Here is a 54798-nt window from a genome sequence, read left to right on the forward strand (position 1 = left end):
ACCAGTTCAGTCTCGACGTCGCAGAGCTGCAGGCCGCGTGGCGGGCCACCATCCCCGCCGCGCTGGCCTGACGATCGGTCGGGCGACCGGGCCTCAGTGTCGGACCTCAGCGGTTGGACCCCTCAGCGGTTCGACCCCTCAGCGGTTGGACCCCTCAGCGGTTGGACATCGTCAGTTCGAAGGCGACGTCCTTCGTGCTGGCCGATCCCGGATGCACCTCGGCCGAGATCACGTTGCGCCCGGCGACGAACAGGCTGGTCGGCACCGTGAAGGTCCAGTCCAGCGATGCGGACTCGTCCGGCTCCGCCGTGGCCGACACCGACCCGTCGAGCGCGCCGGTCGGCAGGTTCTTGCGACCGACCTCGACGCCGTTGACGTAGATGGCGGTGCCGTCGTCGGCGAGTGACTGGATCGTCACGGTCCCGAGGGCGGAGGGCGAGTCGATCGTGACGTCGTGCCGCAGGTAGAAGGTGCCGGGACGGTCGCCGAAGGACGTCGCGACGCGCGGGTTGCCCCAGCCGACGGGTGCGGTGGCCTGGCTCCAGCCGCTGCCCGGCGCGTGGTCCGGACGGTTCCAGGTCGGGTCGATGCGTCCTGACCCGGGCGCACTGACCGTCCACGTGGATCCGGCGGCGATCAGGTCGGTCGGTGGCGGTGCCGGGGCGGCTTGAGGGGTGGGTGCGCTCGAGGCGGCTGCGGCACGGGCGGGCCCCCCGACGCTCAGCACCGGGGTGGTGGCCGAACGGTTGCCCCAGGCGTCGACGGCGCGCACGAAGAATCGCCCGGGTGTCGTCGAGAGCTGGTAGTTCTCGGTGTCGCTGTAGGTGTCGCCCGGGCCCATCAGCTGGACGACGCGGTCGTTCTCGAGCAGCTCGTACGACACGCCGGGCGTGCTGGACGGTGCCCAGCCGAAGTAGGCGAAGTCGCTGGTGCCGCCACGGTGCACGCTGAGGTTCGTGGGTGCTGCCGGGGCTGCCGTGCGGGTGGCGGGGAGACGGATGAATCCGCCTGCCCACTCGGTGCGTTCGTTGGTGGTGACGACGGAGGTGAAGTCGCCTCCGGCCCACAGCGTGCCGTCGGAGGCCATCGTCAGGGCCCAGGGTCCCTCGCCGTGGCGGGTGCCCGCGGTGGGCGCGAACTCCGGGAGGTAGTCGCCGGTGGTCTCGTCCCACGCGCCGATGTAGCCGATGCGGTCCGCCTGGCTGGCGCCGGCTGCACGGCTGTCCCAGTTGAACGTGTCCGAGTAGTTGTGGTCGTTGCAGTGGCACGACCCGTACACGATGCCGCGCGCGGACTCGATGGCCTGGAAGTCTCCTCCGGTCATCGTGATGTTCCCCCGTTGGAGCTGTCCGCCGTGGTACTTGCCGAGGCTGTGCTGGCTCCCGCCCAGCCAGACGTCACGTCCGACCGCCGCGACGGCCTGCTGGTAGTGACTCTGCTTGGAGGCCGAGCTGTAGCGGACCGTCCAGCGGCGGAAGGCCGCCGAGCTGCCGGTGGTGATGCCGGCCGCGCCGGGGGCCGAGCGTGCGCGGTGGCCGTCGTCGGAGCCGATGAATCCCAGGGTGAACTGTCCGGCCGCGTAGATCGTCTGCCGGTCGGGGGCCATCGACAGGGAGAGCACGCTGGATCGCACGGTGCGCTTGCCGTTGGACTGGATGATGCCTGCGCCGAGGTTGGGGCGCCAGGCGTAGACCAGCCCGTCGCTGCTGCGCAGCCGGGCGATGTTGTGGCGCACGTAGGTCGTGGAGCTGCGGCCCCCCTTGACGCGGGTGAAGCCGCCGCCGACGTAGATGTGGTTGGCGTCGACCACCAGTGCCCGCACCCAGAGCTTCGCCCCCTTCGTGGACTGGCCGAAGTCGGCCCTGAAGCCGGGGTACGTCGTTCCCTTGAGGCGATCGAGCTGCACGAGGGCGCGCCGGGTCTTGCCGTTGACGACGGTGAACTGGCCGCCGACGATCAGGCGACCGTGTGCCGTGGCCAGGGCCTTCACCTGGTTGTTGAGTCGAGGACGGAACCCGGGGATCCATGCGCCGGTCGTGGCGTCGAAGGCGGCCAGGTACGGCTGGGAGTACTCCTGGCCCGTCACGTTGTTGCGCACCTTGGCGAAGTTGCCGCCGACGTACATGACGTTGCCGATCTGGGTGAAGGCGGAGACCTCGGTGGCGTCGGCGTTGGTCCCACCGGCGCCGAGGCCGCGCACACCCCACGTGTTGGGCAGGGCCAACGAGCTCGCGACGGGACGGTTCGAGCTGGCCGGGAGACCACCGTCGGGGATGGCGGTGAACGCCATGTCGGACCTGCGCAGCTGGGGGCGGATGAACACCTGCGTGAACGGTGTGGCGTACATGCCGTCGGATCGCGAGGAGTACAGGTAGCTGCTGTCGTCGGTGGTGCCGGCGGGCGCGCCGGACAGGCCGTAGCTGAAGCCGCGGGCGAAGTCGTTGGCCGACGAGGCCGCGGTGAACATGCGCGACACGTCGTTGCGTCCGCCCAGGCGAAGGTCGCGGGTCTGCTGCCGTGCGGTGGTCGTGACGCCGTCGACCGTGTACGACGCGACGTCGAGCTGGGCCGCGAGCGCCCAGGTCCAGCGGTCGCGCTTCGCGTAGGAGAAGCGCACCTCCTGCCACGCGGTTCCGGTCGTGTTCTTGGCTCGGCGCAGCCGGATGCCGTCCTTGAGCGAGTCGACCCGGGTGTGGTTGAGCAGGTCGTCGATGGCGGCGTCCGGCAGCTGCTTGGCGATCATCGCGGCCTTGCCACTGCTGTCCGGGCCGCCGTCGACGGGCAGCTGCGTCATCCACGTGCCCGAACCGATGCTTCCCCCGCCGGCCTCGGTCCATCGCTCCCGGCCCCGGGCGACGAGCTCCCACCCACCGCCGTCGGTGGTCTGGTCGCAGTAGATCTTCATCGGCGACGCCATCGCCGGGGTGACGACCCAGTACAGGCCGTCCGACGAGCCGGGGAACCTCTGCTTGATCTCCCAGCAGGAACCGGCGGCCGTCAGGGCCGAGCGCCCGTCAGGGTCCTGCGCCGTCGCAGCAGGGGCCGGGCTGGGGGCCAGCAGCACCGTTGCCGCGACAGCGAAGGCTGCTGCGTGCGCTGTCCATCGGACCGCCATCGGGTTCTCCTGATTCGCAGGTGTTCGCAGGTGAGAGCGACGACGGAGGTCTTCATGACGCTACTGTTCTGCCATGGCGCGGCGCGACCGACTGCTCGACGTCGATCAGCTGAGCGAGGTGCTCGGTCGCATCGATCTCGGCACGGCCGACCGTGGCGACCTCAAGGCCGCCACGTGGCACCTGCTGACGGTGCTGGCCGATCGCTTCCCGGGGGGCGCCGTCGAGGTGCGGGTGCCGCCGTTCGCGGTCGTGCAGTGCGTGGCCGGCACGCGGCACACCCGGGGCACGCCGCCTGCCGTGGTCGAGATGGACGCTGCGACGTGGATCGCCCTGGCGCGTGGTCGGTTGGCCTGGGCCGACGCCGCGGTGCGGGCGTCGGGCGAGCGGTCCGACCTGTCGGCGCTGCTGCCGCTCGTCGAGGATGCCGGTTCGTGATCCGGCGCGTCGAGACGACCGTCTCGATGCACGCTCCCTAGGCTGGACGTGCACACCCGGCCAGGAGGCGTCATGAGCATTCCGGATCGTGTCCCCACCGATCACGAGCTTCCGGAGCAGCACCTGCTCCACGCCGGCGACCGGCTGCAGGACTACGCGGGCGCGTTCCTGCGCGGTGAGATCACCGCCGCCCAGTACAGCGAGATGACCCTGGCCGAGATCAATCGGCGCGCCCCCATCGACCCGCTGCAGCCATTGGGTGACGTGCCGGACGAGACGGCCGACGAGGTGGCAGAGCGGGCGACACCTCCGACCGTTGCGCTCGCGCCTGCACCGCGCGAGCCCGTCCCGGCCCCGACGGCCGAGCCCCTCGCGGCGCCCGCCACCGCGGTCCTGTCGGACCGCGACCGGTCGATCGTGCTGGCGCGAGCCTTCGTCACCGGGCGGATCAGCAACACCGACTTCCTGCGACTGGTCAGGGACCGCTGAGCGGATTCCTGACGGCCTGTCTGCTATTTTCTCCGGGCATTTCAGGCGAATTCGTTGGGATTCGCGGCGTGTCCGATTCGCGCCGCGGGCTCCTCGTGGCGATATGGTTGTCAGGCGGCCCCGGTCCCACCCCTGGATGATCGGGGCCGCACCCGTGCCCGCACCCGCGCCCTCGTCAGACCTGGCGGTCCCGGTCGGCCCAGTACTCCTTGCGCAGGTCGCGCTTGAGGATCTTGCCCGACGGGTTGCGCGGCAGCTCGCCGACCACGTCGATCGACGTCGGTGCCTTGTAGCCGGCGAGTCGTTCGCGCGCGAAGGCGATCAGCTCGTCCGACGTGGCCGACTGTCCCGGCGCGAAGGCCACCACGGCCTTGACCGTCTCACCCCACGTGTCGTCCGGGACGCCGATGATCGCGACCTCGGCCACCGCGGGATGCTCGGCCAGGACCCGCTCCACCTCGGGGGAGTACACGTTCTCGCCGCCGGTGATGATCATGTCCTTGATCCGGTCCTCGATGAACACGAACCCGCCGTCGTCGACCCGGCCGATGTCGCCGGTGCGCAGCCACCCGTCCTCGGTCAGCAGCTCGGCGGTGGCCTCGGGGCGTCCGAGGTAGCCGATCGTGGCCTGCGGGGTGCGGAACCACAGCTCGCCCGAGGAACCGTCCGGCACGTCCTCCAGGCTGACCGGGTCGACGATGCGCAGCTCGGCGTGCTGCACCGGCTTGCCGGCGGAGACCAACCGCTCGGGCCGACTCTCGTCGCGATGGGCGGCGTCGTCGAGCACGGTGACGACGCCGCACATCTCGGTCATGCCGTACACCTGCTGGAAGTCGGTGTCGGGCCAGGCGGCCATCGCGGCTCGCAGGACCGGAAGCGGCATGGGCGCGGCTCCGTACCCGACCGCCTTGAGCCGGCTGAACAATCCCATGGCCTGCGGGCCCGCCGCCACCAGCGCGGCCACCACGGCCGGGACGAGGAAGGCGTGCGTGCAGCCGGCCATCATCCCGGCAGCGAGCAGCTGGGCGTCGACCTCGGGGACGATGTAGGCGGTCACGCCGACCGTCGGGCCGAGCAGGGTGTAGGAGCAGCCGCCGACGTGGAACATCGGCATCGCGACCATCATCATGTCGTTCTCGTGGTCGTAGACCTGGTCGCCGAGACCGTTGACGCAGTGCTCGACCATGGCCGACTGGGTCAGCTGCACCCCCTTGGGACGCCCGGTGGTGCCGGAGCTGTACATGACGACGCAGACGTCCTCGGGCGAGACCTCGGGGCGCCGGTCGAGCGGCTCGCCCGCCGCGAGCCAGGCCGCGAGCTCGTCGTCGGGCCCGCCGATCACGACGATCGTGCGTGCGTGCTCGAGGCGGTCGCGCACGAGGTTGAGCTGGTCGAGCAGCTGGTGACCCACGAACACCACCGATGCACGGCAGTCGTTGAGGACGTAGTCCAGCTCGTCGCCGGCCAGGCGCCAGTTGACCACCGTGGTGGAGGCCCCGATCTGGCAGCCACCCAGCAGGATCTGCAGGACGGCCGGACTGTTCTTGTCGAGGATGGCGACGTTGTCACCCCTCTCGACGCCGGCGGCCGCGAGCGCCCCGGCGGCCTGGCGCACGCTCTGCCACGCCTCGGCCCAGGTCCAGGTGCGCTCGCCGAACACCCAGCAGCGACGATCGGCCAGCTGGCCGGCTCGGTGCTCCAGGAAGTCGGGCAGGAACGTGGCGGACGGGATGTCCATGGGAAGAACCGACACGACGACCTCCGGGCTGTGACGACGATCACGCCACCCTAGACCCGGACGGGCCCGGCGGCTACGCGTTCTCGACGAGCTCGGCGATGCGCTCGAGCGTCCGGCGCATCGCCTTCTCGGTGGCGCGGGGCATCTTCGAGCGCTTGACCAGGAAGACGCCTCGCTCGTGGGTCAGGTCCCAGGTCTCGCTGACCACGGTACCGTCAGCGGTCGGCTCCAGCTCGTAGCGCCAGATGCGACCGCCGATCAGGCCGCCGAAACCGGTGGTCTGCCAGGCGATGCGCCGGTCCTGCTCGAACTCCACGACCTCGTTGACCGTGGAGTAGGAGGCGCCCATGTGCATCGACATGCCGAACTTCGAGCCGAGGGTCAGCGGCTCCGGATCGCCCTTGGTGCCGCGCAGCGAGCCCGATCCGTCGATCTGCTGGTGCTTGGTGGCGTCGGCGACGTAGGCGAAGATCGCCTCCGGCGGGGCGGCGATGGTGCGCTGGACGGTGATCGTGTTGGACTCCATGCCTCATTCGACCACGATCCGGGTCCGGGCGGGTGGCCACGGGCCCTACACTGAGACCGTGCCCCGCGGAGACGGACGACTCACCCACGAGATCGATCCCCAGGACGCCGGACCGCAGGACGCCTGCGGCGTCTTCGGCGTCTGGGCCCCGGGCGAGGAAGTCGCCAAGCTCACCTACTTCGGCCTGTACGCGCTGCAGCACCGTGGCCAGGAATCGGCCGGCATCGCTGTCAGCAACCGACGCCAGATCCTGGTCTACAAGGACATGGGACTGGTCTCGCAGGTCTTCGACGAGTCGACGTTGGAGTCGCTGAAGGGCGAGATCGCCATCGGTCACTCGCGCTACTCCACCACCGGGTCCAGCGTGTGGCACAACGCGCAGCCCACGTTCCGCCCCACCGCCACCGGATCGGTGGCCCTCGGCCACAACGGCAACCTGACCAACACCCACGAGCTCGCCGAGGTGCTCACCCAGCGCCTCGCCGCCCAGGCGTCGGACTCCGGACGCGGTGAGACCGCCACCTCCGACACGTCGGTCATGGCGTCGCTGCTGTCGTCGTACCCCGACCGATCGGTCGAGGAGGCGGCGCTCGAGGTGCTGCCCATGCTGCGCGGCGCCTTCTCGCTGGTGTTCATGGACGAGAACACGCTGTACGCCGCCCGCGACCCGCAGGGCATCCGCCCGCTGGTGCTGGGTCGCCTCGAGCGGGGCTGGGTCGTCGCCAGCGAGACCGCGGCGCTCGACATCGTCGGCGCCTCGTACATCCGCGAGATCGAGCCGGGCGAGTTCATCGCCATCGACGAGGACGGTCTGCGCACCGAGAAGTTCGCCGAGCCGGCGCCCAAGGGCTGCCTGTTCGAGTACGTGTACCTGGCGCGTCCCGACACCACCATCTCCGACCAGCGGGTGTTCAGCGTGCGCGCCGAGATCGGTCGTCGACTGGCCCGCCAGTACCCGGTCGAGGCCGACCTGGTCATCCCGGTGCCGGAGTCCGGCACGCCCGCGGCCATCGGCTACGCCGAGGAGAGCGGCATCCCGTTCGGGCACGGCCTGGTCAAGAACTCCTACGTGGGCCGCACCTTCATCCAGCCCTCGCAGACCATCCGCCAGCTCGGCATCCGGCTCAAGCTGAACCCGCTGCGCGACGTCATCGAGGGCAAGCGCCTCGTGGTGGTCGACGACTCGATCGTGCGGGGCAACACCCAGCGCGCGCTCGTGCGCATGCTGCGCGAGTTCGGCGCGGACGAGGTGCACGTGCGCATCTCCAGCCCACCGGTCAAGTGGCCGTGCTTCTACGGCATCGACTTCGCCTCGCGCGCCGAGCTGATCGCCAACGGTCTCTCCGTCGACGAGATCTGCCGCTCCGTGGGCGCCGACTCGCTCTGCTACGTCGACCTCGACGAGCTGATCGAGGCCACCCAGGTTCCCAAGGACAACCTGTGCCGGGCCTGCTTCGACGGCATCTACCCGGTCGCGCTCCCCGAGGACGACCTGATCGGCAAGCACCTGCTCGAGGCGCCCACACCCGACAACACGCTGAAGGTCGTGCAGTGACCGACACGTCGCCCGCATCGACGAAGCTCGACTACGCGGCTGCCGGTGTCTCGGTGGCCGAGGGCGATCGTGCTGTCGAGCTGATGAAGCAGTGGGTCGACCGGGCGCGTCGGCCCGAGGTCGTCGGCGGCATCGGTGGCTTCGCCGGGTTGTTCGACGCCTCGGCCCTGAAGTCCTACGACAAGCCGTACCTGGCCACCTCGGCCGACGGTGTGGGCACCAAGGTGCAGATCGCCCAGCGCATGGACGTCCACGACACCATCGGGTTCGACCTGGTCGGCATGCTCGTCGACGACCTGGTCGTCTGCGGCGCCGAGCCGTTGTTCATGACCGACTACATCGCCTGCGGCAAGGTCGTGCCCGAGCGCATCGCCGACATCGTCAAGGGCATCGCGCAGGCCTGCGTCGAGACCGGCACCGCCCTGCTCGGTGGCGAGACCGCCGAGCATCCCGGCCTGCTGGGGGTCGACGAGTACGACATCGCCGGCTCCACCACGGGTGTGGTCGAGGCCGACCGCCTGCTCGGGCCCGACCTCGTGCGTCCTGGCGACGTCGTGGTCGCGATGCGCGCCAGCGGCCTGCACTCCAACGGGTACTCGCTGGTGCGACAGGTGTTCTTCGGCCAGGCGGGATGGTCGCTGGACCGCCACGTGCCGGAGTTCGGCAGCACCCTCGGTGAGCAGCTGCTGATCCCCACCCGCCTCTACACCAAGCCCTGCCTGGCGCTGGCCGACGGCGTCGAGGTGCACGCGATGTCGCACGTCACCGGCGGCGGTCTCGCTGCCAACCTGGCTCGGGTGCTGCCCGACTCGGTGTCGGTGCGGGTCGACCGCACCACCTGGAGTCCGCAACCGGTGTTCGGCATGGTGGCCGAGCTCGGCGGGGTGGAGCAGCCGGCGCTGGAGCAGGCACTCAACATGGGCGTCGGCATGATCGCCCTGGTGGCCGCCGACGCAGCGGATGCCGCCGTGCGACTGCTCGGCGAGCACGGGGTCGACGCCTGGATCGCGGGCGAGGTCGGCGTTGCGGGCGAGCACGGCGCCGCCGGCACCGTCACCCTGGTGGGCGAGCACCCCTGATCGCCGGCGACCTCGATGAGTCCACACCTCACCGGGGGGTCGCTGCGTGGATCGGGCTACCTGCGGGTACGCTGGTCTCACGAATTGACTGACTAGTTCTGCGAGGGGGTCGGCACCTATGGGGCGCGGCCGTGCGAAAGCCAAACAGACCAAAGTTGCGCGTGACTTGAAGTACCGGACACCGGACACCGACTTCAACACTCTTCAGCGCGAGCTCCACGGCGAGTCGGGAGATCCGATTCCGGAGCAGTACCGCGACCTCGATCGCGAAGATCCAGCTGCCAGTTGAGACTGGTCACGACGCACGACTGGGCCTCGCCCGTCGACGTCGACCACCTCGCCGCCGTGCGAAGGCGCGACGGCGTGTGTCCTGACGGCACTCATGCGGTGCTCGAGGCACTGGCGTACGCGCTGGACGAGGCGTACGAGGGCACGACCCGGCACGTCGACGTCGTGCTGCACGGCGACGGGTCGGTCGAGGTCGTCGACGACGGCCGGGGCACCGACACGCGGCCGGACGACTCGGGCGTCCTGCGCGTCAAGCCCGTGATGGCCACACGTGACCTCCGGTTCTTCGACGCCGAGGCACCGCCTCCGCTGGCCGACGGCCTGCCTCGCCGCGGCATGTCGGTGGTCACGGCCCTGGCCGATCGGCTGGTCCACGAGAACCGGCGAGTCGACGGCGTGGGGTTCCGTGTGGCCTACAAGCGTGGAGTGCCCGTCGGGGCGCCCGAACCGCTGGCTGACGTCGAGGGCACCGGCACCTCGGTGCGCTGGTGGGGCCTGGGAACCACCCATCGGCTCGACGAGCTCGTGGCACGGGCGGCGTCCGGGTCGGTCGCCGAGGTGCGTGTGCGTCGCTCGTAGACTCCCAGCATGGCGCTCCACGAGGTCGAGTTCACGTCGCACAACGGCCGCGACACGGTGTTCGGATGGATCTACGAGCCGGTCGTGCCGGCCCGCGGGATCGTGCACGTCGTGCACGGCCTCGGCGAGCACTCGCGGCGCTACCTCCGCCTGATCACGACGCTGCTCGACGCGGGCTACGTCGTCGCGGCTGACGATCACGCCGGTCACGGGCGCACCGCCATGACCAGCGGCATCTGGGGCGACGCGGGCGACGACGCCGACCGCGTGGTCGTCGAGGACGAGCGCACCCTCGCGGGCCTGGTGCGTGAGCGGCACCCCGACCTGCCCTACGTGGTGTTCGGACACTCGTGGGGCTCGATGATCGCCCGCGGCATGGTGGTGGGTGGTGGAGACGACCTGGCCGGCCTGGTGCTGTGCGGCATCGCCGCGCAGATGGAGGGCATCGAGACCGTGCTCGATCGTGCCGCGCTGGCTGCGGAGCCTGATCAGGCCGCTGCGGCGTCCGATGCCCACGTGATGGCCCTGTTCACGGGGTTCCTCGACCGGTACGGCGAGGGTGCGGGGCCGACCGACTGGGTGGCCCGCGACGCCGACGTCGTGCGCGACCACGCCGTCGACCCCCTCAACAACTTCGGTGCACCGTTGTCCAACCGGTTCCTGCGCGGGTTCGTCGACCTGTACGACCAGGCGAACGGCGACGCGTTCTACGCCGCCGCCCGCCCGGACCTGCCGGTGCTGATCCTGGCCGGCGACCAGGACCCCGTCACGAACTTCGGTGAAGGCGCGTACCACGTGGGCAACCGCCTGGCCGCTTCGGGACATCGAGACGTACGGGTGCGCGTGTGGAGCGGATTCCGCCACGAGGTGCACAACGAGCCGCCCATCCGCGACGAGGTCGCAGCCGAGCTGCTCGCCTTCGCGGACCGGGTGACCGCCTAGCGCAGGTAGACCCCGCGCAGGCGACCGACGTCGCGCATGCGCTGCTCGGCGACCCGGTCGGCCGCGATCGACGGCGGGACGCCCTGCTCGGCCGCGTGGGTGAGCACCTCGAGCGTCGTGTCGTAGATCTTGGTCGCCTGGGCCTTGGCGCGGTCGAAGTCGAACCCTGACGGGTCGAGCTCGTCGGCCACCTGCATGACGCCGCCGGAGTTGACGCAGTAGTCGGGGGCGTAGACGATGCCGCGCTCCTCGAGTCGTTTCTCGATGCCGTCGTGGGCCAGCTGGTTGTTGGCGGCACCGCAGACGATCGCGGCCTGCAGGACCTCGACGACCTCGTCGTCGAGAGCGCCGCCGAGCGCGCACGGGGCGTAGACGTCGAGCGGCTCGCGCACGAGCGCGTCCACGGAGTCGACCACCCGCAGCTCGGGGTGGGCAGCGGTCATGGCCTCGACGGCCGGAGCCCACGGATCGGTGATCACCACGTGGGCGCCCTCGTCGAGCAGGTGGCGGACCAGGTGCTTGCCGACCTTGCCGACGCCGGCGACGCCGACGGTGCGGCCGCCGAGCGCGGAGTCGCCCCAGACGTGCTGGGCGGAGGCGCGCATGCCCTGGTAGACGCCGAAGGCGGTGAGCACCGAGGAGTCGCCGGCGCCGCCGTGCTCGACGGTGCGGCCCGTGACGTAGTCGCACTCGCGGGCGATGAGGTCCATGTCAGGGCTGAAGGTGCCGACGTCGCACGCGGTGAAGTAGCGACCGTTGAGGCTCTGGACGAACCGGCCGTAGGCGCGCAGCAGGGCCTCGGTCTTGATCTGGTTCGGGTCGCCGATGATGACGGCCTTGCCGCCGCCGAGGTCGAGACCGGCGAGCGCGTTCTTGTAGGCCATGCCCTGCGACAGGTTGAGCACGTCGGCGAGGGCCTCGGACTCCGAGGCGTAGGGGTAGAAGCGGGTGCCGCCGAGCGCGGGACCGAGCGCGGTGGAGTAGATCGCGATGATCGCCTTGAGGCCGGAGGCCTCGTCGTGGCAGAAGACGACCTGCTCGTGGTGGGTGCCGAAGGCTGAAGGGTTCTGAGGATTCACGGTGGTGCTCTCTGTGGAGGGTGGCGAGGCGGCGATGGTGGGCCGACTCATCGGGTGGGCCACGGGGTGATGTGGCTCACCGGAATGCTACCGCCGATCGTGCCGCTACGGTTCGCCCATGGATCTGCGCACCTTCCGGCTCGGTCTGCTGACCCTGGCCCTCGCGTTCACCGGCGCGTTCTGCGTCATCGTCGTCCCCGCACTGGTGACCGATGGCGGGGACGTCTGGGGCGGGCTGCTCGACGGGTTCGTCAACCCGTACGCCGCGGGCTACTCCACCGACGTGGTGCTGACCTGGGCGGTGCTGGCGTGGTGGGTCTGGCACGAACGGGCCGTCGTCCCGCGCGGCTGGATCGCCCTGCTGCTCGGTCTGGTGCCGGGAGTCGCCGTGGGGCTGGCGGTGTTCCTGCTGATGCGGTTCGCGCCCGGGTCAGCCGCGCACCCGTCGGGCCAGTGAGGCGTCCATCCGCCGGAAGAACGGGCGGGTCAGCCGGGTGGTGAGGCCGGGCAGGGCCGCCATGGCGATCTCACCGGCCACCCCGGCCAGTCGCGTCACCCGCGACGGCCGCGCATCGACGGCGCGGACGATCCATCCGGCTGCTCGCCCCGCGGACATCATGGGCATGGCGGCGTAGATGGACGTGGCGCCCGACATCTCGGTGCGCACCATCGGGAAGTGCACGATCGTCGTCGTGACGCCCTGGTCGCCGAGCTCGGCCGACAGCGACCGGGCGAACGACTCCAGGGCCGCCTTGCTGGCCAGGTAGGCCGAGAACAGCGGGATCGGGATCTGCGTCGAGAGGCTGGAGGACACGACGACGTGGCCGTGCCCCTGCTCGACGAACCGCGGCACCAGCGCGAGGGTGAGGCGCACCGCGGCGAGGTAGTTGATGGCGATGGTGCGTTCGTAGTCGTGCGCACGATCGGTCGACTCCGTGACCGGGCGGCGGATCGATCGGGCGGCGTTGTTGACCAGCACGTCGATGACCGGGTGGTCGGTGAGCAGCTGGGCGGCCACGGCGTCGCAGGCGTCGGCGTCGGTGAGGTCGACCGGATACGCGTGGGCGTGCCCGCCGTTCGCCGTGATCTCGTCGCACAGGGTGGTCAGCTCGTCGGCTCGTCGGGCGAGCAGGCAGACGGTGGCACCCTGGGCGGCCAGCTGGCGCGCTGCCTCGGCGCCGATGCCGCTGGACGATCCCGTGAGGACGACGGTGCGGCCGGCGATGCTCACGAGGCGACGTCTCCGAACAGAGCGGTGATCAGTCGCACGCACCGGTGCAGCATCTGCTCGGCGGTCTCGTCGGGGTGCTCCACCCACCAGGCCATCAGCGAGTCGACGATGCCCAGCCACACGTGCGTCATGGCGTCGATGTCGCGGTGGTCGGTGACGCCGCTCGCGGTCAGCATCTCGGTGACACCCTCCCGAGCCAGCTTCTGGATGCGCGCGGTGTAGCTGGCGGTGGCGTCGGCGATCGGTCCGGTGGTGGGCGCCGTGGGGTCGATGACGAGTCGCCACAGGTGGCGCTGGTCCTCGAGCAGGTCGAACATCGCGGCCAGCGTGTTGACGCCGCGCTGGACGCCCACGGCGTCGAAGCGAGCGACTCGCTCGATCTCGGTGGCCAGCAGGCTGCCGGCGCGTTCGATGCAGGCCAGGAACAACCCGTCCTTCGAGCCGAAGTAGTTGTAGACCAACGGCTTGGAGATGCCGGCGCGGTCCGCGACGTCGGCCACCGAAGTGGCGGCGTACCCGTCGGTGCCGAACGCCAGCGAGGCGATCTGGAGCATCTGCGTCTCGCGGTCGATCCGGGGCACGCCCTTGGTGCCTGCGTTCTTGGTGCCGGTGTTCGAGCGAGCCATGTCCACACCCTACCCGGAACCCTGACCCTGTGGTAATTTACTCCAGAGTCATATGAGGAGCGAGACGTGGCAGACCTGCTGGACCCCCTGAAGAACCCGCTCACCTACGCGGCGCCGTTCTTCCTGCTGACGATCCTGCTCGAGCTCGGCGCGCTGCGCTGGCTCGATCACGACGACAACACGACCGGGTACGCGTTCAAGGACGCGCGGGCCTCGATCTCCATGGGCGTCGGCTCAATCTTCTTCCTGACCGCCTTCAAGGTCGCCACGTTCTTCGCCTTCGTCGCGATCTACACGTACCTCGCGCCGTGGCAGCTGCCCACCGACACCTGGTGGTACTGGGTGCTGGTGATCGCCGGTCTCGACCTGGGCTACTACTGGCACCACCGGTTCAGCCACCGCGTCCGCATCGGCTGGGCAGGCCACCAGGCACATCACTCCAGCGAGTTCATGAACTTCGGCACCGCGCTGCGACAGAAGTGGAACCCGTGGTTCGAGTTCTTCTTCTGGTTGCCGCTGCCGCTGCTGGGGTTCGCGCCGTGGACGATCTACGTGGCCTTCGGCTTCAACCTGATCTACCAGTTCTACGTGCACACCGAGCTCGTCGACCGCATGTGGGCGCCGATCGAGTACGTGTTCAACACGCCGTCGCACCACCGCGTCCACCACGGCAGTGATCCGGAGTACCTGGACAAGAACTACGGCGGCATCCTGATCATCTGGGACCGCATGTTCGGCACGTTCACCCGCGAGGAGCAGCGCCCGCGCTACGGGCTGACCAAGCAGGTCGACACCTACAACCTGCTGCGCCTGCAGTACGGCGACTACGTCCAGATGGTGCGCGACGTGCGGAGCACACGGGGCCTCCGCAACCGGCTCGGCTACGTGTTCGGCCCGCCCGGCTGGGAGCCGACCGCGGAGCACGAGGCCGATCCGGTGCTGCCGCGGCGCTGGCTACAGCGCGCGGGTGATCCCGCCGTCGACCGGGACCATCGTGCCGGTGATGAACGAGGCGGCCGGCGACAGCACGAACGCCGCCACGCGTCCGAACTCCTCCGGGGTGCCGTAGCGGCGCAACGAGATGCTGGCCTCGTGGGCGGCGCGGGTCGCAGCGGGGTCGTCGGCGAGCGAGTCCAGGTGCACCACCCGGCCCGTCTCGATGCGTCCGGGCAGCAGGCCGTTGACCCTGATGCCGTGAGGCCCGAGCTCGTCGGCGAGGGTCTTGGCCGCCATCGCCAGCCCGGGGCGCAGCCCGTTGGAGATCGCCAGTCCGCCGATCGGCATCTTGGCCGACGTCGACAGCACGAAGGCGATCGAGCCGCCGTCGCCCAGCTCGGCGGCGACGCCGCGCGCCAGTCGGAGGGCGCCGACGAACACCGTCGAGAACGCGTCGGTCCACTGCTCGTCGGTCGCGTCCATGATCGATCCGGCCGGCGGACCGCCGACGCTGATCAGGGCGCCGTCGAGCCGTCCGAACCGATCGCGGGCGGCAGCGATCAGGTGGGCCGGCGTGTCGGGGTCGCTGATGTCGGCGACCACACCGGTGGCGTTGTCGCCGAGATCGGCGACGGCGGCATCGACCGACTCCTGCGTTCGCGAGGACACGACCACGCAGGCGCCGTCGGCGACCAGGGCGTGCGCCGTGGCGAGCCCGAGCCCTCCGGTCGCGCCGGTCATCACGTACGTGCGGCCGCTCAGTCCCAGGTCCATGATGGCCAGCCTAGGATGTGACCCAGGACACGACTCAGGAGGTCATCGTGCGCAGCACCATGCAGGAGTTCCCACTCACCATCGGCTCGATCCTGCGGCACGGCACGCAGGTGCACCACGACTCCGAGGTCGTCACGGCGACCACTAACGGGTCGCGTCGGATGTCCTACGGCGACGTCGGCCGGCAGGCCGCGCAACTCGCCAACGCACTGAGATCGCTCGGCATCACCGGCGACCAACGCGTCGCGACGTTCCAGTGGAACAACAACGAGCATCTCGTCGCGTACCTCGCCGTGCCGTCGATGGGTGCGGTGCTGCACACGCTGAACATCCGGCTGTTCCCCGAGCAGCTGGTCTACATCGCCAACCACGCCGAGGACCGCGTCGTCATCGTCGACGACTCGCTGGTTCCGCTGCTGGCACCGCACGTGCCGTCGTTCGAGACCGTCACCCACGTGATCGTCGCCGGGCCCGACGCAGCCACCACCGACCTGTCGGCGCTGCGCGACTCGGGCAAGGAGGTGCTGATCTACGACGAGCTCGTCGCCGACCAGCCGGACACCTTCGACTGGCCCGACGTGGACGAGCTCGACGCCGCTGCCATGTGCTACACCAGCGGCACCACGGGCAATCCCAAGGGCGTCGTCTACAGCCACCGCTCCACGTGGCTGCACTCGCTGTCGGTGTGCTCGGGCGCCATCGCGGGGCTCACCGCGCACGATCGGGTGCTGCCGATCGTGCCGATGTTCCACGCCAACGCGTGGGGACTGGCGTACGCGGCCCTGATGAGCGGAGCGTCGTTGACCATGCCGGACCGCTGGCTGCAGGCCGAGCCGCTGGTGCGGTTCATCGAGCTGGAGAAGCCCACCATGTCCGGTGCCGTCCCCACGGTCTGGAACGACGTGCTGGGCTACCTCGACACGCACGCGGACGCCGACGTCAGCTCGATCAAGGTCATCCTGGCCGGCGGGTCGGCCGTGCCGCTGGCGCTGCAGAAGGCGTTGCAGGAGCGCCACGGGCTGTACGTCAAGCAGGCATGGGGCATGACCGAGACCTCGCCCGTGGCCACCGCGGCCGGCATCCCGCTCGGTGTCGAAGGCGAGGACCAGTGGCGCTACCGGGCCGGGCAGGGACGTCTCGTCATGGGTGTCGAGGGGCGCATCGTCGACGACTCCGGCGCGGTGCTGCCACGCGACGGCGAGAGCGTCGGCGAGGTCGAGGTGCGAGGACCCTGGATCACCGGGGGGTACTACCGCTCCGACGACCGGGAGGTCGACGCCAAGTTCGACCGCGGCTGGCTGCGCACCGGCGACGTCGGTCACCTGGACGACCTGGGCTACCTGACGCTGACCGACCGGGCCAAGGACGTCATCAAGTCCGGAGGCGAGTGGATCAGCTCGGTGGACCTGGAGAACGCGCTGATGGCGCACGACGATGTGGTCGAGGCCGCCGTCGTCGGGATCCCGGACGAGAAGTGGGACGAGCGGCCGCTGGCATCGGTGGTCCTGCGGGAGGGGGCCACCGTCACGGTCGACGAGCTGCGCGAGTTCCTCGCCGGCGACTTCGCCAAGTGGCAGCTGCCCGACGCGTGGGCGCTGATCGACGAGGTGCCCAAGACCAGCGTCGGCAAGTTCGACAAGAAGGTCCTGCGCCGCCGCTACGCCGACGGGGAGCTGTCCGTGCAGTGACCCGTGCAGTGACCGGGAGGCGGAGCACACTGGGTCCATGAGTCTGCCTCCGACCGCCGATGTCGTCGTCATCGGCGGCGGGGTGATGGGACTGAGCGTGGCGTACCACCTGGCCGCGGACGGGGTCACCGACGTCGTCGTGGTGGAGGCCGGTGAGCTCGGTGGGGGATCGACCTCCAAGGCCGCCGGGGGTGTGCGCACGGCGTTCTCCGACGAGGTCAACGTGCGTCTGGCGCAGCGAAGCCTAGCTGCCTTCGCCGGCTTCGCCGAGGAGCACGACCAAGAGATCGACCTGCACCGCTCGGGCTACCTGTTCCTGCTCAGCGAGCAGGAGCAGGTGGCCGAGTTCGCCGCCGCCTCGGGGCTGCAGCGGTCTCTGGGCATCGACAGTCGCATGATCGACGTCGACGAGGCCTGCGACCTCTCGACCCTCGTCGACCCGACCGGACTGGTCGGCGCGATGTGGTCGCCCGACGACGGCCACTGCTCGCCGGAGTCGGTCGTGCTCGGGTACGCGAGGTCGGCTCGACGGCTCGGCGTGGAGATCGCGACCGGCTGCTCCGTGACGGGCATCGACGTGGTCAGCGGTGCCGTCCGGGGCGTGCAGACCGACCACGGACCGATCAGCGCCGGCACGGTGGTCTGTTGCGCCGGCGCATGGTCGCGCCGGATCGGCGCCTGGGCTTCGGTGGACCTCCCGGTCGAACCACTGCGGCGACACGTCGCGCTGACGTCGGCGATGCCGCACCTCGACGCGGCGGCACCGTTCACCGTCGACTTCGCGACGTCGTTGTACTGGCACCGTGAGGGGCCGGGTCTGCTGATGGGCCTGCCCGATCTGGACGACGCGTGGGGGTCGGAGCCGGCACGCGACCCGGCCTGGCTCGAACACCTCGCAGCGGCGATGCACCGGCGCATGCGCGGTGTCGACGACGTCGGCCTGCGCATCGCGTGGGCCGGGCTGTACGAGGTGACTCCCGACCACAACGCGCTCATCGGCCGTGCCGAGCAGGCCGAGGGGTTCGTCTACGCCACCGGCTTCTCCGGTCACGGCTTCCTCATGGGCCCGGCCGTCGGCGAGGTCGTCAGGGACCTGGTCATGCAGAGGACACCCGACATCGACGTGTCCGGGCTGTCGGTGAATCGCTTCGCTGGTGGCGTCCGCCCCGAGAAGCACGTTGTCTGACTGGAGACCACGTGGTCTGACTGGTGGCCAGGGCCGGGGTCGAACCGGCGACCTTCCGCTTTTCAGGCGGACGCTCGTACCAACTGAGCTACCTGGCCGTACGCAGGCAGACTTTACCGGATGCTCGCGCCATGCTCGCCAGGGAGGCCGACGGCAGCCTCCTGACGGTCACGTCGCACCGGGTCAGCTCGCTCCGGGGTGAGGAGTCGAGTCGGCCAGCTTCTGCAGCAGCAGCGCCTCGGCGACGCACACGCGCTCGAACTCGGCCAGGTGCAGCCCCTCGTCGATGCCGTGGGCGCGGGTGTCGGGGTCCTCGACGCCGGTCACCAGCACGGCGGCGTCGGGGAAGATCCGGGCGAACTCGGCGATGAACGGAATCGAGCCACCCATGCCCATGTCAACTGGGTCCGTGCCGTCCCACGCCTCGCGGAACGCGGAACGGGCGGCGTCGTAGGCGGGTCCGTCGGCGGCGACGGTGAACGGGTCGCCGGTCTCGCCACGCTCGACCTCCAGGTGCGCGCCGAACGGGACGTGCGCCTCGAGGTGGTCGACCAGTGCCTGCAGGTGGGCGTTCGCGTCACCGCCGGGCGGAACGCGCATGCTGATCTTGGCGCGGGCGCTCGCCGCCAGGGTGTTGGAGGCCGATGCCACGGGCGTGGCGTCGATGCCGATCACGCTGACCGCCGGCTCGGCCCAGAGGCGCTGGACGACCGATCCGGTGCCGATCTGCTGGACGCCGTCGAGGATCGACGACTCCGCTCGCAGCCGGTCCTCGGGGTACTCCAGGTCCGCTGCGGTGCCGTGGTGCAGGCCCTCGACCGCGACGGAGCCGTCCGGATGGTGCAACGTGGCCAGCAGCTGGCACAAGGTGGTGAGCGCGTCCGGGACGACTCCACCCCACAGGCCGGAGTGCACGGCATGGTCGAGCGTGCGGACGGTGACCTCGCAGTCGGCCAGGCCGCGCAGGCTGACCGTCAGCGCGGGGACGCCGATGTCCCAGTTGGCCGAGTCGGCGATGACGATGGCGTCGGCCCGCAACTCGTCACGGTGCTCCTCGAGCAGGGCCACCAGCGAGGGCGAGCCGGACTCCTCCTCGCCCTCGACGAACACGGTCACGCCGACCGGCGGGTCGCCGCCGTGGGCGCGGAACGCCGCAAGGTGTGCGACGAGTCCGGCCTTGTCGTCGGCAGCTCCGCGGGCGTACAGCCGTTCCCCGCGACGAGTCGGCTCGAACGGGGGAGAGGTCCAGGCAGCGGGATCGCCGGTCGGCTGCACGTCGTGGTGCGCGTACAGCAGCACGGTCGGAGCGCCGGGAGGAGCCGGGTGGTGCGCGATGACCGCCGGGGCGCCGCCCGCGTCGACGATCTGCGTCTCGTTGAAGCCAGCCTCCAGCAGGAGGCGCTCGACCTCGCGCGCCGACGCGTGCACGTCGTCGTGGTGCTCCGGCTGCGCCCAGATCGACGGGATCCGGACCAGGTGGTCCAGGTCGTCGAGCAGGGTGGGCATGAGATCGCGGACACGAGCCGCCAGATCGATGTCGGTCATGCCCCCAACTGTGCCCGACGAGTCACGTGGACCCGCTGACGAGTCACGCACGGTCACCGACGAGTCACGCACGGTCGCCGACGTGTCACGCACGGTCACCGACGAGTCACTCAGGTGACTCCTCGGCGCACCTGGGTGACTCGTCAGCGAATCTCCGTGACTCGTCAGCGGTCAGACGGTGCCCATGTCGTCCTTCAGACGGTGCGGATGGCGTCGTCGGCGCTGATGCGAGGGAGGCGGTCGAACCAGGCGTCGGGTCCGGGGTGGCCGATGTTGACGACCAGCTGCGAGCGCCAGCCGGTGCCCTCGAAGAACTCGGCGTCGACGCCGTCGCGGTCGAAGCCGGCCATCGGACCGGCAGCCAGCCCGGCGGCGCGAAGTCCGAGGATGAAGTAGCCGGTCTGCAGTGCGGTGTTGTACGTGGCCTGCTGGGCGCGCGCCCCGTCGTCGAGGAACATCTCGCGGGCGTTCTCCATGATGGGGAAGTGCTCGGCCATCCGGTCGTGGAAGTCGGTGTCGGCAGCGATCACGGCGACCATCGGGGCGCTGGCCGTCTTGGCGGCGTTGTTGCCGCCCATGTGCCGCACCAGACGGTCGCGGCCCTCGCCCGGCTCGACGAGCAGCAGGCGCATGGGCTGGTTGTTCATGGCGGTCGGACCGAGCTTCACCACCTCGAACACGCGGCGCACCTGCTCGGCCGACACGGGCTCGTCGGTGAAGGTGTTGGCCGTACGGGCCTCGCGGAAGAGGACGTCGATGGCAGAGTCGGACAGCAGGAAATCGGTGTCAGTTGCGAGGGAAGTCATACAAGTTTCAACCAACCACATTGACCGAGCCATCCCTGATTGCGGGGTGACTCGCGTCACGTGGCCCGGGTCAGTCTCCCCACCCCATCGAGAACACCTCGAACGCGGCGGCGTGCGTGGTCCCCAGGCGCTGACCGGTCGGGCGCGACATTCCCTCGAGGAACTCCTGCGGGTCGAAGTGCTCCCAGCCGAGCCCCTCGATGTAGGCGGCATGGGCCGCGAGTGAGGCGACGCCGCGGTCGAACGTCGCGGAGGTGTCGACGCCGTGGGTGGACTGCGGTGACCCGAACGCGAGCACCGCGCCGACCCCGCCCCACGGCTCGAGCGCGTCGTCGCCGGACAGCTGGTCGGCGAACACCCACCGATTGCCGGCGTCGCGGACGGCGTCGAGGACCGCGCGTCCGACTGCGATGTGGTCGGCCTGGTTGAGGTTGGTGCCGCCCCACGTGTCGCGGAAGTTGCCGGTGACCACCACGTCGGGCCGGAACCGGCGCACCGCCCGGGCGATCACCGACCGCAGGTGGACGCCGTACTCGAGCACGCCGTCGGGCTCGCCGAGGAACTCGATGTGGTCGACGCCCACCACTGCCGCTGAGGCGACCTGCTCCGCCTCGCGCAGCGGCCGGCACTCGTCGGGGTGCAGGCCGTCGATGCCGGCCTCGCCGCTGGTGACCATGGCGTAGCCGACGGTCTTGCCCTGGTCCGTCCAGCGAGCGACTGCTGCCGCCGCTCCGAACTCGAGGTCGTCGGGGTGGGCCACGACGCACAGGGCGCGGTCCCAGTCCTCGGGCAGGGTCTGCAGGGGTTCGGGTGTCATGGGTCGAGCATGGCCCGGTGTCCGCGAAAAGCCCACAGCGATCAGTGGAGACACGGAAAAACCCACGTGCTCGGACGAGCACGTGGGCTTCACGCTGGCGACCTCGACGGGACTCGAACCCGCGACCTCCGCCGTGACAGGGCGGCGCGCTAACCAACTGCGCCACGAGGCCTTGCAGTGCGGCGAACCGCGGACGTCACTGTATCGCACGGCGGACCGCCTGGACAAAACGGCCTCGGCGACGTCGGTCACGGTGTTCACCGGACCTTTGCGTTGCCGATGCGCCCAGTTCCGGCAAGACTGTCCTGAGCCTTTCGCAGGGCGAACCCGAACTGACTGCCTACCTCCAAAGAGGACCGCATGATCGAGTACCGCTCCATCGGAAAGACGTTCCCGGACGGAACCGAGGCGGTGGGTGAGTTCTCGCTGGTCCTGCCCTCGCGCAGCACCACGGTGTTCGTCGGCTCGTCCGGCTGTGGCAAGACCACCTTGCTGCGCATGGTCAACCGCATGGTCGATCCCTCGCGCGGGCAGGTGCTGATCGACGACGTCGACATCGCCACCAAGGACAAGGTCGCGCTGCGACGCAGCATCGGCTACGTGATGCAGCACGCCGGACTGCTGCCGCACCGCACCGTGCTCGACAACATCGGCACGGTCCTGCGGTTGAACGGCGTGGGCAAGGACGAGGCGCGCGAGCGCTCGCTGGCCATCCTGCCCACGGTGGGGCTCAGCGAGGCGCAGGCCGACCGCTACCCGAGCCAGCTGTCGGGTGGCCAGCAGCAGCGCGTGGGCGTGGCCCGCGGCCTCGTCACCGACCCGAACATCCTGCTCATGGACGAGCCGTTCGGCGCCGTCGACCCGATCGTGCGCGACGAGCTGCAGCAGGAGCTGCTGCGGCTGCAGCGCGAGCTGGACAAGACCATCGTGTTCGTCACGCACGACATCGACGAGGCCTTCCTGCTCGGTGACCAGGTGGTGATTCTCAAGACCGGTGGCGAGGTAGCCCAGGTCGGGTCGCCGGCCGAGATCCTCGCGAACCCCGCCGACGACTTCGTCCGCAGCTTCGTCGGCCTCGACAAGGGCGCCCGGGCGCTGCACGTGGAGGATCGCGACGGCGTGCAGGTGGTCGTCGACGGCACCGGCAAGGCCACCGGGGTGCTGGGCGGCCCCCAGTGACCTGGTTCATCGACAACATCGACATGATCCGCGAGCTGTTCGTGCGACACCTGTGGATCAGCGTGGTCTCCACGGCCATCGGATTCGTGGTCAGCCTGCCCATCGGCTGGTACGCCAACGAGCACCCCCGCATCCGTGGCGCCTCGGTGGCGGCCATCGGCGTGCTCTACACGATCCCGTCGATCGCGGTGTTCGTGCTGCTGCCCGGCATCCTCGGCACCGGGTTCCTCAGCGTCATCAACGTGCTGATCGCGCTGTCGACCTACGCCGCCGCCGTCATGGTGCGCACCACGGCCGACGCCTTCGGCTCGGTGTCACCGGCCGTGCTCGACGCCGCCTCGGCGGCCGGATTCTCGCGCCCGCAACGGGTGTTCCGCGTGGAGCTTCCCCTGGCCGGTCCGGTGCTGCTGGCGGGCCTGCGGGTCGTCTCGGTCAGCACCGTCAGCATGCTGAGCGTCGCCACCCTCGTCGGCGTCAGCAACCTCGGGTCGCTGTTCACCGACGGCTACCGACGCAACTTCCAGACCGAGATCATCATCGGCATCCTCGCCATCGTGGTCCTGGCGCTGCTGCTGGACCTCTTGTTGGTGCTGATCGGCCGTGTGCTGATGCCGTGGACGGCGACGTCGTCCACCGTTCGACCGCGCCGCAAGGCGGTGAGTGCATGAGCGTCGTGGGCGACACCATCGACTTCCTGACCGCGGCGGCCAACCACAGCGGTCCCGACGGCATCCCCGCGCGCACCGTCGAGCACCTGGTGTACACCGCCGAGACCATCGCGATCGCCGGTGTGATCGCCATCCCGCTGGGGCTGTGGATCGGCCACACCGGTCGGTTCCGCAGTGTCGCGGTGGGGGTCACGGGCGCCATGCGCGCCCTGCCCACGCTGGGTCTGCTCACCGCGCTCGCCCTGGTGGTCGGCATCGGGCTGACCGCGCCGTTGATCTCGCTGGTCGTGCTCGCCATCCCGCCGCTGCTGGCCGGCGCCTACTCGGGTGTGGAGTCCGTCGACCGCCAGACCGTCGACGCCGCGCGATCCATGGGCATGACCGAGCTGCAGATCCTGCGCAAGGTCGAGATCCCGCTGGCGCTGCCGATCATCGTCGGCGGCATCCGCTCGGCCGTCCTGCAGGTGGTGGCCACGGCCACCGTCGCCGCGTTCGTGGGGCTCGGCGGACTCGGTCGGTTCCTGATCGACGGGCAGGCCGTGAGCGACTACGCCCAGATGGCCGGTGGCTCGGTGGTGGTCATCCTGCTCGCCTTCGTGCTCGACGGCTTCTTCGCCGCCCTCCAGGCGCTCGCCACCGGGCGCCGACCCCAGTCCCAACCCTCCACCGTCTGACGACAGACCCCCAACAAGAGGAAGAACATGACCCTGAAGAAGATCGCCGCCATCGCAGCGGCCACGACCCTCGGCCTCGCGCTCGCCGCGTGCGGCGGAGACCCCACGTCGACCGACGGTGCTCCGGACAGCCAGTCGTCCGGAGACTCGATCACGGTCGGCTCGGCAGCGTTCCCCGAGAACGAGATCCTGGCCGAGATCTATGCCCAGGCGCTCGAGGCCAAGGGAGTGACGGTGCAGAAGAAGCTCAACATCGGCGCTCGCGAGGTCTACATCAAGGCGTTGCAGAACGGTGAGATCGACCTGGTGCCGGAGTACTCGGGCAACCTGCTCACCTACTTCGACCCCAAGGCGACCGCCACGTCGTCCGAGGACGTGCAGACCGCGCTGGGCGACGCTCTGCCCGACGGGCTGACCGTGCTGACGATGTCCGAGGCGCAGGACAAGGACTCGTTGAACGTCACGCAGGAGTTCGCGCAGGCCAACAACCTGAAGTCCATCGGCGACCTGAAGGGCGTCAAGGACCTCAAGCTGGGGGCCAACCCGGAGTTCAAGACCCGCGCCTACGGCATCCCGGGCATGGAGAAGTTCTACGGGATCACCGGCGTCACGTTCACCGCGATCAGTGACGGTGGCGGACCGGCGACCCTCAAGGCGCTGCTCGACGGCAAGATCGACGTCGCCGACATCTACTCGACCACGCCCTCGATCGTCGACAACGACCTGGTGACGCTGGAGGATCCCGAGAACATGATCGCGGCGCAGAACGTGGTGCCGCTGATCAACACGTCCAAGGCCAGCAAGACCGTCACCGCGGTCCTCGACGAGATCTCGACCAAGCTGACCACGCAGGACCTGCTGGACCTGAACAGCAAGAACCAGGGTGCCGACAAGGCTGCACCGGCCGACCTGGCCAAGCAGTGGCTCACCGACAAGGGCCTCATCTAGCGTTCCCGCTGAGCCTGACGTCTCGACCACGACACCCTGGCGTGTCGCGTCGAGACGTCAGGCTCAGCGCGTTGGTGCGGCTTCGCTGAGTCCGAACCGGTCGTGGAACCGGCGCATCGGCGCGGGGGCCCACCAGTTGGCCCGGCCCAGCATCGCCATCAGTGAGGGCACGAGCAGGGCGCGGACGATGGTGGCGTCGATCAGCACCGCCAGCGCCGTGCCGACGCCGAGCTCCTTGATGAAGATGATCTCCGAGGTCGCGAAGGCGCCGAGCGCGATCGCGAACAGCACGGCGGCGGCCGTGACGATACGACCCGTGCGCTGCACGCCGAGAGCGACGGCGTCGAGCTTCTCCGGCACCGGCGTCACGGGCCTCCTTGATGCGGGTCAGCAGGAACACCGCGTAGTCGGTCGACAACCCGAAGACCACCGCGAACAGGAACACCGGTTGCGAGGACTCCAGAGCCCCTTGGCTGGAGTAGTTCAGCAGACCCTCGAGGCGACCGTCCTGGAAGATCAGGACCAGGATGCCGAAGGTCGCGCTGATGGTGAGCACGTTCATCACGAGCGCCTTGATCGGCAGGACGACCGAGCCGGTCATCAGGAACAGGGCGGCGAAGGTCAGCACCGCCAGGATGCCCAGGGCGATCGGGATGCTGGCGCGGATCGCCGCCACCTGGTCGACCTGTTCTGCGCTGGCGCCACCCACCACGACCGGACCGGGCGCCGGGACGTCCCTGACCGCGCCCACGAGGTCCAGCGTCTGCTCGTCGAGAGTGGATCCGGCGGGCTGCACGTCGACCTGCCACGTGTCGTCACCGACGAATCGCGGTGGCGTCACCTGGGCGACGTCGTCCAGCGTCGCGAGGTCGTCGGCGTAGGTGGTGACTGCCGACTCGGCGCTCCGGGGAGCGGACACGGCGACGATGACCGGGGAGGACTCGGTACCGGTGAACTCCGAACGCAGCGTGCTGTCGACCGCCTTGGCGGAGGCGGAGTCCGGCAGGACCGTGGCGTCGACGCCGGTGAACTTCACGCCGAGGAACGGCAGGCCGAGCGCGACCAGCACCACGGTGCCGCCCAGGGCGGTGCCGACGCGGTAGCGCATGACGAACGTCGAGAGCCGGTACCAGAACCCCCTGGTCTCGGCGCGGGCGTCTGCCTGCTGTGCCAGGCGCCACCGTCGTGGTGCCAGGGCGTTCACCCGGTGCTGCAGCACCGCGAACAGCGCGGGCAGCACGATGATCGAGACGGCTGCCGCCACGAGCGCCACGACGGTGACCCCGATGCCCATCGAGTACAGGAACCGCAGCGGGAACACCAGGAGCGCGAGCCCGGCGCCGGCCACCGTGACGGCCGAGAAGACGACGGTACGCCCGGCTGTCGCCACGGTGCGGCGCACGGCCTCGGCACCGGGCCCGACCCGTTCCAGCTCCTCGCGGAACCGCGACACCATGAACAGCGAGTAGTCGATCGCGAGTCCGAGGCCCAGACCGGTGATCAGGTTGAGGGCGAAGATCGAGATGTCGACGACCTCGTTGATGCCGCGCACGACCAGCAGCGACGTGACGATCGTGAGACCGCCCACCAGCAGGGGCAGCAGGGCCGACACGGCCGAGCGGAAGACCAGCAGCGAGGCGACGAACAGCAACGGGAAGGCGATCAGCTCGGCGCGCAGCAGGTCGCTCTCCACCTGCTCGTTGACCTGCTGGTAGGCCGGACCGGGGCCGCCGACCGCGACGCCGTCGATGCGGTCGAGCTCGTCGCGCAGGTGCTCGGTGACCGCGTCGCCATCGGCGTCGGCGGTGTAGATGGCGGCCAGGTAGGTCTTGGAACCGTCGGTCGACACGAAGGCCGGTCCGGACGACGGCCCGCCGACGACTCGGCCGACCCCCGGCTCGTCCTGCAGCACGCGGGTGACCTCGGTGAGTGCCGCTGAGCGATCGGTGTCGACCAGCGCGATCAGCTGGGGTGCGGCGTCGAGTCCGCTGGCCCGCTCGATCCGCTGGACGGCCACGGCGCTCTCGGCGCCGGTGTCGGAGAACGAGTCGCTGTCGGTGTTGAGCAGTCCGGCGACCGGTCCGCCCACGACCCCGGCGATCGCGAAGAAGACGATCGTGACGGCGAGGACGCGCCGCGGGCGCGTGGTGGCGAGGCGTGCGAGTGCGGTGAACATCAGTACATCTCCTGGGCGGCTTCGATCGGATCCCCGAACAGGTCCATCAGGTCCAGGGAGGACAGGACGGTGAGCAACATGCCTTGGGCCATGAAGTCGCGGACCTCGTCGGCGGTGCCGCCGCTCAGCTGGGCGACCTCGCGCCACATGTCGCGGTAGGTGCGTCGTGCGACTTCGGAGATGGCGGGATCGGAGGCCGCCGCCCAGGTGTGCAGCTGGCACTGCAGCGATCGGGCGCCGTCGTTCATCAGCTCGATGTAGGCCAGGGCCATCGCCTCGAACGGCGACGTCTCGGGCCCGCGATCCTCGACCGCCGAGCGGAATCGCAGGCGCAGGTGCTCGACGTGGTGCTCGATGGCGGCGGCGATCAGGTCGGCCTTGGTGCCGAAGAGGCGGAACAGGTACGGCTGCGAGACTCCGGCGCGCTCGGCGATCGCCTCGGTCGAGGTGGCGTGCATGCCCGATCGGCCGTACTCCTCGATGGCGGCCTCGAGGATGAGGACCTTGCGATCGGCCGCCTTCATGCGGGACTGTGGTGACATGCAGGTAAGTTAGTGAGCACTCACAAACATTGTCAAGGGGTCAGGCTGGAGGAGTGAACACCCACGGTTCCCGCGGCAGGGTGGCCGGGTCGAACGCGGGCAGCAGCGCGGTGAGGGTGCCGCCGGAGAGGCCGAGCGAGTCGACGATCAGGGCGAAGGCGTCGAGGCCGGCCGCCTCGAGGTCGCGCAGGGTCACGGCACCGTCGCGCTTGGCGAGGCGCTGGCCGGCAGTGTTGAGCACCAAGGGCACGTGGGCGTAGGTGGGCACCTGCAGGCCGAGCAGCACGGCGAGGTGGGCCTGTCGGGGCGACGACTCGAGCAGGTCGTCGCCGCGGACCACCTGGTCGACTCCCTGGGCGGCGTCGTCGACCACGACCGCGAGGTTGTAGGCGTGCACGCCGTCGGCGCGGACCAGCACCACGTCGTCCACGGGGCCGGTGAACTCGCCGTGCAGCAGGTCGCGCACCGTGGCGGTCCCGACCTCGGTGCGCAGGCGCAGCGCGGCCGGACGCTCGGCCCGGCGATCATCACGCTCCCGGTCGGACAACTCGCGGCACGTTCCCGGGTACAGGCCCGGGGTCTGGTGGGGCGCCGAGGTCGCCTCCTGGATCTCGCGGCGCGTGCAGAAGCACTCGTAGACCACGCCGCGTGCCTGCAGGTCGGACACGGCATCGGCGTACAGAGCGGTGCGCTCGGACTGGCGCACGACCGGGCCGTCCCAGTCGAGGCCGATCGCCGCGAGATCCTCGAGCTGTCGCGACTCGGCGCCCGCCTTGACCCGGTCGAGATCCTCGACCCGCATCAGGAAGTCGCGGCCGGTGCTGCGGGCGAACAGCCAGGCCAGGACCGCCGTACGCAGGTTGCCGATGTGCAGGTCGCCGGACGGCGACGGTGCGAAGCGGCCGGCACCCGACGCTTCCGCGCTGCGCATCACAGCACCCAGAAGAATCCGAACGCCGGTGCCGCGACGGCAATCAGGATCCACGGCGACAGCAGCTTCGCGCCCAGGATCGTGCGCATGACGACGTAGGTGATGGCCGAGACGATGCTCGCCATGACGAGCAGGCCGATCGCGTCACCGCGGCGGGCGGGCTCGTCGACGATCACCGACGCAGCCACGATCAGTCCCAGGATCCCGTGCTCGGCGACGGCGAAGAACCCGATCGCCGCGACTCTGCGCTGCACGCGGTTGAGCGCCGCGAGGCGAGCGGCTGGGCCGATCGGGGGCGTGGACATGGTGCTCCGGACGTCGAGGGACGGACGCTCCCAGTGTCCCACCCGCCGGTTCACCGCTGGCCGGTCCTCGCCATCCTTCGCTCATCGCGATCGCGAGCACCCCCAACGGGACTCCGTCGCTCGTTCCTCGCTCCTCCTCGAATCACTGGATCTCATTCGTGAACGTCAGAGCCCCCGAGACTGCGCCTGCGGCGGCGGTTCGGGGGCTCTGGCGATCACGAGCACCCCCAACGGGATTCGAATGTGTTTTGAGCGTAGCCGATCTGCGCTGCTATCGCCGGATATTCGCTGCGATTGCAGCGACTCCGTACTGTACATGGCGCTGTCGATCGTGTCTGATTGTTCTTGAAGTGGGCACACCGTGCCCATTTGCTCCGAGAGAGTTCGTGTCGGACCTCCCCGGTACGGTCGAATCCATGACCGACCAGCGCGCTGATCTCTCCGAGCAGGAGGCGACCGTCCTCGAGCTCGAGCGCATGTGGTGGCAGTACACCGGCTCCAAGGAGCAGGCGATCCGTGACCGGCTCGACATGTCGGTCACGCGCTACTACCAGCTGCTGAACACCATGCTCGACGACCCGCGTGTCTACGCCGCGGCGCCGATGGAGGTCAAGCGGCTGCGTCGGCTGCGTCAGGGCCGGCAGTCGTCGAGGTCTGCGCGGCGGCTCGGATTCGTCTGACCCCGGACGGCTAGGACACAAGGAACGGCCCCGACTCTCTCGGAGAGTCGGGGCCGTCTTGTGCCAGGTGTTCAGCTCCTGGCGGCCTGCGTGAGTGCGACGGCGGTCGCCGCTGCCCACGCTGCTGCCAGCGCCCATGCGATCGTGCTGCCGCCGAGCAGGTAGAGCCCTGCGGCGATCACGATGCCGGCCGCGGCTGATGCCTGGACCGAGCGGTGGTTGATGAGCTTCATCTGGACTCCTTTCCGAGGTGAGGGGTAGTCTGGGGGTGCGGCCCCCGGTACTTGTTCTACCGGGGGCCTTACCCTTTCTAGCGCCTGTTCTGCACGATCGCTATGACCTGCAGGATGATCGAGATGATCATCAGCGCTATGACTAGGGCTTCCATCTTGCCCCTCACCTCCTCTCTGTAGTTGTGTCTCTATTGTACACCCCCCTTGTCTTATCTGTCAAGTGGGGTTATCGTATTCTCGTGCCGACCCCCGCAGAGCGAATCAACGACGTCGCCGCCAGCCTCGGCGCACTCAGCCAAGAGGGCGACGTCGTCCAGCGCGCGAAGATGCTCCGAGACACAGCCGAAGCCGTGACGAGTCTCAGCGAGGACATGTCCGTGCTCTACGGCCGCGCTGTCCGCGACCTCGTGAGACTGGTCGGACCGTCACGCGCGGCACGCGAGCTCGACATGAGTCGCACCCGGATCTATCAGATCGTCAAGAACCACGAGGGCTCGGTGGAGCAGTAGCCGCGGCGAGTCTGGACGGCTCGGGCGAGTCGCCCGTAGCCTGATCGTGTCGCCCGGCGCCGGTCCCCCCAGGATTCCTGCTCGCCGGGCGACATCATGCTCGGCGGAGGTCCTTCGCGGCCACGAGCATCTCGACCGGCTGGCCGGGGTCGTTGACGGAGTTCACGACGACTTGGGCGAACCAGCCTTGTGGGTCGGACGGGTGGCCGTGGACCCAGCAGAGGATCAGCGCTGGCAGCTCGTCGCCGCCCTGGGTGGTGAGGATCGCGAAGGGGTGCCGGACTGGGCGCCTGGTGGCCATGCCGGGACGGTAGTTCCTGGGCATGACAGAAGGCCCCCGACCTGACCGGAGTCAGATCGGGGGCTTCGTGTTGGCCGTGCCGGGGGAGGAGCGGCGCGGTCAGTCGGTGCCGTCGGTGTAGTACTCGACGACGCGGGACGCCTCAGCGGCCGCGCCGTGCTGGCTGATCGCGTCGGCCAGGAACTCGGCCGCGCACGCTGCGGAGCCGTACAGAGTCCGCGCGGTCAGTGCGGTGATGCGGGCGAGGGTGATCAGCACGGCGACCAGGCCCCGCCCGTGACCCAGCCGTGGGTGCCGCAGTCGTCGCACAAGATCGACGGCCGCACCGTGCTCGAGCCGGCCTTGTCGATCGTCACCACGTGTCCAGCGCCGAGCTGCAGGGCGGGCGCGCACACGATCGTCCCTCGCGCGCCACGGTCGCAGACGTGCTCGAACCGGACGGTGCCGTCGGGGTAGGTCAGCAGGGTCTTGTCGTCGTCGACGTGCTCGGCGCCGATCGCACCGGGAGGGGTGACTGTGATCATTCGTCGGCCAGGTGGTCGGGGATCTCGTGGACCGGCGACACCTTCGACCTGATCCAGAACCCACCGAGGACCGGGACCGCGAACTGCGTGAACGTCAGGACCGCCTCGACCTGGTCCGGCAGCTCGCCGGTGCCTTTGCCGAACGCTGCCAGCAGCACGAATACGGCAACGGCGAACGAGCGGACCGCGGCCGGCTCGTACCCGGCGACCGCATCGCGGATGAACTCGGCCGCCCGGCGGGCGGCACGACGAGCGAGGTTGATGACTCGGGACATGGCTGGATCTCCTCAGTAGGTGAACTGGACGAACACGAGCGGGTGGTCAGAGCCCCGCGTCGACCGGGTGACGACACGGGTGCCGTGGACGCCGGCTGGGCCGAACAGGCGCAGCAGGTGGTACCGGCCCTTCCCGGTCCGTGCGCCGGCCTCCATGCCGAGGTCGTGGTAGCCGGCCTGCACCAGCTCGCGGCCGACGTGGTCGGTGCGGGTCGTGCCGCCGGCGGGGCTGTTGAAGTCGCCGCCGATCAGCACCGGACCCCACGTCTTGTCCGTGAACCCGGTCCGCAGGTAGTCGACGAGGCGGCGGGTCTCGCTGATGCGGGCCTTGTCGCCGGCCGAGGTGACCTCGTAGGACAGGTGCACGGCCGACAGGGTGAGGCGGGCGTAGTAGTTGTCGGTGCGGTAGAACCTGTCGACGGTGGTGTTCTTGCGGATGGTCCCGAGCAACGCGCGGAACCACCAGCCGGCGCGGGTCTCCCAGCGGCCCTTGCGGCGGAAGATCACGCGGCCTTCCTTGTAGGCGGCGACGGCGTACTTGGTGGCGATCTTCGCGGCCAGCTGGGGACGCTGGGCCGAGTAGAGCTCGGAGCAGACGATGAACGAGGCGTCGGAGCCGAGGATGTCGTCGGCGAGGATCGACACCCGGTTGGCCCACTTCCCGCCGACGGCGGCGTCGTTGCGCTTCGAGGCGCAGTTGACGAGCAGGGCCGACGACTCGCGGACCTTCGGCTCCGGGGCCGGCTTCTTCGCCGGCGGGTCGGCGGCGATGTCGATGAAGGTCTGCGGTCCGGCGTAGCCGTCGGAGTTCCCACCGGGCGCGAGGTCCTTCGGCTTGTCGCCGTACCCGAGCTTCACCTGGACGGCCGAGAGGCCCGCGACGTCCTTCGGGCCAAGCGTCGGGCCGGGGCCTTCGTCGTAGGGGTAGGGCAGGCCGAAGTACTCCGACCAGACCACGATGCGCTCGCCGAGCCTGGTCACGTCGTCGGAGACGCCACCGAGGACCCACGTCTCGGGCTTGCCCCACACCGGGGCAGGGATCGTCGGGGGGACGGGCAGCGGCTCCGGCGTCGGCTTCGGCGGCGCGGTCAGACGCAGCTGCTGGCCGACACGAATGATCGAGGGATCGGCGACGTCGTTCCAGGCGACGAGGTCGTCGACGGTCGCGCCGGCGGCGCGGGCGATCGCCGTGAGCGTGTCGCCAGGACGCACCGTGTAGGTTCCGCCCACGGGCGGCGGCGGAGTCTGCGGTGTGCCAGTCGCCGCGGCGAGGAGCTTGCCGATCGGGAACGCACCCGGGTCGCCGTGGGCGTTCTCGGGGACGTGCTGGTGGCCGAGGATGCCGTAGGCGTTGCGCCACTCGGTGAACGACAGCCGGTACTTCGACGCACCGTAGGACGCCGGGTACGCGCCCCACCCGCGCGGCGCGGCGTCGGCGATCGGGAAGTCGGTCCACTCGGCGTGCAGCCAGCGCACGAAGTCGGCCAGGTCGGCGATGAACCAGTCCGGGGCGTCGGGCATGTAGATGAAGTCGCGGCCCGCGACGAGGCCCTGCTTCTCCCACTTCGCCTTCGTCGCAGGGTCGCAGGTCCCGACGAGCTCGATCTGGACCACGTTCAACGTGTTGGTCTCGACGCCACCGAGCTTGTTGACGAGCGCGCGTGACGACTTGTTCAGCGCGAAGTGCTGACGCCAGTCGATGCGCTTCTTGCTGAAGTCGGGCCGCGCGGTCAGGTGCGGTGCGACCGCGCCGCCGGAGTACGCCGGCCAGCCGGTGCCCTCGGTTGAGTGCAGGCCGAGGACGTTGGGCGCCATCGTCGAGCCGACGAACTTCGACCCCCAGTACTGCAGGGTCCGGTTCGCGGGTGGGTACTTCGTCGCTCGAGTCACGGGTGCCTCCTTGGGCATGGCGGAGTGGCCCGGCACCGGGTCGGTGCGGGCTGCAGCTGGTGGAGCGCGGTCTAGGGCTCGGGGGTCGGCGGGGGGTCGAGGATGATCACGCGGCACGGGCCGGGCTGGGTGTCGCTCGTGCCGTCGGTGTAGGTCGTCGTCCATGTGCCGTCGGCGTTGCACGTCGGCCCGGTCGCGATCCCGCGCCCAGGCTCGCCCTGTGCCCCGTCCTTGCCGTCCTTGCCATCCTTGGCCGGCTCCGGGGCGGGAGGGCTCACGCCTGCAGCTCCGGTCTTGCCGACGCACGACCCGCCACAGTTGCGGGCGAGTGCGTCGTCGATCTGGTCGCGGACGGCCGACCCGATCTGAGCCAGCGTCGGTCCCGGCCCCATCGGGCCTGGGATCGGCACGTACACCGTCCGTGGTGCTGCGCCTGGATCAACGACCGGCTTCTCGCCGAGGGACTCGACCTGATCAGCCAGAGCAGCGGACGCGGCCTGCTCCTGGGTCAAGTCGGCTCGGGTCTCGATCAGGTCCGCCCGCAGGTCCGCGCGGTCCAGCTGGGACGCCTGCCGCGACTGCAACACGAACAGAGTCAGCCAGACCCCGCCGCCGATGATCAGCAGCGCGACGGCCGTCCACACGATGAGGATGGTGCGCCCGGACGGGACCGGCAGCGGCTTGTTGAACAGCTTCACGGAGAGCCCCCACTCACGATCAGGTTGAAGATGGCCAGCCCAAAGGACCCAAGGATCGCGAGGACCCCGAGCGCGGCGCCGAGGGCCACCTGTCGCTTGAACTCGTCGTTGCGCTTCTTCTCGGCCTTCAGCGTCTCGACCTCGCGGCCGACGTCGGTGGTGTCGGCCTGGTCGGCACGCCGCGCCTCGCGCCACACGTCCTGACGCACGAACGTCTCGGCCGCGTGGTTGCGGTCGTCTCGCATCTCTCTGGCCAGGCCCGCGAGCTGCTGTGCGACGGAGTCGAGACGGCGCATGACCTCGCCCAGGGTCGGCTCGTCGGCCATCAGCGGCACGCTCCCTCTGACCTTGGCTGATTGGCGACCGCGCGACCGCGTGGGAGGAACCTGCCCATCAGATGGTCCCGGAGAACTTCATCTTCATCTGGGCGTAGTTGACGTTCCGCGTCGACCCACTGAGCTGGAAGAACCACGCTTCGGCGTAGTCGCCGGCTTCCATCTCGACCCAGAACCGCAGCTTGTAGACGCTGTTCGACACCGCGGAGCCCTGGACTCGAACGATCTCCTTCGACACGCCGTTGACGTGGATCCCGAAGTGGCGGGTGCCGACCGGGGTGGCCGAGTCCGTGTGGGTGACGTTCAGCTCGATGTCGTACAAGCCGTCGAACGCTGCGTAGATCCGGCTCGAGGCGGCCGACACGTCGGGGCCGTACGCCTCGCCGGGGGTGTCCATGATGAGCTTCGTGAGCGAGGACGAGGACGGCACGGGCAGCGACGTGGTGCCGCCGATGCGGTTGTACCGGAGGCTCCTCGCGGTGGCCAGGTTGACGGCTTCGCCGTCGGACTGTGGGTCGCGGACGAACATCGCACCGTCGCCCCGCATGAGGGTGTCGGGGTCGCCGGTCTGGATCTCGGCGGGCGAGCCTCCAAGCGTGTTCGTCGATGGGATCGTCGTGGAGCCTGACGTGTCCTTGCCGGCCGTCAGGATCGCGGACCTCGACACGAGCGACTCGGACCGCTTGTAGAGGGTGCCGGGGGCGGTGCTGCCGTAGCCGATGTACAGGTCAGCCCCGGTGATCCCTGAGCGCTGTGTGGGGATGGTGGCTGAGGCGTATCGGCGGGCGCTGATGGTGTAGCCGGGTGACAGTGGTGATGCGGCGGTGTGGTCCGAGCCGTTGGTATCGACGTGCTTGGCCCACCACTTCTCGCCAGCGGCCGGGTAGTAGTCGGAGTAGTGGTGAAGGACGCCCGCTCCGGCGGCATAGAAGCCCTGGTCGGAGCCGGACGTCTTGTAGGCCATGTTGGCTGATTCGACGTCGAACGAGAGCGTCGCGTCCTTCGCGACTTCACTGTTGAACGTGAAGGGCGGGAGGGCGTAGACGTCGGCCGAATATCCGACTCCGACAGTCAGCTTCGCCGACCCGTACCCGTGGTCCGACACCGAGACGAACCTGTAGGAGGCCGTGTCGTCGGCGTCGATGAGGCTGGTCGGGTCGCCGATGGGGGCCATCGTCGAGGCGTTGTACTTCTTGACCATGACCGGGTAGGCGTCCGCGAACGGGCCAGCCTTGCCAAGGAAGTAGACATTGGTCCCGTCCGACCCCATCGCCGCTTCGCCCGGATCAACGACGTCGTAGAACTCGCCCGCCGCGCTGGCCTGCAATGCGCCCGTGGAGATGGAGCACTTCGTTGGCGTCAGACACCACGTGCGATCTCCGCCGTCCAACCGGTAGGTCTCCTGCACGTAGTAGACCGAGCCGCCGACGGCGGTGATGCCATAGGCGGACAGGTAGATCGCGCCCGCGCCGATGGTGCTTTCTGGGGTGTCGGCTCCCAGCAACACGGCATTGGACGCAACCCCGGACGTTGAGATCGCCTGAACGTAGCCGCGCTTCGAGCTGGTCCTCTGCAACAGGCGAAGCCACTGACCGTTCGTCGCGTCCCAGCACACACCCTTCTGCGTGTAGGTCGCTGGGACGGCTGGCCATGCAGACTGGATCGTGGTGGATGACAGCGTGGGCGACTCGGTCGGGTCGGAGACGCCGTTCTCGAGGACCGCAGTCGACCCGGAGTTCAGGGTCAACAGCTGGTTCACCTCGACTTCCTCGAGCACCGTCAGCAGGTCGGTGATGATCCTGCCCCGGAATGTGCAGCCTGCAGGGTGCAGACGCACGAGAGTGTTCGTCGGGGCTACGGGGTCGAAGATTTCGATGCCACCGACCGGGAGCCCGTTGTCGTCCAGAGTCGGCGGGGAGATGCTGATCAGCGGCGGCTCGTCGTCCATCGCGAGCTTCAGCGTGCCGACGAACGCGATCAGGGCATCCAGGCGGCCACCAGTCAACTGGTTAACCTGCACTTCGCCCAAGTAGGCGTACAGGGCTGAGATGAAGTCCTCGTCCGCCTGCCGGGCCGTCCCGGCCTCCTCGTTCGAGTCAGGACCCGGACCGTTCGGATTCACGGCGCGGACCACCACGTACACCGGGGCAGCAGCATCGCCCATCGGCAGGATCGACCCGTCAACCGTGCCGATGTCGAACCGCGTCCCGAACACCGAACCGACCGGGGCGGCCACGTCGGTGTCGATGGATGGAGTCAGGGACGAGAACACCTGGTACTCCTGAGCTCCGTCGACCTGGGGCCACGAGGCGCGGAGAACACCGACAGCGAACGGCTCGACTGTCAGGACCGGAGCGTCGGCGGGTGCGTCCGAACCCCAGGGCGATGACGGTGGCAAGGTGTCGGGGTCGATGGCCGTGCCGTCGAACACAGCGGGTGCGCCGATGATGTCCGTGAGTACAGCCTCGGTGCCGTCGTAGTCGAACGTCACGAGCTGGCCAGCTCCGGGGTCGCGGGGGCCGTCGGCCAGGTTCATGTAGCCCTGCATCACGAACGGCACGCGGACGCGCAGCGGGTCGCCGGCGCCGGAGTCGTCCTGAACGACTCCGGCGATCTTCCGTGGGACCGCCGGGTACACCTGGACCGGGTCTCCGACCTCGGTGGCGTTCACCAGGCCGGTCTCCAGGGTCAGAGTGTCGGGGTCGTCCTCCAGCTCGGCGATCGCGACGTCGATGTAGGTGTAGACGTCCTCGCCGATGAGCAGCTGGCCGGTGCCGGCGTCGTTGACGAACAGGTCGGCCGACTCGACGCTCAGGACGGTGTCGGAGACGGCACCGTCCACGGCGATGGACGTCTCCTCGTTCGTGGTCTGTACCCAGCGGATTTCGCCACGTTCGCTCATTCAGCGTGCTCCTAGATTCGTCGTGCGCGCCGTGCGACGCGTCGAGTGAAGCCGCAGGTCATCTCGGCTTCAGCGGTCAGAGGGATTGATGCCTTGGTGAAGGTGCCGGTGACGCTGAACCCGTCGATCGTGTCGTCGACGGCGTAGGGGTCGCTCTGCTCGAGCAGCAGGTACGGCAGGCAGGTGAACCCGACAGAGATGCCCTCGAGGAGCGCTGCTGGCAGCAGCGACTCGGCGAGCTTGTTCGCTGCCGCGGTGGTGAGGGCGGCCGAGTTCTCGACGTCACGGCGCAGGTACTGCGGCACGCCGCCTCGCTGCAGGGACTGAGGTGACAGGGGATGGTTTTCCGGCGCGAATGCCTGCCCGGTGACGGGGACCTTCCGTCCCTTCGGTGTGCCGCCGGTGACGAACACCATGTTCTCGGCATCGTCCTGCTCGTACCCGACCTCGGTGGGGGACTTCAGCGACCCGCCGGTCCCGGTGGCGAATCGGTGCACCGGGATCGCCGACGGTGGCCGGCAGACGAGGTAGCCCTCGGCGTCGTAGAACAGCAGCCAGCCCATGCTGGAGGCGATCGCCTGCACGACCTCCCACGGCGTCTTGTCGCGACCCACAGAGACATCTGCGGTGAGCTTGGCCGATGAGGCGCTGATGCGAAAGAACTGCTCCCCGGTCAGATCGGCCATGATCGCCTTGATGGCGGACGTCTTGAGCGCGCCGCGGCGAACCGTCCTGGTCAGCCACGTCTTGTGCATGGCCAGGGACTCCTTGCCCTGGGCCTCGATCTTCAGCATGTCGCCGGTCCGGACCGGCCGAGTCAACGGGCCAGTGAACACGGGGACGTCGAACCACTCCTGCAGGGACTCGACGTAGAGGCCGCTGTGGATCTGCACCATGTACTTCGACGACGTCGAACCGTTCTGCGGTTGCGAGGTGTCGAGGCCGACGCTGTAGGTGGGATCGAACAGGTCGACCGCGGTGGTTCGAGTGGGCGAGCCGGACGCGTCGAGGTCGACCTGGCCGGTCTCGAAGTATCCGCTGACGTCCTCGATGAACCGGTGATCTCGATCGAGGATGGTCAGTCGAGTCCGGATCCGGTGGTGGGTCAGGCTCTGCCCGCGGTACGCCTGCAGCTCGACCGGTGAGCGACCCATCGTGAGCGGCACGGCTCAGTCCTCCGTGCGCCAGGGGAGCTCGCCCTGCTGGTAGAACTCGAACGACAGCTGGTACTCGAGGTCCCGCTCAGGCGTGGGAGCGGGCACAGCGTTGCGGACCACGACGGGGATGTTGATGTCCGACAGGATCAGCCTGTAGATGCCGGTCGGGTTCTCCTTCAGCCGCCATGCCCGGTCGCGGAGCTGCTGCGCGGTCAGGTCGTCCAGCCCAGGCAGATCGGACAGTAGAGGGCCGGAGATAGATCCTTCGAACCCGCGCAGCGCTTCGGTGATGAGGACCTGGCTCTGGGAGCCTCGGATCTCGTGCATGGCCGACTGCTCGCCCATGCCCCACGTGCCGGAGTCCTGCCCGGCGAGGGCGAGCCACCAGTCGGGATCCTCGGCGTCGACGAGCCAGATGTACATGCCCGCGAACGCGCCAGTCACCAGTGGGTTGTCCGCAGACTCCTCACCGTTGACGACAGCAGCGACCGACCACGTGTGATCGTGGCGGGGCGGCGCGCTGACGTCGACCCACTGGTAGGTCGTACCGGAGACGAGCACGTCTCCTGGGGCGATGTCCGCGGCCACGGCGCGCCCATCGCGGTAGATGGTGTACCCGTCCGCTGGAGTTGAGCGGTCCCACGTCAGCACCGCGACCGGCTTGTCGTCGATGTCCACCCCCAACCCTGTGACCGGGTCGACGCCAGCGGATGGAACGAGCGTGAAGTCTCGCGACGCAGTGACGTAGGCCGGGTCGCCGGGAGTCGAGACGCGGTCCACGTCGTCCCACACGTCGACGATGAAGCGTGCCGGGCCACCGACGAACGACAGGGGCCGCTGGGACGCCCACGACGAGTCAGCACCAGACCGCACACCGCTGTCGTCGAGCAGGACGAGCCCGCTGGTCGCCGACGGCTGGTGGTACAGCCGCGCCCGGAAGCGTGACTGGGTCTCGGAGAACGACCAGATGAATGGGGGGGTGGTCTCGGTGACGTAGTCGTTCGGAAGCTTCACCGGGCGACACCACGTCGACGTCACCCGTCAGCGTTCGCCCGAACTGCTGACCCGCCGACCAGGGGCCCCAGAGCCCGTCCACGTTCTTGTGCCGCGCACGCCACCACAAGGTGCCGTCGACAGCGACGTCGGAAGTCAACGTGTGCTGCGGTGAGATCGAGACAACCTCGCCCGACGAGTAATCCGGCGACACCCAGGAGTCCGAGTCGTTGGTCTCCACCTCGTACGCCGCCATTGCGCGACCGGCCGGGTCGGCGTACACCCACGTCAGGCTCGGACGCGCAACAGACACCTGCTGGTTCGCGGCCGGCGACATCGCCACCGGTTCGGATGGGGGGGCGGACCACTCGATCTCCAGCCACGGCCGGTAGTCGTACTTCGATCCGCTGGCGTCGCCGGAGTACAGCTCGCGGTTCGTCGTCGCCGACGAGGCCACCCGCAGCCCGTAGTTCGGGATCCCGTCGGCCCACCGCTGCACGATCTCGGTGACGTCGACGTACAGCGACCCGCTGCCCTCCTTGTACGTCGACGCCTCGCCCGAGGACGTTGTCGACGGCTGCGAGCTCCACGTGATGGTGCGCCACGGGGTGGTGACGCGTCGAACGCTGATCGTGGTCCCGTCGAACGTGCCGGCGGGGACGAGGCGCAGACGCGCAGAGAGGATCTTCACGCCAGGGAACGTGGGGATCCCGGCGGGCAGCAGGAACGCGTAGGACGTCTGGGTCGAGGACGACGAGAGACGCAGCAGCGACCATGTCGAGTAGTTCGTCGACGGCTTGGCCTTCAGCACCGACGTGTCCGGGATGTTCTTCAGCAGCAGCGTCACAGGCGAGCCCTCCCGAGTCGGTTGTCGTGCTCCTTGCCGTCGGCCCACACGAGCTCGGCCTCGCGTCCTGCAATCTCCCGGATCCAGCCGAGCAGCACACCGGTCTCGGTGTAGATGGGGCGGTCGCCGGGCTGCCCGCCAGCCACGCTGGTGCCGGCCGCGTCGGCGCGGACGCCAGCTGCAGTGGATCCGCGCTGCCCGGTGACCTGTGCCGCGGAGACTGTCGGGGCGATCTGCAGGCCCTCGATCTGGTCGCGGAGCGACGGGGTGGCCGCGAGGATGCCGACGGCCATGCCGGCGACGAGCTGGCGGCCGACCTGGTCCCGCATCCACGTCGAGGGTGACTTGATGCCGAACAGGGACTTGATCTTGTTCTTGATGACGCCGGCGACGCCGCCGATGGCGCGACGGATTGCGTCGGCCGAGCCAGCGATGCCACGGATCAGGCCCTGGACGATGTTCTGCCCGATCCCCAGCAGCATGGATCCCGCGGTGCTGAACGGTGCCCGGATTCGGGTGAGGATTGCCCGGGCTGCTGAGGCGACGAGTCCGCCGGCGGCACGTACCGCTGCCGCGAGGCCGCTGATGACGGCGCGGCCTGCTGGTGCGAGCAGTCGCCCGAGGAATCCGACGGCTCGGAGGATCCGTCCCGGGATAGACGCGTGGAACCGCAGCACAGCGAGGAACGCTTGCCCGGCAGCTTCGCCCATCCGCAGGAATGCGAATCGGATCTCGAATCCGAGCTTCGCGGCCATCTCCCGGCCCCAGGCTGCGACCCTCGGGAAGATGCTCCGGAGGAAGCCGATAATTCGGGTGATCAGTGGCGGCCCACTGAAGCCAAGGGCGGTTCGGAAGCCACCAAAGAACAGCTTTATCGCGTCGAAGGCGACGGTGGTGATCTTGCCGCCGACCTTGTTGAGCCCCAAGACGAGCCACGACAGGAACTTGCCTGCGAACGGGATTCGCGTCAGGACCCTGCCAAGCACTCCGGCGAGCTTCGCCGGCGCGAATGCAACGAAGATGACAGCGAGCAGAGCCGCTTTCCAGTGGTCAGCAAGGCCGCCGAGCAGTGCCCCGAAATCGGTGTTGAGGAGACCGATAGCAAGGCCCGCCACGACCGCGATCGCCTGCTTGCCGACCTCGATGCCGAGTCCGACCCAGTCGATCTTCCCGAGCTGCTTGCCGATCTTGCTCGTCAGATCGCCGAGGGCGCCGAGGCTTGTCTCGATCGCGAGCGCGAGCTGTTCGCCGAGCTGCCGTCCGTCGATGTTGTTGAAGTCGAGTCCGCCGACGGCGTCCTTGACCTTGCCGACGACGGTCGCGACCTTGTCGAAGCCGACGCGCAGGCTCTCTCCGAACACGCTGGCCTTGTCCTCGAGCGGCCCGAGGAAGTCTGTGATGCCCTGGAAGCCGGTCTTGAGCTGAGGGAACAAGCCAGACAGAAGATTCGCGCCGACGCGACCGAGGCTGGCCTTCATGTTCTCGAAGGCGCCAGTGGTGGTGTCGCCTGCCTTCAGCGCGGCGCCGCCGAGCCCGGACTCCATAGCCTTGGAGAAGTCGTCGAAGTCGATGTTTCCCTTGCGGGCCAGCTCGGCGACATCCGAGGCGGTGACGCCCAACTGCTTGCTGAGCAGCTGGAGGATCGGGATGCCCTGGTCCTGAAGCTGGGCGATGACGTCGCCCTGGATTTTGCCCGAGGCGGCGACCTTGCCAAAGATGGCGCCCATCGAACCGAGGTCGGTCTTCGCAATGGTCGCCGAGTCGGCGACAAGTCGCAGACTCGCTGACAGATCGTTGCCGGGCTTGACGCCAGCAGCGACGAGTGAGGCGGCGACCTTGCCCGCGTCGGCGAGCCCAAACGCGGTGCCCCGGACGGAGTCCAGCGCGTTGCTCATGATCTTGTCGACGGACTTCGCGTCGTAGCCGAGCCCAGCAAGGCTCGAGCGCGCATCCTCGATGCCGAGCAGGCGGGAAATGCCCTTGCCGACCGCGAAGCCGGCCAGCAGTGCACCGCCGGCGAGGGTTGCCTTCACAGCGCGCTTGGCGGTGCGCGAGAACGCCGCACCGAACCCGGAGCCTGCCTTGTCACCAGCCCGGCCCGCCTCGCGGGCTGCAGGTGCCAGCGCCTCAGCCGCGGCGCCCTGAAGGCCCTCCATTGACGGGGTGAGCTTGATGTATGCGGTGAGGAGCTCGCCAGCCATGATCGGCGACCTCCTGTCCTGGGTACGGCGAAGGGCCCCGGGATCATCCCGGGGCCCTTCGAATTACGTTCTGGTGTTGGTCGGCGCTACTCGCGATCGCGATGGTCGAGTCGGCGTCCCTCCAGACGCTGGCGCGCCTTTGCCGGCGCTTCCGGATCGTTGGAGATGGCTGCAGCGAATCCCTCGCCGAAGATCCCGAAGAGGTGCAGGACAGCGAGCACTACCCACAAGACGACGCCAACGATGGCGAGAGTTGCGGCGGCAAGGAGTCCGAGCTCGGCCAGTGTCCACTCGCCGTCGTTGCCGATGTCGAACCAGTGGAGGTATGTCGAGATCCAGTCACCCATGCCGTGATGTTACGTGGCGACGGCCTCTGCCGCCTGCTGCTCGAGCATGCGGCGTCGTGCTGCCTGGCGCTCGCGGACCTTCGCAGCTCGACCGCTGTGTCGCTCGCCGGCCTCGCGTGCAGCGGCGAGGTCGGATGGGCGCGGTATCGGCTTCGGCTTCGGCGCGCTGTCCTTCCCGGCGCGCTGCCAGTTGCCGAGCTGCTGCACGTCGATGCTGACTGCAGCGAGGTGCTCTGCCTCGGTCCACGCGGCGTCGGACTGCTCCGAGTGGTACACCGCCGCGCCGGCTGGGAGCCACGCGGCGAGGTTCCCAGCCTTGCGGAGGGTGAGCCCGCGCCCAGGCGACCAGATGTCCGCGAGATTCCACTTCGGGTAGTAGTGCTCGAAGTCGGCCTCGAGCGCCTCGTAGTGGTGAAACACGAGGTACGCGAGGCGGATCAGTTTCCCTGGCCGAGCTCCTCGAACAGCTCCTTGAGGAACTCGGCTGCGACGGTCGCGCGCACGCGGCCGTTGTCGTCGCGGTTGGCGTCCTTCCACGCGGCCCACTGCTTGTCGCCGAGGATGCGCTCGCCGACAGACATGAATCGTTCCTTCTCGACGTCCTCGAGCAGCTCGGCGTCGTCCATGACGTCGGACTCGATGATGTACCGCTGCTCGTGCCAGTCGAACTCGATGGGGCCGTCGGCCAGCTCGCTCTTCGCGGCAGAGGCGGCCTTGGTCTTGCGGTCGGCGGGCTTGCGGGCGCCGGAGGGGGTGGTGCTGGGCATGGTGGTGCTCCTTCGTCGGTAGGGCTGGTGTCGGTGGGGGTGGTGGCTCCCGGGCGGCGCGCCGACTCGCGCCGCCCGGGAGGTTCAGGACGAGATCAGGCGGCTTCCCACGTGGGGTTGTCGGTCAAGATGAAGTACTCGTAGACCGTGACCGTGATCTCGTAGGTGGTGGGGTCGCTGTTCTTGTGCGGGACCGTGGCCGTCAGCGCGGCCTCGGCGCGCACGAGGCAGTACCGCTTCGTGAACTCGGCGTCGACGACGTCGACGATGCCGGTGATCTCCTTGGAGCCCTTGCCCGACGGGACCAGCTTCGTGACGCCGGTCGCGGTCGTCAGGGTCGCATCCGGGTACGCCAGGCCGATGACGGGCAGGTTCTCCTCGAGGCAGGTGAACTTGAACGTCTCCTTGTTGATCTTCGTCTTGGACCGGACGATCTGCCCGCCCTGGTAGGCGGGCGTGTCCTGGGTGTCCAGGTCGCGGTCGAAGTCGATGCCGTCCTCGTGAAGCCAGCCGCTGTCGTCGAACTCGGAGCTGGGCGCGGACAGGTCCTCGGGGAGGGTGGTGCCCTTGGGCGCGGTGTACACGGCCGAGTTCGAGCTCGCCGTAGAACCGCACGTTGTCTGCCGACTTGGTCATGACGCGTTCCCTTCAGGGTTGGCCGGGCCGTCGCCGTTGGACGACTCGGACGGTGGGGTGGTGTCGGTTCCGGTGGCCGCGCGGGCACGGCCGTGGAAGATCAGTCGGCGCGCCTCGGCCGCCGGGATGTGGCCGCTGTCTCCGGCCTTGCGGTCCGTTCCGTCCTCGGTGCGCTGCGAGATCGAGAAGATGACCTCGGTCGTGCGGGGGTCGCCTGCGGCCTTGTCGGGGGTGGCGGCCTTGTCGGCGTCGGGGGTGGCGGCCTTGTTCTGCACGGTGGCCTTCTTGGCTGCGGTCATGCGATGACAACTCCTCGGATTCGTAGTTCGTACGTGGCGGTGTAGCGGGCGTGCGTGGACAAGGGGTCGGGCAGGCTAGTGGGGCCGCCCAGCTCGTTGACGCCGTAGATGGCGTGGGCGCCGTAGCGCGTGCTCGAGAGCGCTTCCATCGCTGATCTGACGTCGCTCATGAGGGCGATCGCTTCGTCCTCGTCGAGGCCCCACGCTTCGGTGACAACGGTGGGCACGTCGACCATGCGCTGGCGGGGTCCGCCGGTGCGTTCGATTCGGACGCCGAGGCCGGGCCGCTTGGTGTCCGGGTCGGTCGGAACCCACGTGGCGACGGGTGCGTCGACGGCGAGCACGTCGACGAGCATCTGCTCGACGTCGGCGAAAACGATGGTCTCAGCCACGGCCAGCGTCCAGGGAGCGGGTGAGGTTGCGGTAGTCGCGCTCGGCGCGCTTGGACTTGAAGGTCCGGGCGCCGATGATCGCGACGAGACGGTCGCCCTTGCGGGAGCGCTCGATCGACACTTCGTGGCCGTCGTCGCCTGAGCCGGCGTCTGCGGCCGCCTTGATGCGGCGGGCGGGCGCCTCGAGGACCTTCCCGACCTGCTCAGAGTTGAGGAATGCCCGGATGTTCTGGCTGTTCAGCTGGATCAGAATGACGGGGCGATCGCGGCGGGCCATCAGTGCTCCTCCCAGACGCTGAGGTTCAGCACGTAGTGGTCGGACCGCATCCCGTAGATGTTCGGGAGCACCGGGCCTTGAATCTTGAACTCCAGCCCGCCGAACCGGACGTGCTGTGTGTTCTGGATCGCGGCGCCCTTGGTCAGGTCGAACACGTAGGCGACGAACTGGTGGAGGTCTGCGTCGCGGTGGTCCTCGCTGTCGGTGCCCTGCAGTGGCTGCACCGAGCATCCGTCGATCGAGATCGTGGGGGTGGCGGGGTTCGACCAGTCGGCAACTTCCTTGCCGTGCACGGTCTTGGTCCCGGGGGTGACGAGGACGATCGTCTGATTCGCGAATGCGGGTCCGTCGTTCACTGGTCGACCACGAACTTGTTCAGCATGTCCTTCTCGTGCTGCATGAGCGCGAGGCCGCCAGACAGGCCGGGGCTGACCTGCCCGAAGCCGATGTCCACGCCGCCGGCGTGCTCGCGAACTCGACCTGCGGGCGAGTCGACCGCTCGCAGCGACACGGCGGCGACGACGCCCGTGACGTCGTCGGGAGTCGCCTCGTACCCGTGGCGCATGGTGATGACGACCTGCCCGGGGCGGGACGACCATGTGCCGGTGGTGAGCTCGAGGTATCCGGCTTCGGAGGTGTCGATCGTCGCGAGGTCGACTGCGTCGCCGTTGTTGGTGACGGAGACGAGCTCGACCAGCTCGAGGGTGGGGATGAACAGCACGTTGTCGCCGGCGCCGTCACAGCGGACGGTCTGCGTGATGATCGGTGCGATGTGCCAGTGGCAGTACGAGCGGACCGCCTGAGTGGCCTGCCGGACGATCGCCTCCGGGTCACCAGACTTGAACGCGGTCAAGTCTTCCGGTGACGCGAGGGGTTCGGTTCCGTCCGGCAGGCCGGGCATCAGGCGGTGTCCTTGTCGTCGCCGGACGTGTCCGCCTTGTTGGCGGGCTCGGCCGACTTCGTGGTGACCGCCGTGGCGGCCTTCTTGGCGCTGGCCTTCTTCGCCGGCGCCTTCTTCGCGGGCGCCTTCTTCGCGGGAGTGCTCTTCGCCGGCTTGGCCGGCTTCGAGTCGCCCTGCGAAGCGCCGACCACCAGCTCGGGAGTCGCCTCGAGCTTGAGACGCTTCGCGTCCTCGGCCCGGTAGCGAACGCCCTTGTGGGTGATCATCAGCTCGTCCGCGGTGCTCATGCGGACGGCTTCACGATGACGAGCCGGTTCGGCTTCCAGATGACCTGGGCTGCGCGCAGCTCGCCGCGCACGTAGGTCATGTTCCGCTGGGCGTAGTCCTTGTGCTGGTTGAACGCCAGCACGGACAGTCCCTCGCGGTCCAGGAGCGCAACCTGCTTGAAGTCGCCGAGCACCGCGTGGGTGTCGGTGAGCCGCTCGCTGGTCACCCGGGGCCGACCGAACAGCGTCGACGGTCCGGAGCTGAACGGGCCGCCGCTGTAGTAGCGCTCGTTCGTGTCCTGCAGCAGGTCGAGTGCGGCGTCCATCTCGGGGGAGAGGACGATCGCGTCGACCTTGCCGCCCTGCAGCCGGACGACCTTCAGGATCGCGATGCGGGTGGCACGGATGAACGCCTTGACGGTGGCGTCGGTGGGCAGCCCGTCGGCTCCGACGGCCGCGGCGGTGTAGGTGACCTCCTGGACGCCCGAGGTGGCGTAGATGCCCTTGGGCTCTCCGCTCACGCCGGTGCCGTTGATCAGCTTGTCCTCGATCACCGAGTTGAGCGAGTAGCGCAGCTCGGTGTCCATGTAGGTCGCGAACGCGGGCGCGTCGGCCAGGAGCTGGTTCGTCACGTCGTAGCCGTCGGCGTAGGTGTAGACCTTCGCGTCGGCCAGCTGGGTGGCGATCTCGCTGACGGGCTTCAGCGCGTCGTCGTCGTCCGAGGCGGTGGCTTCGGGGACGATCGCCGCGTTGCGGGTCACGGACGTGACCTGGACGTACTCGAAGTTCCCGGCGGTCTGGCCGCGGGTGATCAGGTCGAGGAACGTGAGGGTGTCACGCTCGACCATGTCCACGGTCGGGTACCGGATGTCCTGGATGCGGGCGGTCGGGGAGGTCAGCGCCTTGGAGCGCATCCACTCCGCGAGCGTCCCGACCTTGACGCGACCGATCTGGACCGGCGAGCCCTGCCCGACACCCGAGGGGTGGGCGTCCTTGAACGCCTTGTACTCGGCGGACTTGACGTAGCGATCACCGAAGGTGACGCCCTTGGTCCCGCCGGCCTTGCGGCCTGCGTCCGGCAGACCGCCGGCGTCGGGGTCCTCGGGGTCGTCCTCGTCGAGGTCCTCGATGTCCGAGAGCGACTTCAGGAACATGTCGGCGTCGGCCGACTTCTTCGCAGCGTCCGACTCGGCCTTCTTGGAGGTCGCGAGGTCGTACTGCTTGGCGTACTCGGCGCGCTCGTCGTCCGTCAGGGCGTCGCTCTCGCGACCCTCGACCTTCGCCTTGGCGATGATCTCCTGAGCGGCCTTCGCGGCAGCCTGTGCCTCCTGCAGGAGGCGCTTCCACTTGGGCATGGTGATTCCTTTCGGGGGAGGGGTCAGCCCGCGTCTGCGAGCTGGATCTTCAGGAGCTTCCGACATCGCGGCGGGGGTCGGGCGCGTGGGATCCTCGGACTTGGACCCCGTCGGGGTCTCCTCGTCCTTGTCCGGTTCGTCCGCCTTGGCCTTGTCGTTGCTTGCCTGGTCGTCGTCGGCGGTGGTGCCGAGCGCGGCCAGGACGTTCTTGATCTGCAGCGCGGAGCCCTCGATCGAGTCGAGGGCGGCCTGCAGGGTGGACTTGCTCTTCAGCGAGATGGTCTGGCCGGCCTTCGTGGCCAGCGCGACGCGCTCGAGCTGGTGGGCGGCCGACTTGACGTCGAGCAGCTCGGTCTCCTGGTTCATGCCGATCGGGGTCGGGCCGACCTCGTGGACGTGGAAGCTTGCGGAGCTCGTACCAGTAGTCGTCGTCCTTCTCGACCCACGCACCCTCGCCGATGTCGTAGGCGAAGCTGAATTGCTTGACCCGGCGGCCCTTCATGAGGCGGTGGACCTGCCCGGCCTTCGAGGTGGTCGCCTCGAGGTCCAGCTGGCCCTTCACCCACAGGCCGCCGGGCAGTCCGCCTGATGCGGCGACTTCCTTCGCCTCGAGGCAGTACCCGATGTTGAAGTCGGGGTCGTCCATGCGGTGGGACCAGTAGATCGGGATCGGATCACCGGACTTCGCCCATTCGGCGAGCGACTCGGCGAAGGCGCCGGGCAGGATGACGTCGCCGCCGGAGTCCTTGTTCCCGAACACGGCGACCAGCGCCTCGAACACGCCGGTGTCGGCGTCGACCGCCTTGATCTCCACGGGGGCTGACTTGACGAGCATGCGGACCCTCCTCGGGCATGGCGAAGCGGGCGCCCATGTGGGCGCCTGCTCGGTCGGGGTGTGGGTGGGTGGTGCTAGAGATCCAGCCGCAGCGAGCACTGGCAGCCGGCGACTTCGTCGGCGCCGCCGACGGGGTCTCCAGGCCAGTCCATGCCGTTGCTGAAGGTCTCGTAGATCGGCACCGTTTCGCCGTTCAGGGCGGCGTGAGTGGCGCGAGGGTTGTCGGAGTTGACGATCCACGTCTTGGTGGCGGTGTCGGGCGCCAGCTGCTTGCCGACTTCGGCGACCGCGAACGCGGAGAAGGTGATGACCAGGGCGGCCGCGGCGACGGGCACGCGTTCGTCCGGCGCGGCATCGAACACGGCTGCCGGGGTCTTCGTCTCGTCTTCGGAGTCGATGGCAGCCTGGACCTGGTCGCGGGTGGTGCTGTTGACCATGCCGGCCCGTGATGCGGCGACCGATGCAAGGAACGCGAGGGTGCGATCGACGTCGTACTCGTCTGCGTCGAGGCCGGCCTTCTCGATCACGGCGGTTGCGACGGCCTCGGACGTCGACACCGCCAGCTTGTAGAGGTCCTCGGCAAGCTCGGTGTCCCAGCGGGACGCATCCCACCAGTCCGCGTCTCCGGCGCCGAGGGACGACAGCACTGCGGCACCCTGACGGGCAAAGAACGCGGCGAGGACCTGTTCGGTCTTGGTGGTGTACGACTCGGGAGCGCGCTCCTTGATCGACACGGCGGCACGCTTCGTTCCGAGCTTCGACGGGGGGACCAGGTCGGGGACGGTGTCGGACTTCGGTGCTGAGTCGCGCGGGTTCGCCTGGCCGCCGACGAGGACGTTCAGCGGCGTCACGAGCTCGTCGGCGCCGTCGATCGGCGCCAGGTTCGAACGGGCGCGAGCCTCGGCGCGGGTCATCCACGGGGCGCCGACGGCCTGCTGGTACGCCTTCAGCTGGTCCTCGAAGTTGCCGCGCAGCATCGCCTCGACGTTCGCCTCGATGTAGTAATCCGTGCCGCGGGTCAGCGCGGCGTTGAACGACTGGTCGAACGCGGTGATCATCGGGCCCAGCGCGGGACCGTACAGGGCCTCGAGGAACGCCTTGATGTTCGAGAAGGTGCCCTCGCGCGCGCCGATCAGCTCGGGCGCGATGTGGTACGAGGACGCGACCTCGACGTCGGCGAGCTTGCGGCCCTCGAGATCGAGCGCGTCGTTGGGAGCGATCGACTTCATCTGCTCGGCCTTCATGTCGTCCTCGAGCAGCAGCCACGATCCGGCTGAGGCGCCGTTAGAGGCGAACCGCTGGAAGCCGCGCTCGAAGCGGCGCCGCGCCTTGGGGTTGGGCCACTCCTTGCCGCGTGTGATGACGCCGCCGAACCGTGCGCCGCGCTTCCAGAGGTCGCGCCGGTACGTGACGGACTCGGCCTGCTCGTTCAAGATGTCGCGGAGCGTCCGCATCGGCGAGGTGCCGTTGCCGCCGGAGTGCGCGTACCCGTGGTCGAACAGGAACCGGTCCGGGTCGATCTCGCGGCGCTCGCCGCCGACCAGGAGTACGACCTTGATGACCTCGTCGAGCGCGTTCGTCTTGAACCGCACCTTGCGTGCGGGGATGCGGTGCAACTCGATGGAATCGCCGCGGTCGACGATCGCGGCGCACCAGCGGTCGTAGAGGGCGTAGTCGATCGTGAGCTCGCTGTAGAACCGGAACGCGGTCATGCCGGCGGCCGGGTTGGGGTTCTTCAGCATCCGCGCGAGCGGGGTGTCGGTGACGCGGCGCCGTTCGGTGTCGGAGACGCGCTCGAACAGGTGGCGGGGGACCTGGGCGTGGGAGCGGGCGATGAAGTCAACGACCTTGCGGACGCTGGGCTGGCTCTCCCAGACGTTCTTGACGTCGATGTCGCTCACGGCGCCGAGCGGCAGTCCGGGGTCGACGAACTCGAGCGTGCCGCCACCTGATGCCTCGAGGTGCGACGAAAGCTCGCCGAGGGTCTGGAAGACGGTCACCCGAGCACCTGGATCCACGCGACGCGGTCGTCGGGGAAGACGACGGTGCCGTCCATCGGCTTGCCGCCATCGGCGTCTGCGAGGACCACGGTGTCCTGCAGCGTGATGGACTGCGCACCGGCGGCGACCAGGCGACCCTTCACGGTCATGGCGTCAGTCTCGACGATCACCTGCTTGGTGACGTGCTGGCGAAGATCCTTCACTGGCGGTGGCCTCCCTCAGACTGTGAGCACTTCGTACTCTTCGTAGGCCGACTTCTCCGGCGGAGGTTCGACCAAGGTCAGTGCCCAGTGGGCGGCGTTCACGGCGATCAAAGGCGCGATGTCGGTGGGGGACTTGGTGCGGTCCCACAGCCACGTGTCGGCGCTTGGGCGGACAGCGGCGGTGGCAGCCGGCACGTCGAGCACGGGCTGACGGTTGTGGCGGAAGCCGCGTCCATCGGGGAGGCACACCGCGTCGTAGAACGACCCGGTGCCTCGGCTGAGCTCGGCGCCCTCCCAGCGGATGACCTCGACGCCATCAATGGCCTCGAGGCGTTCGAGCTCCGATGAGATCGGGGCGCCGCGCCCCTGGGCGGCGACTCGCATGGTGCCGTACTTCTCGACGCGGTCGGTGAACCACGGAACGAGCCAGTCGGTGCCGCCGCGGGTGGCGACGATCTCTCCGTGAGGGCTGCCGTCCTTGCGCCACCCGCAGACGCCGACGTAGGCGCGAGTCCGGTCGTGCGAGAGATCGACACCCCAGAGCAGGTCGGACTTCTTGCGGATCTTGGAGACGGGCTCGCCTTCAGCGGGGAAGCCGGCCTCCCAGGCGCCGGGCGGGAAGGGGCCCTCGATGGTGGTGTCCGACCACTGGCACAGCACCTCGGTGCGGAAGATCCACTCGGGGTCGGTCCTGCAGGCCGACGCGATGGACCGTTCCGTGATCGAGTAGCCGAGTGAGGGGTTGGCTTGCGCCCAACCCGACCGGTCGGTGCGGGGAAGTCCAGGGGCGGCTGACCATTCGAAGATGGCGAGGGAGTCGTCCTCGAAGTCGAACTCGTCGAGCAGCTCGGCGCCTTCTTCTTCGTCGGCGAGCAGCTCCTCGGGGTCGCCGAGCCCGTCCGGGTCGCCCAGTCCAGCGTGGGCGAGCTTGCGGAGGTAGCGCAGCACGACGCTGGTGGCGTCGCCGGCGTTCGACATCGCGAGGATCATCGCCAGAGCGCGAGCCATCGTGGTCTTCGTGATGGCGCCCCATGCGTCCCAGGACTGGTGCTCGCGGAGCTCGTCAAGAAGGATCAGGTCGCCGGACAGTCCGCGGCCGGCGCGTCGATTCGCTGCCTTGACCTTGTATCGCTCGCCAGTCTGTAGCTCGAGGAACTTCTTGCCGTTGACCTTCGACACCTTGAGCTTCAGCTCGTTCAGCTCGGGCGTCTCCTCGACGAGGTCGACGGCCTCCTGCCAGATCTCCTCGGCAACGTCGAGGTCCTGGGCGGTACCGATCACGAGCTCGCGGGCGAGCACGTACATGAAGAACAGCGCGAGGACGACCGACAGCATGCTCTTGCCGTTCTGGCGGGCCACGAGCACGATCACAGTCTTGAAGCGCGGTGTGCCGTCGGGCAGCAGCTCGAGCATGTGCACGAGCAGCCACCGCTGCCACGGGAACAGGTCGATGCCGAGGACGTCGTCGGCGAAGTCGATGACGGCGTAGCCGAGCGTCCGCTTCTCGGTGGCAGCGGTTCGGGGCTCGAGCGGGCGAAGCGGTGGAGTGAAGATCCGCGGTTCGGTGCGCCCTACCAGGGGCTTACTGGCTCGAGTGGGCGAGCCTGAGCCCTTGGAAGCTTCGACTTCGGCGGCTTGGGCTCTGGGCTACCGGCACCGGAGTCACCGCCCTTCGCTGCACCCTTCGCCGCGGTCGCCACTGTCAGGCCGAGGGACTCGCAGTACTTGAGGTAGGTCGGGATCGAGACGTTGTCGATCGGCGGAGGCTTCTGCTTCTCCTCGCCGGCGTACGACAGGGCGAGCTGCGCGGAGCTCGTCCTCGTTGTCGATCTTGCTCGCGAGGATCCGCAGCGCTGCGATGGGACCCGCCTGCAGCGCCTCGTCGAGCACTTTGTCCTCGATCGCCTTCTTGATCGAGGTGTCCGTCGCATCGAGAACGGTCACGAACACCGGCCGGCGATGGTCGAGGTACCCGGCGATCCGGTCCACAATGTCGGCCTTGCGAGAGACCCCGTCGAGGTCGATCGACTCGCGCTGGGCGTACGCGCGGAGCTGCGCAACTGTCCAGGTCATCGAGATCCCACCATCGGGGATCACGACAGCCGGCGGGCTGGTCGACTTCTTCGACTTCGGGGCGGAAACGGACTTTGCCTTCTGGGTCATGAGGTGTCTGTCCTCCTCGGTCGAGCCCGTTGGTCGACCCCCCTCGACGCCTCCGGGGGGAGAGGCCCACTACCGGCGAAGACAGGGCCTCGGCGCGCCGAGCCTGCGATGCTGACGCCCCTCCCCTACCAGTCCCGGGACCGATCACCGAGGGAGGCTGGCGCTGATCGCTTGCCTCGACGCTGGTTGCAGTCCAGGTGGCTGGCCTCGAAGTTCGCGGGGTCCTCGGCGAGGTGCTTGTGGGTCTCGCGAGGGAACCTGTGGTCCAGCGAGAACGAGCTCGGATCGGGGTACTCGAGCGAGTAGTCGATCGGCTGACCACACAGCCAGCAGGGGGCGGAGGCCCGGGCGCATTGCTCACGGAACAGTGCCTTGAGCTTGCGGTAGCGGCGGGTCGCCCGGCCGGCGTGCTTGGCTACCACCGGGGGCCACCCCCCCACCCGTGCGACCAGGTGACATGGCGAAGGCCCCACCCCTGGGGGGTGAGGCCGGAAGTGGACAGAGTCGTCCGTGCCACAAGTGTATGTCAGGTCAACGCTTGCCGCGCAGCCCTGTCGTGCGATCCGGCGTGTTCGAGCACGGTGCGCGGGTCGTAGAGCTTTGCACGGCCGGCGCGGCCAGTGGGCGGGATCCGGTGCTGAGCCACGATCTGTCGGACGCGGCCTGCGGTCAGCCCGAGGAACGCAGCCAGTTCCACGACACTCACACCGCGCCCCGATCGAACGCCACGCGCGCCCGGCGGTAGGTCAGGCCGCGGCACCGACAGCGTCCTTCCGGCGGCGGGTGATGCCTCGGAGTGCCCGGGGCAGGGGTTCGAGTGGGTTGGTGATGAGGCGAACGTGGCGGTGGTCGACGCTCACTCGTCCACCAACGACCGGTGCGGTGGCCCGGGCCTGTGAGCGGCAACGGCTCGTGCGAACGATGCGAGCAGGTGGCCGGGGATCGGCTCGGGGTCCAAGGCAGGAGCTGGGCGGAGGACCTGCAGCCCAGTGCCGCGCATGACCATGAGGCCCCACCCGGTGGGGAGGTCGTCGCGCACGATGGACCGGTCCGAGACGACCAGCCACCACGCGTGCATGTGCCGGCGGAACGTCTCGGCCTTGTCTGGGTCGGCCAGTTCGGTGAGCCAGTCCGATCGGGAGACCTTGACCTCGTGTCCGTGGAGGACGGGGGCTCGGACGGACCACTCGTAGCCACCTCCGGGGCCGTACCGGTAGGTACCGGTCCCGCTGTTCTCCGAGTGGAGGTTGACCGCGATGAAGTCGCAGATGCGGGTGCGCTGCAGCGACAGGCCGATCGGCACATGCTCGGCTCTCAGGTACTTCGCGCCGGACCACCCACCGTTGGTGACGTGCTTGTCGTAGCGGAGGCACAGGCGGTCGAGCATGGTGCGTTCGGTCTCACGGGATCCGTCGGCGCTCACTGGTCGGCCACCGTTGCGAGGGCGGCACGAAACCTCTGAGCGACTGCGTACCTTGCCTGCTTCCGCAGCGCGTCGACACCGGCGGGGTTGGCGCTGGGTGTCGGCTTGTACTCGTCGGCCAGTGCTTCGACGGCCCGCACCTTGGCTCGCAGGTTGTTCAGCTCGGCGGCCTGACGTTCGTTCTCGGCGAGCAGGGCGGCGAGGTCGGTCGGGGCGTGGGCGATCAGGTCGGTGTCGGCAGCGGTCTGCCGTTTCGCGTCCTCCCGCTCTACCGGGTGCGCATATCCGTCGATCTGCGTCGGACTCACCAGTCCGTAGACCTCGCTAGCCACCCACGGCCCGGGTGTTGCTGCTGCCAGCCTTGCCCGGATCGCGGACACGTCCGGGGGCGTCATGCGTCACCCCACGTCGAGCACTCTGGGCAGGACTTGGCGATGGCGAAGTTCTCCATGAATGGTTTGACCTCGGTGGCGTTGAGTCCGACGTGCTTCGGGCATGGGGAGTAGCCGGGGCCGTCAAGCGCCCACGTGC

Annotated in this window: 62 protein-coding genes, 2 tRNA genes and 2 pseudogenes (2 of these 66 running past the window's edge); 18 read left to right on the forward strand and 48 right to left on the reverse strand. The window is 69.0% G+C overall.

Annotated features, from left to right (window positions below):
• Positions 1-71: the final stretch of a phosphoribosylformylglycinamidine synthase subunit PurL gene (gene purL / locus AC0L5F_RS12175; RefSeq protein WP_473313653.1), read on the forward strand. Its footprint begins 2188 nt before the window's first position; the window shows 71 of its 2259 coding nt (coding positions 2189-2259); the start codon falls outside the window, past its left edge; it ends in the stop codon at positions 69-71.
• 83 nt (positions 72-154) lie between these two features.
• Here the strand turns inward: purL and AC0L5F_RS12180 are convergent, their stop codons facing one another.
• Positions 155-3115: a fibrinogen-like YCDxxxxGGGW domain-containing protein gene (locus tag AC0L5F_RS12180; RefSeq protein WP_473313654.1), complete on the reverse strand. Its 2961-nt coding sequence runs from the start codon at positions 3113-3115 to the stop codon at positions 155-157.
• A gap of 73 nt (positions 3116-3188) precedes the next feature.
• On the opposite strand from AC0L5F_RS12180, the gene AC0L5F_RS12185 reads away from it, so the two are divergent.
• Together AC0L5F_RS12185 and AC0L5F_RS12190 are read left to right on the forward strand one after the other, a co-directional pair.
• Positions 3189-3551: a sterol carrier family protein gene (locus AC0L5F_RS12185; protein ID WP_473313655.1), complete on the forward strand. Its 363-nt coding sequence runs from the start codon at positions 3189-3191 to the stop codon at positions 3549-3551.
• Between the two features lie 72 nt (positions 3552-3623).
• Positions 3624-4040 (forward strand): hypothetical protein, encoded by a 417-nt coding sequence (locus AC0L5F_RS12190; RefSeq protein WP_473313656.1) that lies wholly within the window; start codon positions 3624-3626, stop codon positions 4038-4040.
• 175 nt (positions 4041-4215) lie between these two features.
• On the opposite strand, the gene AC0L5F_RS12195 is transcribed toward AC0L5F_RS12190, so the two are convergent.
• Positions 4216-5778 (reverse strand): long-chain-fatty-acid--CoA ligase, encoded by a 1563-nt coding sequence (locus AC0L5F_RS12195; RefSeq protein WP_473313657.1) that lies wholly within the window; start codon positions 5776-5778, stop codon positions 4216-4218.
• A 73-nt stretch (positions 5779-5851) separates the two neighbouring features.
• Positions 5852-6304 (reverse strand): SRPBCC family protein, encoded by a 453-nt coding sequence (locus tag AC0L5F_RS12200; RefSeq protein ID WP_473313658.1) that lies wholly within the window; start codon positions 6302-6304, stop codon positions 5852-5854.
• Positions 6305-6362: 58 nt separating this feature from the next.
• Between AC0L5F_RS12200 and purF the strand changes: the two genes are divergently transcribed.
• The 5 genes from purF to AC0L5F_RS12225 all read left to right on the forward strand — a co-directional run bounded on the left by purF (position 6363) and on the right by AC0L5F_RS12225 (position 10747).
• Positions 6363-7859 (forward strand): amidophosphoribosyltransferase, encoded by a 1497-nt coding sequence (purF, locus tag AC0L5F_RS12205; RefSeq protein ID WP_473313659.1) that lies wholly within the window; start codon positions 6363-6365, stop codon positions 7857-7859.
• Positions 7856-8938, forward strand: a complete 1083-nt coding sequence (gene purM, locus AC0L5F_RS12210) for a phosphoribosylformylglycinamidine cyclo-ligase (RefSeq protein WP_473313660.1) — start codon at positions 7856-7858, stop codon at positions 8936-8938. Before purF ends, purM begins: the two co-directional genes overlap by 4 nt.
• A 118-nt stretch (positions 8939-9056) precedes the next feature.
• A complete protein-coding gene (locus tag AC0L5F_RS12215) occupies positions 9057-9227 on the forward strand; it encodes a DUF3073 domain-containing protein (protein WP_473313661.1) in 171 nt (56 codons plus the stop codon).
• A complete protein-coding gene (locus AC0L5F_RS12220) occupies positions 9224-9805 on the forward strand; it encodes an ATP-binding protein (RefSeq protein WP_473313662.1) in 582 nt (193 codons plus the stop codon). Before AC0L5F_RS12215 ends, AC0L5F_RS12220 begins: the two co-directional genes overlap by 4 nt.
• Positions 9806-9814: 9 nt before the next feature.
• Positions 9815-10747, forward strand: a complete 933-nt coding sequence (locus AC0L5F_RS12225) for an alpha/beta fold hydrolase (protein ID WP_473313663.1) — start codon at positions 9815-9817, stop codon at positions 10745-10747.
• Here the strand turns inward: AC0L5F_RS12225 and AC0L5F_RS12230 are convergent.
• The gene (locus AC0L5F_RS12230) at positions 10744-11826 is read right to left on the reverse strand and encodes a Glu/Leu/Phe/Val dehydrogenase dimerization domain-containing protein (protein ID WP_473313664.1); all 1083 of its coding nucleotides are present in this window, start codon (positions 11824-11826) and stop codon (positions 10744-10746) included. The two genes, AC0L5F_RS12225 and AC0L5F_RS12230, sit on opposite strands and share 4 nt — an antisense overlap.
• Before the next feature lie 118 nt (positions 11827-11944).
• Between AC0L5F_RS12230 and AC0L5F_RS12235 the strand changes: the two genes are divergently transcribed.
• Entirely contained in the window at positions 11945-12283 is a 339-nt protein-coding gene (locus AC0L5F_RS12235; RefSeq protein ID WP_473313665.1) for a DUF2834 domain-containing protein, read from the forward strand.
• Here the strand turns inward: AC0L5F_RS12235 and AC0L5F_RS12240 are convergent.
• Positions 12257-13057, reverse strand: a complete 801-nt coding sequence (locus tag AC0L5F_RS12240; RefSeq protein ID WP_473313666.1) for an SDR family NAD(P)-dependent oxidoreductase — start codon at positions 13055-13057, stop codon at positions 12257-12259. The two genes, AC0L5F_RS12235 and AC0L5F_RS12240, sit on opposite strands and share 27 nt — an antisense overlap.
• Positions 13054-13683: a TetR/AcrR family transcriptional regulator gene (locus AC0L5F_RS12245; protein ID WP_473313667.1), complete on the reverse strand. Its 630-nt coding sequence runs from the start codon at positions 13681-13683 to the stop codon at positions 13054-13056. Before AC0L5F_RS12245 ends, AC0L5F_RS12240 begins: the two co-directional genes overlap by 4 nt.
• Positions 13684-13905: 222 nt before the next feature.
• On the opposite strand from AC0L5F_RS12245, the pseudogene AC0L5F_RS12250 reads away from it, so the two are divergent.
• Positions 13906-14364, forward strand: a pseudogene (locus tag AC0L5F_RS12250) (sterol desaturase family protein); the annotation flags it as partial.
• 273 nt (positions 14365-14637) lie between these two features.
• On the opposite strand, the gene AC0L5F_RS12255 reads toward AC0L5F_RS12250, so the two are convergent.
• Positions 14638-15393, reverse strand: a complete 756-nt coding sequence (locus AC0L5F_RS12255; protein ID WP_473316191.1) for an SDR family NAD(P)-dependent oxidoreductase — start codon at positions 15391-15393, stop codon at positions 14638-14640.
• A gap of 47 nt (positions 15394-15440) precedes the next feature.
• On the opposite strand from AC0L5F_RS12255, the gene AC0L5F_RS12260 reads away from it, so the two are divergent.
• Together AC0L5F_RS12260 and AC0L5F_RS12265 are read left to right on the forward strand one after the other, a co-directional pair.
• Positions 15441-17081 (forward strand): fatty acid--CoA ligase, encoded by a 1641-nt coding sequence (locus AC0L5F_RS12260; protein ID WP_473313668.1) that lies wholly within the window; start codon positions 15441-15443, stop codon positions 17079-17081.
• 37 nt (positions 17082-17118) lie between these two features.
• The gene (locus AC0L5F_RS12265; RefSeq protein ID WP_473313670.1) at positions 17119-18267 is read left to right on the forward strand and encodes an NAD(P)/FAD-dependent oxidoreductase; all 1149 of its coding nucleotides are present in this window, start codon (positions 17119-17121) and stop codon (positions 18265-18267) included.
• Between the two features lie 21 nt (positions 18268-18288).
• Here AC0L5F_RS12265 and AC0L5F_RS12270 read toward each other — a convergent pair.
• From AC0L5F_RS12270 to AC0L5F_RS12290, 5 genes are all read right to left on the reverse strand, one after another.
• A tRNA-Phe gene (locus AC0L5F_RS12270) sits at positions 18289-18365 on the reverse strand.
• Between the two features lie 85 nt (positions 18366-18450).
• The gene (locus AC0L5F_RS12275; RefSeq protein WP_473313671.1) at positions 18451-19812 is read right to left on the reverse strand and encodes a M20/M25/M40 family metallo-hydrolase; all 1362 of its coding nucleotides are present in this window, start codon (positions 19810-19812) and stop codon (positions 18451-18453) included.
• A 194-nt stretch (positions 19813-20006) separates the two neighbouring features.
• Positions 20007-20618 (reverse strand): malonic semialdehyde reductase, encoded by a 612-nt coding sequence (locus AC0L5F_RS12280; protein WP_473313672.1) that lies wholly within the window; start codon positions 20616-20618, stop codon positions 20007-20009.
• Between the two features lie 70 nt (positions 20619-20688).
• Positions 20689-21435: a PIG-L deacetylase family protein gene (locus tag AC0L5F_RS12285; RefSeq protein ID WP_473313673.1), complete on the reverse strand. Its 747-nt coding sequence runs from the start codon at positions 21433-21435 to the stop codon at positions 20689-20691.
• Between the two features lie 95 nt (positions 21436-21530).
• Positions 21531-21607: transfer RNA gene (locus tag AC0L5F_RS12290), tRNA-Asp, on the reverse strand.
• A 188-nt stretch (positions 21608-21795) separates the two neighbouring features.
• Between AC0L5F_RS12290 and AC0L5F_RS12295 the strand changes: the two genes are divergently transcribed.
• Genes AC0L5F_RS12295 through AC0L5F_RS12310 form a run of 4 tightly spaced genes read left to right on the forward strand, consistent with a single transcriptional unit; the run spans position 21796 to position 24904 of the window.
• Complete coding sequence (locus AC0L5F_RS12295) at positions 21796-22614, forward strand: ABC transporter ATP-binding protein (RefSeq protein WP_473313674.1); 819 nt, start codon at positions 21796-21798, stop codon at positions 22612-22614.
• Positions 22611-23282: an ABC transporter permease gene (locus tag AC0L5F_RS12300; protein WP_473313675.1), complete on the forward strand. Its 672-nt coding sequence runs from the start codon at positions 22611-22613 to the stop codon at positions 23280-23282. Before AC0L5F_RS12295 ends, AC0L5F_RS12300 begins: the two co-directional genes overlap by 4 nt.
• Entirely contained in the window at positions 23279-23956 is a 678-nt protein-coding gene (locus tag AC0L5F_RS12305) for an ABC transporter permease (RefSeq protein ID WP_473313676.1), read from the forward strand. The genes AC0L5F_RS12300 and AC0L5F_RS12305 overlap by 4 nt, the downstream gene beginning before the upstream one ends.
• A 27-nt stretch (positions 23957-23983) precedes the next feature.
• Positions 23984-24904 carry an ABC transporter substrate-binding protein gene (locus tag AC0L5F_RS12310; protein WP_473313677.1) on the forward strand — a complete coding sequence of 307 codons (921 nt, stop codon included), beginning with the start codon at positions 23984-23986 and terminating at the stop codon, positions 24902-24904.
• Here AC0L5F_RS12310 and AC0L5F_RS12315 read toward each other — a convergent pair.
• Genes AC0L5F_RS12315 through AC0L5F_RS12330 form a run of 4 tightly spaced genes read right to left on the reverse strand, consistent with a single transcriptional unit; the run spans position 24897 to position 28858 of the window.
• Positions 24897-27080, reverse strand: coding sequence for an MMPL family transporter (locus tag AC0L5F_RS12315; protein WP_473313678.1), 2184 nt, complete (start codon positions 27078-27080; stop codon positions 24897-24899). The two genes, AC0L5F_RS12310 and AC0L5F_RS12315, sit on opposite strands and share 8 nt — an antisense overlap.
• On the reverse strand, positions 27080-27622 hold the full coding sequence (locus AC0L5F_RS12320) for a TetR/AcrR family transcriptional regulator (protein WP_473313679.1): 543 nt from the start codon (positions 27620-27622) through the stop codon (positions 27080-27082). Before AC0L5F_RS12320 ends, AC0L5F_RS12315 begins: the two co-directional genes overlap by 1 nt.
• 40 nt (positions 27623-27662) lie before the next feature.
• The gene (gluQRS, locus tag AC0L5F_RS12325; RefSeq protein ID WP_473313681.1) at positions 27663-28553 is read right to left on the reverse strand and encodes a tRNA glutamyl-Q(34) synthetase GluQRS; all 891 of its coding nucleotides are present in this window, start codon (positions 28551-28553) and stop codon (positions 27663-27665) included.
• Positions 28553-28858, reverse strand: a complete 306-nt coding sequence (locus AC0L5F_RS12330) for a hypothetical protein (protein ID WP_473313682.1) — start codon at positions 28856-28858, stop codon at positions 28553-28555. Before AC0L5F_RS12330 ends, gluQRS begins: the two co-directional genes overlap by 1 nt.
• A 416-nt stretch (positions 28859-29274) precedes the next feature.
• Here AC0L5F_RS12330 and AC0L5F_RS12335 point away from each other — a divergent pair, with 416 nt between their 5' ends.
• Positions 29275-29538, forward strand: coding sequence for a DUF3263 domain-containing protein (locus AC0L5F_RS12335; RefSeq protein ID WP_473313683.1), 264 nt, complete (start codon positions 29275-29277; stop codon positions 29536-29538).
• 71 nt (positions 29539-29609) lie between these two features.
• On the opposite strand, the gene AC0L5F_RS12340 is transcribed toward AC0L5F_RS12335, so the two are convergent.
• Complete coding sequence (locus AC0L5F_RS12340; protein ID WP_473313685.1) at positions 29610-29771, reverse strand: hypothetical protein; 162 nt, start codon at positions 29769-29771, stop codon at positions 29610-29612.
• A gap of 239 nt (positions 29772-30010) precedes the next feature.
• On the opposite strand from AC0L5F_RS12340, the gene AC0L5F_RS12345 reads away from it, so the two are divergent.
• Positions 30011-30280 (forward strand): hypothetical protein, encoded by a 270-nt coding sequence (locus tag AC0L5F_RS12345; protein WP_473313686.1) that lies wholly within the window; start codon positions 30011-30013, stop codon positions 30278-30280.
• A 94-nt stretch (positions 30281-30374) separates the two neighbouring features.
• Here AC0L5F_RS12345 and AC0L5F_RS12350 read toward each other — a convergent pair whose 3' ends face one another.
• The 31 genes and pseudogenes from AC0L5F_RS12350 to AC0L5F_RS12500 form a co-directional block, all read right to left on the reverse strand.
• On the reverse strand, positions 30375-30581 hold the full coding sequence (locus AC0L5F_RS12350; RefSeq protein WP_473313688.1) for a hypothetical protein: 207 nt from the start codon (positions 30579-30581) through the stop codon (positions 30375-30377).
• 99 nt (positions 30582-30680) lie between these two features.
• Complete coding sequence (locus tag AC0L5F_RS12355) at positions 30681-30839, reverse strand: hypothetical protein (protein ID WP_473313689.1); 159 nt, start codon at positions 30837-30839, stop codon at positions 30681-30683.
• Positions 30833-31105: a ubiquitination-like system serine protease family protein gene (locus tag AC0L5F_RS12360; RefSeq protein WP_473313690.1), complete on the reverse strand. Its 273-nt coding sequence runs from the start codon at positions 31103-31105 to the stop codon at positions 30833-30835. The genes AC0L5F_RS12355 and AC0L5F_RS12360 overlap by 7 nt, the downstream gene beginning before the upstream one ends.
• Entirely contained in the window at positions 31102-31380 is a 279-nt protein-coding gene (locus tag AC0L5F_RS12365; RefSeq protein WP_473313691.1) for a hypothetical protein, read from the reverse strand. Before AC0L5F_RS12365 ends, AC0L5F_RS12360 begins: the two co-directional genes overlap by 4 nt.
• A 12-nt stretch (positions 31381-31392) precedes the next feature.
• Complete coding sequence (locus tag AC0L5F_RS12370) at positions 31393-33270, reverse strand: LysM peptidoglycan-binding domain-containing protein (RefSeq protein ID WP_473313692.1); 1878 nt, start codon at positions 33268-33270, stop codon at positions 31393-31395.
• A gap of 71 nt (positions 33271-33341) precedes the next feature.
• Complete coding sequence (locus AC0L5F_RS12375) at positions 33342-33968, reverse strand: hypothetical protein (RefSeq protein ID WP_473313693.1); 627 nt, start codon at positions 33966-33968, stop codon at positions 33342-33344.
• Complete coding sequence (locus tag AC0L5F_RS12380; RefSeq protein WP_473313694.1) at positions 33965-34294, reverse strand: hypothetical protein; 330 nt, start codon at positions 34292-34294, stop codon at positions 33965-33967. The genes AC0L5F_RS12375 and AC0L5F_RS12380 overlap by 4 nt, the downstream gene beginning before the upstream one ends.
• Before the next feature lie 67 nt (positions 34295-34361).
• Positions 34362-37205, reverse strand: coding sequence for a hypothetical protein (locus tag AC0L5F_RS12385; RefSeq protein WP_473313695.1), 2844 nt, complete (start codon positions 37203-37205; stop codon positions 34362-34364).
• An 11-nt stretch (positions 37206-37216) separates the two neighbouring features.
• The gene (locus AC0L5F_RS12390) at positions 37217-38371 is read right to left on the reverse strand and encodes a hypothetical protein (RefSeq protein WP_473313696.1); all 1155 of its coding nucleotides are present in this window, start codon (positions 38369-38371) and stop codon (positions 37217-37219) included.
• A gap of 3 nt (positions 38372-38374) precedes the next feature.
• Positions 38375-39235, reverse strand: coding sequence for a hypothetical protein (locus AC0L5F_RS12395; protein WP_473313697.1), 861 nt, complete (start codon positions 39233-39235; stop codon positions 38375-38377).
• Positions 39219-40202 (reverse strand): DNRLRE domain-containing protein, encoded by a 984-nt coding sequence (locus AC0L5F_RS12400; protein WP_473313698.1) that lies wholly within the window; start codon positions 40200-40202, stop codon positions 39219-39221. Before AC0L5F_RS12400 ends, AC0L5F_RS12395 begins: the two co-directional genes overlap by 17 nt.
• The gene (locus AC0L5F_RS12405; protein ID WP_473313699.1) at positions 40199-42403 is read right to left on the reverse strand and encodes a tape measure protein; all 2205 of its coding nucleotides are present in this window, start codon (positions 42401-42403) and stop codon (positions 40199-40201) included. The genes AC0L5F_RS12400 and AC0L5F_RS12405 overlap by 4 nt, the downstream gene beginning before the upstream one ends.
• An 86-nt stretch (positions 42404-42489) precedes the next feature.
• Positions 42490-42750 (reverse strand): hypothetical protein, encoded by a 261-nt coding sequence (locus AC0L5F_RS12410; protein WP_473313700.1) that lies wholly within the window; start codon positions 42748-42750, stop codon positions 42490-42492.
• Positions 42751-42759: 9 nt separating this feature from the next.
• A complete protein-coding gene (locus AC0L5F_RS12415) occupies positions 42760-43170 on the reverse strand; it encodes a hypothetical protein (protein WP_473313701.1) in 411 nt (136 codons plus the stop codon).
• A gap of 17 nt (positions 43171-43187) precedes the next feature.
• A complete protein-coding gene (locus AC0L5F_RS12420; RefSeq protein ID WP_473313702.1) occupies positions 43188-43517 on the reverse strand; it encodes a hypothetical protein in 330 nt (109 codons plus the stop codon).
• A gap of 95 nt (positions 43518-43612) precedes the next feature.
• Positions 43613-44101: a phage tail tube protein gene (locus tag AC0L5F_RS12425; protein ID WP_473313703.1), complete on the reverse strand. Its 489-nt coding sequence runs from the start codon at positions 44099-44101 to the stop codon at positions 43613-43615.
• A 48-nt stretch (positions 44102-44149) separates the two neighbouring features.
• Positions 44150-44452 carry a hypothetical protein gene (locus AC0L5F_RS12430; RefSeq protein ID WP_473313704.1) on the reverse strand — a complete coding sequence of 101 codons (303 nt, stop codon included), beginning with the start codon at positions 44450-44452 and terminating at the stop codon, positions 44150-44152.
• Positions 44449-44844, reverse strand: a complete 396-nt coding sequence (locus tag AC0L5F_RS12435; protein ID WP_473313705.1) for a hypothetical protein — start codon at positions 44842-44844, stop codon at positions 44449-44451. Before AC0L5F_RS12435 ends, AC0L5F_RS12430 begins: the two co-directional genes overlap by 4 nt.
• Positions 44837-45121, reverse strand: a complete 285-nt coding sequence (locus AC0L5F_RS12440) for a hypothetical protein (protein WP_473313706.1) — start codon at positions 45119-45121, stop codon at positions 44837-44839. The genes AC0L5F_RS12435 and AC0L5F_RS12440 overlap by 8 nt, the downstream gene beginning before the upstream one ends.
• Complete coding sequence (locus tag AC0L5F_RS12445) at positions 45121-45477, reverse strand: hypothetical protein (protein WP_473313707.1); 357 nt, start codon at positions 45475-45477, stop codon at positions 45121-45123. Before AC0L5F_RS12445 ends, AC0L5F_RS12440 begins: the two co-directional genes overlap by 1 nt.
• The gene (locus AC0L5F_RS12450; RefSeq protein WP_473313708.1) at positions 45474-46022 is read right to left on the reverse strand and encodes a hypothetical protein; all 549 of its coding nucleotides are present in this window, start codon (positions 46020-46022) and stop codon (positions 45474-45476) included. The genes AC0L5F_RS12445 and AC0L5F_RS12450 overlap by 4 nt, the downstream gene beginning before the upstream one ends.
• Complete coding sequence (locus AC0L5F_RS12455; protein WP_473313709.1) at positions 46022-46309, reverse strand: hypothetical protein; 288 nt, start codon at positions 46307-46309, stop codon at positions 46022-46024. Before AC0L5F_RS12455 ends, AC0L5F_RS12450 begins: the two co-directional genes overlap by 1 nt.
• Positions 46306-48009: a phage major capsid family protein gene (locus tag AC0L5F_RS12460; RefSeq protein WP_473313710.1), complete on the reverse strand. Its 1704-nt coding sequence runs from the start codon at positions 48007-48009 to the stop codon at positions 46306-46308. Before AC0L5F_RS12460 ends, AC0L5F_RS12455 begins: the two co-directional genes overlap by 4 nt.
• 97 nt (positions 48010-48106) lie before the next feature.
• Positions 48107-48478, reverse strand: a pseudogene (locus AC0L5F_RS12465) (HK97 family phage prohead protease); the annotation flags it as partial.
• 74 nt (positions 48479-48552) lie between these two features.
• The gene (locus tag AC0L5F_RS12470; protein WP_473313711.1) at positions 48553-50478 is read right to left on the reverse strand and encodes a phage portal protein; all 1926 of its coding nucleotides are present in this window, start codon (positions 50476-50478) and stop codon (positions 48553-48555) included.
• Positions 50475-50681: a hypothetical protein gene (locus AC0L5F_RS12475; RefSeq protein WP_473313712.1), complete on the reverse strand. Its 207-nt coding sequence runs from the start codon at positions 50679-50681 to the stop codon at positions 50475-50477. Before AC0L5F_RS12475 ends, AC0L5F_RS12470 begins: the two co-directional genes overlap by 4 nt.
• A 15-nt stretch (positions 50682-50696) precedes the next feature.
• Positions 50697-52094, reverse strand: coding sequence for a hypothetical protein (locus tag AC0L5F_RS12480; RefSeq protein WP_473313713.1), 1398 nt, complete (start codon positions 52092-52094; stop codon positions 50697-50699).
• 249 nt (positions 52095-52343) lie between these two features.
• On the reverse strand, positions 52344-52844 hold the full coding sequence (locus AC0L5F_RS12485; protein ID WP_473313714.1) for an SAP domain-containing protein: 501 nt from the start codon (positions 52842-52844) through the stop codon (positions 52344-52346).
• A gap of 856 nt (positions 52845-53700) precedes the next feature.
• Entirely contained in the window at positions 53701-54267 is a 567-nt protein-coding gene (locus AC0L5F_RS12490; RefSeq protein ID WP_473313715.1) for a hypothetical protein, read from the reverse strand.
• Positions 54264-54662: a hypothetical protein gene (locus AC0L5F_RS12495; protein ID WP_473313716.1), complete on the reverse strand. Its 399-nt coding sequence runs from the start codon at positions 54660-54662 to the stop codon at positions 54264-54266. The genes AC0L5F_RS12490 and AC0L5F_RS12495 overlap by 4 nt, the downstream gene beginning before the upstream one ends.
• Positions 54659-54798, reverse strand: partial view of a hypothetical protein gene (locus AC0L5F_RS12500; RefSeq protein WP_473313717.1) — the 3' portion only. The gene runs 13 nt beyond the window's last position; the window shows 140 of its 153 coding nt (coding positions 14-153); its start codon lies beyond the right edge, outside the window — the gene reads right to left on this strand; it ends in the stop codon at positions 54659-54661. Before AC0L5F_RS12500 ends, AC0L5F_RS12495 begins: the two co-directional genes overlap by 4 nt.

This window comes from Aeromicrobium sp. 10G20-16 (assembly GCF_055809665.1).

Coding starts and splice junctions, on each gene's coding strand:
- AC0L5F_RS12340 (WP_473313685.1), bottom strand. CDS start 29,771: ATGAAGCTCATCAACCACCGCTCGGTCCAGGCATCAGCCGCGGCCGGC.
- AC0L5F_RS12265 (WP_473313670.1), top strand. CDS start 17,119: ATGAGTCTGCCTCCGACCGCCGATGTCGTCGTCATCGGCGGCGGGGTG.
- AC0L5F_RS12310 (WP_473313677.1), top strand. CDS start 23,984: ATGACCCTGAAGAAGATCGCCGCCATCGCAGCGGCCACGACCCTCGGC.
- AC0L5F_RS12450 (WP_473313708.1), bottom strand. CDS start 46,022: ATGCCCGGCCTGCCGGACGGAACCGAACCCCTCGCGTCACCGGAAGAC.
- AC0L5F_RS12440 (WP_473313706.1), bottom strand. CDS start 45,121: ATGGCCCGCCGCGATCGCCCCGTCATTCTGATCCAGCTGAACAGCCAG.
- AC0L5F_RS12385 (WP_473313695.1), bottom strand. CDS start 37,205: ATGAGCGAACGTGGCGAAATCCGCTGGGTACAGACCACGAACGAGGAG.
- AC0L5F_RS12190 (WP_473313656.1), top strand. CDS start 3,624: ATGAGCATTCCGGATCGTGTCCCCACCGATCACGAGCTTCCGGAGCAG.
- AC0L5F_RS12405 (WP_473313699.1), bottom strand. CDS start 42,403: ATGGCTGGCGAGCTCCTCACCGCATACATCAAGCTCACCCCGTCAATG.
- AC0L5F_RS12480 (WP_473313713.1), bottom strand. CDS start 52,094: ATGCTCGAGCTGCTGCCCGACGGCACACCGCGCTTCAAGACTGTGATC.
- AC0L5F_RS12235 (WP_473313665.1), top strand. CDS start 11,945: ATGGATCTGCGCACCTTCCGGCTCGGTCTGCTGACCCTGGCCCTCGCG.
- AC0L5F_RS12245 (WP_473313667.1), bottom strand. CDS start 13,683: ATGGCTCGCTCGAACACCGGCACCAAGAACGCAGGCACCAAGGGCGTG.
- AC0L5F_RS12360 (WP_473313690.1), bottom strand. CDS start 31,105: ATGATCACAGTCACCCCTCCCGGTGCGATCGGCGCCGAGCACGTCGAC.
- AC0L5F_RS12495 (WP_473313716.1), bottom strand. CDS start 54,662: ATGACGCCCCCGGACGTGTCCGCGATCCGGGCAAGGCTGGCAGCAGCA.
- AC0L5F_RS12455 (WP_473313709.1), bottom strand. CDS start 46,309: ATGAGCACCGCGGACGAGCTGATGATCACCCACAAGGGCGTTCGCTAC.
- AC0L5F_RS12285 (WP_473313673.1), bottom strand. CDS start 21,435: ATGACACCCGAACCCCTGCAGACCCTGCCCGAGGACTGGGACCGCGCC.
- AC0L5F_RS12365 (WP_473313691.1), bottom strand. CDS start 31,380: ATGTCCCGAGTCATCAACCTCGCTCGTCGTGCCGCCCGCCGGGCGGCC.
- AC0L5F_RS12315 (WP_473313678.1), bottom strand. CDS start 27,080: ATGTTCACCGCACTCGCACGCCTCGCCACCACGCGCCCGCGGCGCGTC.
- AC0L5F_RS12295 (WP_473313674.1), top strand. CDS start 21,796: ATGATCGAGTACCGCTCCATCGGAAAGACGTTCCCGGACGGAACCGAG.
- AC0L5F_RS12485 (WP_473313714.1), bottom strand. CDS start 52,844: ATGACCCAGAAGGCAAAGTCCGTTTCCGCCCCGAAGTCGAAGAAGTCG.
- AC0L5F_RS12350 (WP_473313688.1), bottom strand. CDS start 30,581: ATGGCCACCAGGCGCCCAGTCCGGCACCCCTTCGCGATCCTCACCACC.
- AC0L5F_RS12275 (WP_473313671.1), bottom strand. CDS start 19,812: ATGACCGACATCGATCTGGCGGCTCGTGTCCGCGATCTCATGCCCACC.
- AC0L5F_RS12195 (WP_473313657.1), bottom strand. CDS start 5,778: ATGGACATCCCGTCCGCCACGTTCCTGCCCGACTTCCTGGAGCACCGA.
- AC0L5F_RS12225 (WP_473313663.1), top strand. CDS start 9,815: ATGGCGCTCCACGAGGTCGAGTTCACGTCGCACAACGGCCGCGACACG.
- AC0L5F_RS12200 (WP_473313658.1), bottom strand. CDS start 6,304: ATGGAGTCCAACACGATCACCGTCCAGCGCACCATCGCCGCCCCGCCG.
- AC0L5F_RS12180 (WP_473313654.1), bottom strand. CDS start 3,115: ATGGCGGTCCGATGGACAGCGCACGCAGCAGCCTTCGCTGTCGCGGCA.
- AC0L5F_RS12280 (WP_473313672.1), bottom strand. CDS start 20,618: ATGACTTCCCTCGCAACTGACACCGATTTCCTGCTGTCCGACTCTGCC.
- AC0L5F_RS12380 (WP_473313694.1), bottom strand. CDS start 34,294: ATGGCCGACGAGCCGACCCTGGGCGAGGTCATGCGCCGTCTCGACTCC.
- AC0L5F_RS12305 (WP_473313676.1), top strand. CDS start 23,279: ATGAGCGTCGTGGGCGACACCATCGACTTCCTGACCGCGGCGGCCAAC.
- AC0L5F_RS12430 (WP_473313704.1), bottom strand. CDS start 44,452: ATGACCGCAGCCAAGAAGGCCACCGTGCAGAACAAGGCCGCCACCCCC.
- AC0L5F_RS12185 (WP_473313655.1), top strand. CDS start 3,189: ATGGCGCGGCGCGACCGACTGCTCGACGTCGATCAGCTGAGCGAGGTG.
- AC0L5F_RS12410 (WP_473313700.1), bottom strand. CDS start 42,750: ATGGGTGACTGGATCTCGACATACCTCCACTGGTTCGACATCGGCAAC.
- gluQRS (WP_473313681.1), bottom strand. CDS start 28,553: ATGCGCAGCGCGGAAGCGTCGGGTGCCGGCCGCTTCGCACCGTCGCCG.
- AC0L5F_RS12335 (WP_473313683.1), top strand. CDS start 29,275: ATGACCGACCAGCGCGCTGATCTCTCCGAGCAGGAGGCGACCGTCCTC.
- AC0L5F_RS12420 (WP_473313702.1), bottom strand. CDS start 43,517: ATGCCCAGCACCACCCCCTCCGGCGCCCGCAAGCCCGCCGACCGCAAG.
- AC0L5F_RS12330 (WP_473313682.1), bottom strand. CDS start 28,858: ATGTCCACGCCCCCGATCGGCCCAGCCGCTCGCCTCGCGGCGCTCAAC.
- AC0L5F_RS12255 (WP_473316191.1), bottom strand. CDS start 15,393: ATGGACCTGGGACTGAGCGGCCGCACGTACGTGATGACCGGCGCGACC.
- AC0L5F_RS12460 (WP_473313710.1), bottom strand. CDS start 48,009: ATGAACCAGGAGACCGAGCTGCTCGACGTCAAGTCGGCCGCCCACCAG.
- AC0L5F_RS12215 (WP_473313661.1), top strand. CDS start 9,057: ATGGGGCGCGGCCGTGCGAAAGCCAAACAGACCAAAGTTGCGCGTGAC.
- AC0L5F_RS12320 (WP_473313679.1), bottom strand. CDS start 27,622: ATGTCACCACAGTCCCGCATGAAGGCGGCCGATCGCAAGGTCCTCATC.